Source organism: Armatimonadota bacterium (assembly GCA_037138755.1).
Classification (GTDB): domain Bacteria; phylum Armatimonadota; class Fimbriimonadia; order Fimbriimonadales; family Fimbriimonadaceae; genus Fimbriimonas.
The window spans coordinates 1948672-2006342 of sequence record JBAXHT010000001.1; the positions used below are offsets into that span (position 1 = coordinate 1948672).

The 57671-nt window shown below is 54.0% G+C and carries 55 protein-coding genes; 29 read left to right on the top strand and 26 right to left on the bottom strand.

All coding sequences use genetic code 11. The annotated features are described in order from the left end of the window. Window positions 1-50: 50 nt before the first annotated feature. The 3 genes from WCK51_09255 to WCK51_09265 all read right to left on the bottom strand — a co-directional run bounded on the left by WCK51_09255 (window position 51) and on the right by WCK51_09265 (window position 3297). The gene (locus tag WCK51_09255) at window positions 51-413 is read right to left on the bottom strand and encodes an aspartate 1-decarboxylase (protein MEI7577069.1); all 363 of its coding nucleotides are present in this window, start codon (window positions 411-413) and stop codon (window positions 51-53) included. An 82-nt stretch (window positions 414-495) separates the two neighbouring features. Further along, window positions 496-2844, bottom strand: coding sequence for a cytochrome c biogenesis protein CcsA (gene ccsA / locus WCK51_09260; GenBank protein MEI7577070.1), 2349 nt, complete (start codon window positions 2842-2844; stop codon window positions 496-498). A 3-nt stretch (window positions 2845-2847) separates the two neighbouring features. Then, complete coding sequence (locus WCK51_09265) at window positions 2848-3297, bottom strand: cytochrome c maturation protein CcmE (protein ID MEI7577071.1); 450 nt, start codon at window positions 3295-3297, stop codon at window positions 2848-2850. Between the two features lie 33 nt (window positions 3298-3330). Here WCK51_09265 and WCK51_09270 point away from each other — a divergent pair, with 33 nt between their 5' ends. Both WCK51_09270 and WCK51_09275 read left to right on the top strand, forming a co-directional pair. Then, on the top strand, window positions 3331-3879 hold the full coding sequence (locus WCK51_09270) for a hypothetical protein (GenBank protein MEI7577072.1): 549 nt from the start codon (window positions 3331-3333) through the stop codon (window positions 3877-3879). A 2-nt stretch (window positions 3880-3881) separates the two neighbouring features. After that, window positions 3882-4655 (top strand): ribonuclease H-like domain-containing protein, encoded by a 774-nt coding sequence (locus WCK51_09275; GenBank protein MEI7577073.1) that lies wholly within the window; start codon window positions 3882-3884, stop codon window positions 4653-4655. Here WCK51_09275 and WCK51_09280 read toward each other — a convergent pair. From WCK51_09280 to lepB, 3 genes are read right to left on the bottom strand one after another with little or no spacing between them, the layout of a single operon-like run. Then, window positions 4643-5449 carry a sugar phosphate isomerase/epimerase gene (locus tag WCK51_09280; GenBank protein MEI7577074.1) on the bottom strand — a complete coding sequence of 269 codons (807 nt, stop codon included), beginning with the start codon at window positions 5447-5449 and terminating at the stop codon, window positions 4643-4645. The genes WCK51_09275 and WCK51_09280 overlap by 13 nt on opposite strands. Before the next feature lie 19 nt (window positions 5450-5468). Further along, entirely contained in the window at window positions 5469-5948 is a 480-nt protein-coding gene (locus WCK51_09285) for an NUDIX domain-containing protein (GenBank protein ID MEI7577075.1), read from the bottom strand. After that, window positions 5939-6400: a signal peptidase I gene (lepB, locus tag WCK51_09290; protein ID MEI7577076.1), complete on the bottom strand. Its 462-nt coding sequence runs from the start codon at window positions 6398-6400 to the stop codon at window positions 5939-5941. Before lepB ends, WCK51_09285 begins: the two co-directional genes overlap by 10 nt. Window positions 6401-6465: 65 nt before the next feature. Between lepB and WCK51_09295 the strand changes: the two genes are divergently transcribed. Genes WCK51_09295 through WCK51_09305 form a run of 3 tightly spaced genes read left to right on the top strand, consistent with a single transcriptional unit; the run spans window position 6466 to window position 8529 of the window. Continuing rightward, window positions 6466-6978, top strand: a complete 513-nt coding sequence (locus tag WCK51_09295; GenBank protein ID MEI7577077.1) for a DUF4446 family protein — start codon at window positions 6466-6468, stop codon at window positions 6976-6978. Between the two features lie 42 nt (window positions 6979-7020). Then, window positions 7021-7614, top strand: a complete 594-nt coding sequence (locus WCK51_09300) for a sigma-70 family RNA polymerase sigma factor (GenBank protein ID MEI7577078.1) — start codon at window positions 7021-7023, stop codon at window positions 7612-7614. A gap of 45 nt (window positions 7615-7659) precedes the next feature. Then, a complete protein-coding gene (locus tag WCK51_09305; GenBank protein ID MEI7577079.1) occupies window positions 7660-8529 on the top strand; it encodes a hypothetical protein in 870 nt (289 codons plus the stop codon). Here WCK51_09305 and WCK51_09310 read toward each other — a convergent pair. The 5 genes from WCK51_09310 to WCK51_09330 are packed head-to-tail and all read right to left on the bottom strand — an operon-like array spanning window position 8526 to window position 12751. Beyond that, window positions 8526-9557 carry a hypothetical protein gene (locus WCK51_09310; GenBank protein ID MEI7577080.1) on the bottom strand — a complete coding sequence of 344 codons (1032 nt, stop codon included), beginning with the start codon at window positions 9555-9557 and terminating at the stop codon, window positions 8526-8528. The genes WCK51_09305 and WCK51_09310 overlap by 4 nt on opposite strands. After that, window positions 9554-10312, bottom strand: coding sequence for a type III pantothenate kinase (locus tag WCK51_09315; protein ID MEI7577081.1), 759 nt, complete (start codon window positions 10310-10312; stop codon window positions 9554-9556). Before WCK51_09315 ends, WCK51_09310 begins: the two co-directional genes overlap by 4 nt. Next, window positions 10296-11675 carry a phosphoglucosamine mutase gene (gene glmM / locus WCK51_09320; GenBank protein MEI7577082.1) on the bottom strand — a complete coding sequence of 460 codons (1380 nt, stop codon included), beginning with the start codon at window positions 11673-11675 and terminating at the stop codon, window positions 10296-10298. The genes WCK51_09315 and glmM overlap by 17 nt, the downstream gene beginning before the upstream one ends. Further along, entirely contained in the window at window positions 11672-12205 is a 534-nt protein-coding gene (locus tag WCK51_09325; GenBank protein MEI7577083.1) for a nucleotide exchange factor GrpE, read from the bottom strand. The genes glmM and WCK51_09325 overlap by 4 nt, the downstream gene beginning before the upstream one ends. A 27-nt stretch (window positions 12206-12232) precedes the next feature. After that, window positions 12233-12751: a helix-turn-helix domain-containing protein gene (locus WCK51_09330; protein ID MEI7577084.1), complete on the bottom strand. Its 519-nt coding sequence runs from the start codon at window positions 12749-12751 to the stop codon at window positions 12233-12235. A 77-nt stretch (window positions 12752-12828) separates the two neighbouring features. Here WCK51_09330 and WCK51_09335 point away from each other — a divergent pair, with 77 nt between their 5' ends. Continuing rightward, entirely contained in the window at window positions 12829-14274 is a 1446-nt protein-coding gene (locus WCK51_09335) for a serine hydrolase domain-containing protein (protein MEI7577085.1), read from the top strand. A gap of 60 nt (window positions 14275-14334) precedes the next feature. Here the strand turns inward: WCK51_09335 and WCK51_09340 are convergent, their stop codons facing one another. Beyond that, window positions 14335-14838 carry a TlpA disulfide reductase family protein gene (locus WCK51_09340; GenBank protein MEI7577086.1) on the bottom strand — a complete coding sequence of 168 codons (504 nt, stop codon included), beginning with the start codon at window positions 14836-14838 and terminating at the stop codon, window positions 14335-14337. A gap of 59 nt (window positions 14839-14897) precedes the next feature. On the opposite strand from WCK51_09340, the gene WCK51_09345 reads away from it, so the two are divergent. Then, the gene (locus WCK51_09345; GenBank protein MEI7577087.1) at window positions 14898-16262 is read left to right on the top strand and encodes a hypothetical protein; all 1365 of its coding nucleotides are present in this window, start codon (window positions 14898-14900) and stop codon (window positions 16260-16262) included. Here WCK51_09345 and pheT read toward each other — a convergent pair. The 4 genes from pheT to WCK51_09365 form a co-directional block, all read right to left on the bottom strand. Then, on the bottom strand, window positions 16186-18243 hold the full coding sequence (gene pheT, locus WCK51_09350) for a phenylalanine--tRNA ligase subunit beta (protein ID MEI7577088.1): 2058 nt from the start codon (window positions 18241-18243) through the stop codon (window positions 16186-16188). The genes WCK51_09345 and pheT overlap by 77 nt on opposite strands. A gap of 75 nt (window positions 18244-18318) precedes the next feature. Then, window positions 18319-19512, bottom strand: coding sequence for a glycine C-acetyltransferase (locus tag WCK51_09355; protein ID MEI7577089.1), 1194 nt, complete (start codon window positions 19510-19512; stop codon window positions 18319-18321). Between the two features lie 22 nt (window positions 19513-19534). Then, the gene (locus WCK51_09360; GenBank protein MEI7577090.1) at window positions 19535-19720 is read right to left on the bottom strand and encodes a hypothetical protein; all 186 of its coding nucleotides are present in this window, start codon (window positions 19718-19720) and stop codon (window positions 19535-19537) included. An 18-nt stretch (window positions 19721-19738) separates the two neighbouring features. Further along, window positions 19739-20764 (bottom strand): glycosyl hydrolase, encoded by a 1026-nt coding sequence (locus WCK51_09365; protein ID MEI7577091.1) that lies wholly within the window; start codon window positions 20762-20764, stop codon window positions 19739-19741. 121 nt (window positions 20765-20885) lie between these two features. Here WCK51_09365 and WCK51_09370 point away from each other — a divergent pair, with 121 nt between their 5' ends. Continuing rightward, complete coding sequence (locus WCK51_09370; protein MEI7577092.1) at window positions 20886-21284, top strand: hypothetical protein; 399 nt, start codon at window positions 20886-20888, stop codon at window positions 21282-21284. A 185-nt stretch (window positions 21285-21469) separates the two neighbouring features. Here the strand turns inward: WCK51_09370 and WCK51_09375 are convergent, their stop codons facing one another. Beyond that, entirely contained in the window at window positions 21470-21919 is a 450-nt protein-coding gene (locus WCK51_09375; protein MEI7577093.1) for a hypothetical protein, read from the bottom strand. A gap of 81 nt (window positions 21920-22000) precedes the next feature. Then, the gene (locus WCK51_09380) at window positions 22001-22864 is read right to left on the bottom strand and encodes a hypothetical protein (protein ID MEI7577094.1); all 864 of its coding nucleotides are present in this window, start codon (window positions 22862-22864) and stop codon (window positions 22001-22003) included. A gap of 179 nt (window positions 22865-23043) precedes the next feature. Here WCK51_09380 and WCK51_09385 point away from each other — a divergent pair, with 179 nt between their 5' ends. Further along, a complete protein-coding gene (locus WCK51_09385) occupies window positions 23044-23745 on the top strand; it encodes a phospholipase (GenBank protein ID MEI7577095.1) in 702 nt (233 codons plus the stop codon). 7 nt (window positions 23746-23752) lie between these two features. On the opposite strand, the gene WCK51_09390 is transcribed toward WCK51_09385, so the two are convergent. Further along, a complete protein-coding gene (locus WCK51_09390) occupies window positions 23753-24448 on the bottom strand; it encodes an alpha/beta hydrolase fold domain-containing protein (GenBank protein ID MEI7577096.1) in 696 nt (231 codons plus the stop codon). A gap of 279 nt (window positions 24449-24727) precedes the next feature. On the opposite strand from WCK51_09390, the gene WCK51_09395 reads away from it, so the two are divergent. From WCK51_09395 to WCK51_09415, 5 genes are all read left to right on the top strand, one after another. Next, window positions 24728-27256, top strand: a complete 2529-nt coding sequence (locus tag WCK51_09395) for an ATP-dependent Clp protease ATP-binding subunit (protein MEI7577097.1) — start codon at window positions 24728-24730, stop codon at window positions 27254-27256. A gap of 86 nt (window positions 27257-27342) precedes the next feature. Then, window positions 27343-28713, top strand: a complete 1371-nt coding sequence (locus WCK51_09400) for a hypothetical protein (GenBank protein MEI7577098.1) — start codon at window positions 27343-27345, stop codon at window positions 28711-28713. Window positions 28714-28771: 58 nt separating this feature from the next. After that, on the top strand, window positions 28772-29071 hold the full coding sequence (locus WCK51_09405; protein ID MEI7577099.1) for an MGMT family protein: 300 nt from the start codon (window positions 28772-28774) through the stop codon (window positions 29069-29071). Between the two features lie 141 nt (window positions 29072-29212). Further along, window positions 29213-29422, top strand: a complete 210-nt coding sequence (locus WCK51_09410; GenBank protein MEI7577100.1) for a hypothetical protein — start codon at window positions 29213-29215, stop codon at window positions 29420-29422. 75 nt (window positions 29423-29497) lie between these two features. Next, a complete protein-coding gene (locus WCK51_09415) occupies window positions 29498-30016 on the top strand; it encodes a PEP-CTERM sorting domain-containing protein (protein MEI7577101.1) in 519 nt (172 codons plus the stop codon). Between the two features lie 126 nt (window positions 30017-30142). Here the strand turns inward: WCK51_09415 and WCK51_09420 are convergent, their stop codons facing one another. Then, a complete protein-coding gene (locus WCK51_09420) occupies window positions 30143-31153 on the bottom strand; it encodes a hypothetical protein (GenBank protein ID MEI7577102.1) in 1011 nt (336 codons plus the stop codon). Between the two features lie 287 nt (window positions 31154-31440). On the opposite strand from WCK51_09420, the gene groES reads away from it, so the two are divergent. From groES to WCK51_09475, 11 genes are all read left to right on the top strand, one after another. After that, on the top strand, window positions 31441-31731 hold the full coding sequence (gene groES / locus WCK51_09425; protein MEI7577103.1) for a co-chaperone GroES: 291 nt from the start codon (window positions 31441-31443) through the stop codon (window positions 31729-31731). Between the two features lie 5 nt (window positions 31732-31736). Continuing rightward, on the top strand, window positions 31737-33344 hold the full coding sequence (gene groL / locus WCK51_09430; GenBank protein MEI7577104.1) for a chaperonin GroEL: 1608 nt from the start codon (window positions 31737-31739) through the stop codon (window positions 33342-33344). A 134-nt stretch (window positions 33345-33478) separates the two neighbouring features. Then, window positions 33479-34633 (top strand): Gfo/Idh/MocA family oxidoreductase, encoded by a 1155-nt coding sequence (locus WCK51_09435; protein MEI7577105.1) that lies wholly within the window; start codon window positions 33479-33481, stop codon window positions 34631-34633. 147 nt (window positions 34634-34780) lie between these two features. Next, window positions 34781-36211, top strand: coding sequence for a hypothetical protein (locus tag WCK51_09440; protein ID MEI7577106.1), 1431 nt, complete (start codon window positions 34781-34783; stop codon window positions 36209-36211). 101 nt (window positions 36212-36312) lie between these two features. Further along, window positions 36313-37065, top strand: coding sequence for a hypothetical protein (locus WCK51_09445; protein ID MEI7577107.1), 753 nt, complete (start codon window positions 36313-36315; stop codon window positions 37063-37065). A gap of 41 nt (window positions 37066-37106) precedes the next feature. Continuing rightward, a complete protein-coding gene (locus WCK51_09450) occupies window positions 37107-38543 on the top strand; it encodes a hypothetical protein (protein ID MEI7577108.1) in 1437 nt (478 codons plus the stop codon). A 47-nt stretch (window positions 38544-38590) separates the two neighbouring features. Then, window positions 38591-40420, top strand: a complete 1830-nt coding sequence (glmS, locus tag WCK51_09455; protein ID MEI7577109.1) for a glutamine--fructose-6-phosphate transaminase (isomerizing) — start codon at window positions 38591-38593, stop codon at window positions 40418-40420. A 67-nt stretch (window positions 40421-40487) separates the two neighbouring features. Then, complete coding sequence (locus tag WCK51_09460; protein MEI7577110.1) at window positions 40488-41195, top strand: sugar transferase; 708 nt, start codon at window positions 40488-40490, stop codon at window positions 41193-41195. 174 nt (window positions 41196-41369) lie between these two features. Next, window positions 41370-43469 carry a hypothetical protein gene (locus WCK51_09465; protein MEI7577111.1) on the top strand — a complete coding sequence of 700 codons (2100 nt, stop codon included), beginning with the start codon at window positions 41370-41372 and terminating at the stop codon, window positions 43467-43469. Further along, the gene (locus WCK51_09470; protein ID MEI7577112.1) at window positions 43469-44890 is read left to right on the top strand and encodes a hypothetical protein; all 1422 of its coding nucleotides are present in this window, start codon (window positions 43469-43471) and stop codon (window positions 44888-44890) included. The genes WCK51_09465 and WCK51_09470 overlap by 1 nt, the downstream gene beginning before the upstream one ends. After that, complete coding sequence (locus WCK51_09475; GenBank protein MEI7577113.1) at window positions 44887-46440, top strand: lipopolysaccharide biosynthesis protein; 1554 nt, start codon at window positions 44887-44889, stop codon at window positions 46438-46440. The genes WCK51_09470 and WCK51_09475 overlap by 4 nt, the downstream gene beginning before the upstream one ends. Here the strand turns inward: WCK51_09475 and WCK51_09480 are convergent. The 3 genes from WCK51_09480 to WCK51_09490 are packed head-to-tail and all read right to left on the bottom strand — an operon-like array spanning window position 46402 to window position 49951. Continuing rightward, window positions 46402-47520, bottom strand: coding sequence for a glycosyltransferase family 1 protein (locus WCK51_09480; GenBank protein ID MEI7577114.1), 1119 nt, complete (start codon window positions 47518-47520; stop codon window positions 46402-46404). The genes WCK51_09475 and WCK51_09480 overlap by 39 nt on opposite strands. After that, entirely contained in the window at window positions 47517-48749 is a 1233-nt protein-coding gene (locus tag WCK51_09485) for a glycosyltransferase family 4 protein (protein ID MEI7577115.1), read from the bottom strand. Before WCK51_09485 ends, WCK51_09480 begins: the two co-directional genes overlap by 4 nt. Beyond that, a complete protein-coding gene (locus tag WCK51_09490; protein ID MEI7577116.1) occupies window positions 48746-49951 on the bottom strand; it encodes a glycosyltransferase in 1206 nt (401 codons plus the stop codon). Before WCK51_09490 ends, WCK51_09485 begins: the two co-directional genes overlap by 4 nt. A gap of 150 nt (window positions 49952-50101) precedes the next feature. Here WCK51_09490 and WCK51_09495 point away from each other — a divergent pair, with 150 nt between their 5' ends. From WCK51_09495 to gmd, 3 genes are read left to right on the top strand one after another with little or no spacing between them, the layout of a single operon-like run. After that, complete coding sequence (locus WCK51_09495; protein MEI7577117.1) at window positions 50102-51475, top strand: glycosyltransferase family 4 protein; 1374 nt, start codon at window positions 50102-50104, stop codon at window positions 51473-51475. A gap of 34 nt (window positions 51476-51509) precedes the next feature. Further along, the gene (locus tag WCK51_09500; protein MEI7577118.1) at window positions 51510-52637 is read left to right on the top strand and encodes a glycosyltransferase family 1 protein; all 1128 of its coding nucleotides are present in this window, start codon (window positions 51510-51512) and stop codon (window positions 52635-52637) included. Window positions 52638-52643: 6 nt separating this feature from the next. Continuing rightward, window positions 52644-53678 (top strand): GDP-mannose 4,6-dehydratase, encoded by a 1035-nt coding sequence (gene gmd / locus WCK51_09505; GenBank protein MEI7577119.1) that lies wholly within the window; start codon window positions 52644-52646, stop codon window positions 53676-53678. Window position 53679: 1 nt separating this feature from the next. Here the strand turns inward: gmd and WCK51_09510 are convergent, their stop codons facing one another. The 3 genes from WCK51_09510 to WCK51_09520 are packed head-to-tail and all read right to left on the bottom strand — an operon-like array spanning window position 53680 to window position 56705. Continuing rightward, window positions 53680-54867 carry a glycosyltransferase gene (locus WCK51_09510; protein MEI7577120.1) on the bottom strand — a complete coding sequence of 396 codons (1188 nt, stop codon included), beginning with the start codon at window positions 54865-54867 and terminating at the stop codon, window positions 53680-53682. Further along, entirely contained in the window at window positions 54864-56159 is a 1296-nt protein-coding gene (locus WCK51_09515; GenBank protein MEI7577121.1) for a UDP-glucose/GDP-mannose dehydrogenase family protein, read from the bottom strand. Before WCK51_09515 ends, WCK51_09510 begins: the two co-directional genes overlap by 4 nt. 54 nt (window positions 56160-56213) lie before the next feature. Continuing rightward, complete coding sequence (locus WCK51_09520) at window positions 56214-56705, bottom strand: dTDP-4-dehydrorhamnose 3,5-epimerase (protein MEI7577122.1); 492 nt, start codon at window positions 56703-56705, stop codon at window positions 56214-56216. Between the two features lie 22 nt (window positions 56706-56727). On the opposite strand from WCK51_09520, the gene WCK51_09525 reads away from it, so the two are divergent. Further along, a complete protein-coding gene (locus WCK51_09525; protein ID MEI7577123.1) occupies window positions 56728-57657 on the top strand; it encodes a UDP-glucuronic acid decarboxylase family protein in 930 nt (309 codons plus the stop codon). Window positions 57658-57671 lie beyond the last annotated feature (14 nt).

The window sequence follows — 57671 nt, forward strand, 5'->3', positions numbered from 1 at the left end:
GCTAAATCCCGACTTTGAGAGCCGCCGCGAGCAATTCGCAGTCTGGAGGATCAGCCGATGACGGAGAACGGGGTCATGTCTCGTTCGATCGCGTTGTTCTTGTCGAGCAACAGGACTCTTGGGATGATAGGTTCATCGGAAAGGTCGAAGGCCGCAATGATGACCTTCTCGCCCGACTTGAAAAAGTGTGCAGCGCCGCCGTTGATGCCAATGGTGCCTTTAGGACCGGCAAAGGCGTAGGTCGTGATTCTTGAAGTACCAGTGACGCTCCAGATGTGGACAAGTTCGCCATCCTGAATTCCGACTGCCCGCATGAGCTCGGCACCAATCTCGATTGACCCGATGTAGTCGGGGTTGCAGTAAGTGATCCTCGCGTGGTGGAGTTTGGCCTTCAGAAGTTGCGAGAGTCGCATCGAAGTTTTATTTTGGCAGATGAAACCGTTCTTCGTTTTTCGGCGGTCATTTTTCGCTTTGGACGTCAAGCCCCGAAATGTTTCAACCGGGGGCAGAGTTTCGTTTGAGGCGTCGATTAGCGGCGCTCATTAATCCACCGATGAGGAACACTCCGGTTCCAATCCAGACCAGTGAGGCGAGGGGCTTGTAGAAGAGCTTGATGGGGAAGAAGGGAGGGTTGACGTAGAGCTGAACATTGACCGATTTGTCATTCGCGTTCATCGATTCAAGCGCGACTTGAAAATCTCCGGCTGGGTGAAGAGTTGGCTGCAGTCCGCCTTCAACTAGCTTGAGGGTTGGAGTCACATTGAACTTCTTCAGTTCGCCTCGGTCCTCGTAGCTGATTTCGAGCTGGGCACCAAACTCTGCTCCCGACTGACCAAACTTACCATTGTTGGTCGACTTGAGATGCTTCACGGTCACGTTTGATTGGGTCTTCGTCTCGCCGGGTTTGATTATCATTGCCGGCTTGAAGAATTCTACGACCGGTTCCGCCATGGCGAAATTGAGGTCGTGGCTGAAACTCTGGACAATATAGGGCCAAACTTGCGCGTTCTCCGGACTTTCTGGCCCGCCCATCTGGTGGTAGAACAGCGTTGGGGCGATCTCAAACTGGCGACCGTCGGGATCAGTGACCTCAAATTTGACTCGGTTGTTTCGGTCGGTTCGCTTTTCCCAGTCGTATGCTTTGAAGGCGATCTTGTATCCAATTCCTTCGCCTGGAGTCTGGGCAGTGATCGTAATGTCTGCTTCGCGTTCGAATCCGCGTGAGATCAGTAAGCCACCAATCAGAACGCAAATTCCAAAGTGGGAGATGAATGGGCCGACACCGAGCTTGGAGCGCTTGCTGAGTTCAATGGCTCGCCAGAGGTTGGTGATCGCCGGGAAGATGGCGAGGAACATGATGATCGCCATTCCGGGAACAAGCGGGAACTCAACGCCCTGAAGGGGCGTGTGCAGGGTCGCGCCAGGAGTGAGTCTGACGCCAAACTTCTCGTGCTTAAACACCAGTAGCAGAGCACCCACTAGACCCAGGCTGATGCTTAGCAGGGTGATCAATCGGGAGGTGAGTGATTTTAGGCCTTCTCGCTTCCAACTGGCGATCGGGCCGACGGCAATCGCAATCATGATCGGCACGAAGAACCAGATGAGTGCACGGTGGTAGACCGCCTCTTCGACCCGAGCACCCTCACCGCCGCGGAGCGCGGTGATGACAGGCCAGCTCATGCCAAGTGCGATAACTGATGCCAAAAGGCAAAGGCTAAGCATGCCCATTTGGTAAAACGTCTCTCGGTTAACTCCAGCCGCGGGTTCTTGGTTCTCAGTTTTCGGTTGTCGGTGTACAGTGATGATGTAAGCCGCAACGAAGGCGATCATGAGACCGATCATGCCTGCCCGGAGAATCTGCAGCGCGCCGCCTTCCATCTGGGCGAAGCTGTGATTGCTCACTTTGTCAAGCAGACCGCTTCGGGTTAAGAATGTGCCGTATACAAACGCAATGAACGGTAGACCGCCGAGGAAGACGTTTGTGCTGATCCACTTTTGCCGAGTGGTCTGCATGATGATTCCATGACTCAGCGCGACCAGGAATAGCCAGGGAACGAGCGAGACGTTTTCTACCGGATCCCAGCCCCAAAAGCCGCCCCAGTTCAGGGTTTCGTAGGCCCAGAGACCGCCGAGCGAAATGCCGACCCCGAGGATGGTCATGCCAAAAATGACCGGACCACGCGTGAGCTTCACCCACTCGTTGGTGTCCTTATGAAGAACGCCAGCCATGGCGTAGCAGAAAGGAATCGCCAATGAAGCGAAGCCGAAGAACACAACGGGCGGGTGGATGTTGTTCCAGTAGTTCTGGAGCGTTGGCACCATGCCGTTTCCATCGAACGGCATCTTGATAACGCCCTTGGTTGTTATCGCCTGTTCGATCAACTGAAAGGGTGTCTCACGAGTCAGAATTCCGGCAAGTAGTCCAAGGATCACCGACCAAACGGCGGTGTAGCCCCTCTCAAGCCCTTGGGCTCGTCGAAAGGTCACGCCAGCGCAAATGGAACTCCAAAACGCCCAGAGCAGGAAACTGCCCTGTTGCCCAGTCCAAAGGGCGGAGATTTTGTAGATCAACGGGTTGATCGCTTCGCTATGCTCTGCAACGTATTTGAACTGAAACTGGTTTGTAACGAACAGTGTGATCAGAGTGCCGAAAGCGGAGATGATCGCAAGGCATCCGACACCGAAAGCAAGTCGTCGAAGCTTGGCGAAATCTTTGATGCTAAAGACGATGGCGAAAACGAATCCGATGAGGGCAAAGATGATGCTGTAGCGACCAACCGCTCCGAGCATGTTGCCCCATGCGGGGGCATCGGCGAGCTGGGCTAACTGAGCATCTTTATCCATCGGCTACTTCTTCTCGGCCTCGTACTTGCTCGGGCACTTAGTAAGAAGTTGCTCGGCGACGAAATTGTCTCCATCAAGCTTGCCGATTGCTGTGACTCGCTCAGCCTGATCCAGATTGTTTACCGGGTCACCTTTGTAAATCACGTGAACTTTTTCTCCGTTCTTGTCTTTGCCGTCGAACTCGATGGCTCCGGTTTGGATGCTCCGCGAAATTGACTTTTTATCGAGTTCCAATCCAAGATTTAGGCGGTCGGAAGATAGTTTCCTGGCCTCAGCAATTGTGATGTACGGCGAGGCACCTTGACTGAAGACGGCGGCAACGACTCCGATCGCGACGACCGAAATCAAAACGGGAATGATCGTGGAACCTCGCATAGTTGGAACTAATGGTACCGGAGAGTTGTCCGACATGATGGTTCTACGTTTGGGGTTGTCAGCAAATCGCCCTACCATGGCACCAAATTTGCCATACTACTGGTTATCACTATGAATTTTCGAGTTTCTTGTCTCGCGATGTTAGCTGTCTTTGCGGCGGCAATTCCTCAGACTCCGCCGGCGAAGCCAGCTCAAGCCCAACCGGCAAGCGAAAAGGGTGAAGTCGTCTTAAACGCTGCAATCGGTAGCTTTAAGATCGTGAGCCCCGGTGAGAGGAACGCATTTGGCAAACTTGAGATGAACTTTAAAGGGACAGTTCTGTTTGTGGGGCTCAAGGAAAACGCCCCAGTTCAAGTCACAGGAAACGTCCGGAAAGAGTACGAGAACAAGGATCGAGAACGGTTGCTCTTCCACGGGCAGGGGCGAATCGTTGTTGACGGCACGTTCAAGGCAATTCAGTGGTTTGGACGAGACTTGTCCGCCCGCTACAACGGGATGGGAATTTTCCGGTTGTACGGTGAGTTTGACAACAAGGGAATGACCGGAACGTATCAGATCACCGGCGACAAGCTCCGGTATTGGGGATCTGGGGGAATGACGGTTGTTGTTCCTCGTCCAGATCTGGCACCGTCGGCTAAGCCTAAGGTCAAGATCGACTAGCCTTGCTAGAAAACACATTCATCCACATTCCCGGGGTCGGCACCCAAATGGAGCAGGCCCTGTGGAAGCGTGGTTGCCTCACTTGGCAGGATGCGCTGGATAATCTTGGCGACTTGTCTTTCGGAGCAGCTGACTTAGATAAGGTTGAGCGAGTTCTCAACCGGTCTGTTGAAGCCCTTGCTCAAGGTGAGCACCAGTTCTTTACGCCGCTTCTGGGCCTCAAGGAAGCGTGGCGAGCGTTTCCCTCGTTCCGAGACTCGGTCGCCTATGTGGATATCGAGACCGATGGCGGGAAGGGCGGAAATTCAATCACGATGATCGGGCTTTACGACGGTCACGAGTTTGAGTGTTTCGTTCGGAAGCAGTCCCTCGAGTCTTTTCGAGATCGAATCAGTCATTTTTCGATGATCGTGACGTTCTTTGGAGCGTCATTCGATCTGCCGATCATCCTGAAGGCATTTCCTCGTTTGGTCTTGGATCAAGTTCACCTTGACCTTTGCCCAACGTTAAAATCGGTTGGGGTTGGAGGCGGCCTAAAGAAGATTGAGAAGTTCTTCGGGATTGATCGCGGGGGAGATACCGATGGCCTTAACGGCTACGATGCGATTCTGCTGTGGCGCAAGTGGGAGATGACCAGGAATCAAGGTGCACTCGATCGGCTGATCGCCTATAACCGCGAGGATGTGGTCAACATGGAGCGCTTGGCGGAAATCGCATATGAGATGAAGAAATCCGCCACGTTCGATGCAGTATTTGCCAGTGACTACTTAGCGTAAAGGCCGCGCACGAAGCCCAAACATTGGGCAACTTCGGGGACGTTGGTTTGCCAGTTGTATTCGTACTCGACGCTCACCGAACCGGTCATGTTGATCTTGTTGTAGATCCCCAGGATTCCGGGGACGTCGGAGACGCCTTGGCCATACGGCATGTCGTGGCCGCCTGGAGTGAACTCGTGAAGGTCCTTAAGGTGACTACTCACCACTCGACCCTTAAGAATGTTGAGGGCGTCAACCGGCTTGATTCCCGAGCGAACCCAGTGCCCGGTGTCGGCGCATGAGCCGATGCGCTTGTCGCGATTCTTGACGAGGTTGTAAACGAAGTTTGGATCCCAGATCACGTACTTCGGATTGTTCGGCTGCTTCGGATGGTTGTGGAACCCGACCTTGATGTCAAACTCCTTGACCAGTTTCTCGATGGTGTCCATAGAATCCGAACTCTCGGTATTGAGGATTTCGATTCCCATCGACTTCGCCCAAACGAAGAGCGGACGTGCCTTGTTGATATCGCTTTCGATTCCGGTGACCCCGAAGGCGACGGGTTGAATTTTATACTTCTCGAACTGAGCTTTGAGCGCAGCCTGGTCTGCAGGCGACATCCATGGACCGACGCTGGATTCGCCACCGTCCTTCAGCTTTTGACCAGGAAACAGCTCCATATACTTGGCCCCAGCTGCTGCGGCCTTCTCGATGGCCTGAAAGGCGGTGAACTCGTGAAACGTCCAAGCCTGGACGCACAGCTTGAAGGGCATCGGTTTTGCTAGAGCGGCGGCGAGAATCAGGCTAGAGACCATGCTAGGAATGTTAGCACGATCAAAGGTTCGCGGCGCGGCGCATGACGTTCAAAGCGTGATCGAAAACCATTTCAGTTTGAGGGTCCCACTGGTAATAGATCGAGGGAAGTGCCTCCATGGTCACAAATTGTCTCCCAAGCGATTCTTCGGTGGCCGTAATCTCCTGCAAGCCCACTACCCGCGCTGTATAGACATCGGCCCAGCGAACCTCGGACTTCTCTCGAATGTGATAGCAGCCGATGTATTGAATCGAATCGAGCTGGGCTCCGGCCTCTTCAAGAGCTTCCCGTTTCACCGCGTCAAGCGATGTCTCATAGGCCTCGACTCGACCTGACGGAATGCACCACCCTCGGTCTTCGATGTTGCAGAGCAACACTTCTTCGTCCTTCCAAGGGAACACAAGTGCCGCAAATGCCCGGATTTGAGACTTGTAGGGCGCGGGATAGAACTGGAGAGTTTGGCGACCGTAGCTTCCAGAAGGAAACTTCTTTACCGCCATGTGACGACCTTGCCGAGCACGTTTTCTAACTTGAATGCGCCAAACTTCCGACTGTCATCGCTGTGAAGAATGTTGTCGCCGATGACGTAGATTCTTCCCGCGGGAACCGTGTAGGGTCCGTTCTCCAATGGCCAATCCTGGGGAGCCAAAGCCCACGGGATCTGATCCCCGGGCATGCCGTAAACTCGCTTGATGAAGTACTTCGAGGCCGATTGCTCCTCCTGAAGCACGATGATGTCGTTCTTTTTGATCGCTCCAACTAGGAAATAGGCCTTGGTAGTTAACACCTTTTGGCCATTAGAAAGTGTGGGATTCATCGACTGCCCGTCAACGACAGCTGTTTTGAAGTTGAACCCGAAGACGCCTGCCAAGATCAGAACGATGAAGAGGAACACGGTGAAGAACCGAACTCTGCGCTTCGGTTTTGGTTTTGTGATCGATTCGTTCTCCATTAGCCTGCCATCCGTGTCCGCTATACTTAATGTTCTAGCACACTGCTCGTCAAGTTCTAGGGGTTATGGCAACAATCTTCGATTCTCTACGCGACAATTCAGGTCCCATACTCGCCGTTCTCCTCGTTTTCAATCTAGTTTTCGGCGGGTTTCTGCTAGCCCTCACTCTGAGTGTCAAAAAATCTCAGGCAAGGATGAGAGAAATTTTGTCCGGAGCCGAAGGGGCCGATTTAGAGGCAGTTCTCGTTGAGCATGGGCGGATGCGGGAGGACCTGAAGCGGCATGTCGACTCAATCGATGGTCGAACGGAAACACTTGAACGCAAAATGATGCGCTCAAAACGTCACGTTGGCCTGGTCCGCTATGATGCCTTCCCAGATATCGGTGGATTGCAATCCTTTGCCATGGCGGTATACGACGATAATGGCGATGGGATCGTTTTGAGTAGCATCATCGGTCGAGCCGAGGGAAGGGTGTACGGCAAGCCTCTCATGGCAGGAAAATCGGACCGAAACCTGACTAACGAGGAGCAGCAGGCGATTGAGATCGCAGTGACTTCGCCTTCGCGGGTTGGCTGAGAGCGGGTAACTTGTTGGGGCTAGGTTGAATCAGGAGAAGGATTGAGCGAGTATTTTCAACCGGATAATATTCTGATCGAGAAGGCGCAGCGCGGGGATCGCGGAGCGCTCAATGAACTCATTCGCAAGCACCAGGATCGGGCCTACCAGTACGCGTTTCGGCTCACCCGAAATCCAGATATTGCGGCTGATGTTGTTGCAGATGCGTTTGTCCGGATCAACAACGCCCTCAAAAACTTTAAAGGAAACGCCGCGTTTACAACTTGGCTGTACCGAATCATCACCAATTGCTATCTGGATCAACGCAAGCGCGAGAAAGGGAAGGGCAATCTCAGCCTCGACTCGGGCTTCCAGCAGGATGACGAAGATGTCACACGAGAAATCGAGGATCCGGGCCGAACTCCGGACGAGTTGGTCGAGCGGAATCAGCGGGAAGCCCTGCTCCACAAAGCCCTCGCACAACTGCCAGAGTTCCAGAAGTCAATGATCGTGATGTATCATGCCGAACAGCTCTCGTACGAAGAGATCGCAGAGTCACTTGACCTTCCGATTGGCACCGTCAAGAGTCGATTGAACCGAGCGAGAATCAGCTTGAGAGAAATTCTCGCCCAGGACGAGGAACTATTTAAGGTCTGAGCGAGTCAGAAGACTCATCAACCCTTAACAGGAGATGGATTTCCAATGAGCCGCGAACGATTACAAGAACACTTTTCCGCCCTTTACGAAGGTTCGCTAGACGCTGGACTTACCCAGCAGATTCAGAAACGCTTTGACACCGACCCTGACCTCAAGCAGGACTATGAAGCATTTTCCTTGATGATGGAGACCTTGGCGACAATGCCAGAGGAAACAGTTGAAGTTCCATCCTTCCTTTCATCAAGAATCGCGGATCGGATGGACGCAGCGGTCAGCGCAAAGCCAGCGTTGTCTCTTCTAAATTGGTCGAAGTCGTTAGGCTTTGGTGCAATTGCGACTGTCGCGATTGTCGGTTCGGTGATGGCGATCAAGAACCGAAGCGAGGGTCCGGTGACTGCGGACATGACCGGAATAAGTTCTGCTGCTGTCAAGGCTCCGAAGGTTCTTGATACTATCGAAATCAAGATGCAAGCAGCAGACGCAGTTCTAAGCTACAACTCGAGTGGGCCGAAGACTCTTACCGCGACGTTTTACGGCACGGGTCAAGAGTTGAAGAAGGCAGACCTGAACGGTGACTCCACCAGATATCCGTTAATCAACAGTGAGCCGTTGTCAGCCATCTTCCAAATCGAAGTCACTGGCGACAAAGGCGACTTCTTCGTTGTAGTTCCTGGTTCGTCGACGGTCTTTGATCTACAAGGCGAAGGCAAGGTTGCAGACTTCCTCAAGGGCGTCTCGTCAAAATTCCACAAAGTGATCTCATTGAGAATGCCAAGCGCAAAGCTGGAAGTAACAACGAAGTGGGACGTGAAGGGTGATGACGCGGGTGCCATGCTCTCAACCGTGTTGCCGAGCAAAGATTATTCGATTTCGACGGCTCCGGACGGAATCATTTCCATCGAAGCTCACAACTAAGGTCGCAGCCGAATGGTTCCGCTTGTCGGAACCATTCCAATTTGTCCCTGCTTTCGGAGCTTAACTGTCGCCCCACTCCATCGACCAGGCAAATCGGGCAGCCAAATGAGCTTTCCTTGAAGTTCCTTGTGAACCGGAATATCGGTGCTCACAACATCAGCCAGACACTCCTTGAGCGTTTTCGGGAGCGTGCCCGGCTTGTCCCCGTTGATCTTCATTAGCCGGCTGACAATCTTTGGCTCGAAGCAGAATTGAACCCAAAGGAGATATCCGATGTATTGGTTCATGGCAGATTCGCCTTTGCCTTTGAACATATCGGCATTGGGAAAAGTTTGGGCGGCTTTGAACATTAGCGGGCGCGCTTTCTCCCGCACCCACGCTTGGCACTCGGCTTGGCTCACGCCCATCATCTGTTCCGGATCATAGTCCTTTCTAACGCACAATTCGGACAGAAAGAGCTTTTCGCCAAGAAATCCGTTCGCCCAGTACTCGGGATAGTCGTATCCGCCGACCGCTGGGAGCGTGGCATGTCCGTACTCATGCGCCACTTCTCGTAGCTGTTCCATCTTCTCCTTGAACGTAGGAAGATCATAAATGTAGATCGTGTTAACCTTACTTGAGCCGCCTCCCGGAGCTTGGGGGTCTTCATCGAAGAGGTGTTCGCCTCCGGCTTGTCCTGCCCAGCAAAGGTAGACATCGACGCAGCTCTTGGCGTAGTCGGGCTTATGGTCGATCTTCAGTTCATCGTAGTTGAAAGCCCAGAGCCGGAGCAGAGTTCGGGTGACCAATGGTGACAGCTCGGCGTGAACCTTGCGGTCTTGGGCAAAAACCCTAAAGCGAAGTTGTGGTTCAGGGGTGCTACTCCATGCATGGGCGAACCCCTCGGTCATCCATTCAAACTCGAAAGGTATGTTCTTGTCGGTGAACTTAAGTGGTGACTTTTTGACCGGATTCAGCGCCATCTCAAAAGGCCGCACCTCGGTCTTCGGGGTGTCCATCAGGGACAGGGCTAGGGCGGCGGCGATCATGTCTTTTCGGCGAAAAGGCGCAGACCCTCGAGGGTCAGCATAGGGTTATACGCATCGATCCCGTCGCAAAGTTCAGTGAAAATCTCTCCCAAACCGCCGGTGGCGATAACCAACGGTTTTCCCTGAAGCTCGGACGAAATTCGGCCGATGAGTTCGTTTATCGCACCGGCATACCCAAACATAACGCCGCTTGCGATGCTGTGGCTGGTCGTCTTCCCGATCGCCTTTTCGGGAGCTTTGAGGTCAATGGCAGGTAACTTCGCGGTGTTCTTCACAAGCGCGCTGAGGCTGGTCAGAGGGCCAGCGAGAATCGCACCGCCAACGTAGACGTTTTTGCTGTCAATAACATCAAAGGTTGTTGCAGTTCCAAAATCCACCACGATCATCGGCCCGTTTTGAATGGCAAGCGCTCCAAGTGCGTTAGCAATCCGGTCGGCTCCCACGCTGGATTTTGGCTCATAATCAACCGCCACACCGTGGTTCGCGCTCCCCGTGAGGAACTGCAGTTCCTTGCCGAAGTATTTCTGGCAGAGCAGCTTCAGCGTTCGGTCAATCCCTGGAACGACGCTAGCACACACCACCTTATCGGTCTCAAACTCGTAGTCCGCAACTTCAAACATCGACTTAAGCCAAGCAGCAAGTTCGTCCTCGGTGGACTCAATGTCGGTTCGGTGTCGCCAAGTATCCACCCAGCGGTTGCCGTCGTGCAGTCCGAAGACTGTATGGCTGTTACCGACATCAATCGCCAAGAGCATGAGTCAAATCTACCCGGCTGTATATCTTGCCGCCTGCTTCTTTGGTGATCGCACCAACAACACTCGCCGCAACCAGGTCGCGAAGGTCGTAACTATCGGCCTCCACCATAACCCGCACAATTGGCTGAGTTCCGCTCGCTCGAACGTTGATGCGACCGTGACCAGCAAGATCCTTACTGGCGTTCTCAAGGGCAGTCATCACTAGCTCCCCATCGTTCCAGGTAGAACGATCCGCGACTTCCATGTTGACCAGGAGCTGGGGCCAAGGCTCGTAGGCATCGTAATAGCTTGTCGCATCCCGGCCTGATTCCTTAAAGACCTTTAGAAGCTCCAGACAGGTGATGAGGCCGTCCCCAGTTGGGCCGTGGTTTGGGAAGATGATGTGGCCGCTTTGCTCGCCACCGATCAGCGCGCCAGTTTCGGCGATCTTTTGAGCGACGTACTTATCCCCAACTGGGGTTCTCTCGACGTGGATGCCATTGAGGGCCATGTAGTGCTCGAATCCGCCGTTAGACATCACGGTTCCGATGACCGTGGCTGGTTGCAACCTGCCTTGGGCTTGTGCGTGCTCGGCCCAGATTCCAATCGTTCGGTCGCCATTGATGAGGCGGCCCTGGCCATCCGAAAACACAGCGCGATCTGCATCGCCGTCAAAGGCGACGCCGACTATGCTGCCGCTCTTCTTGGTGAGTTCTTGGACGACTTCTGGCTTCGTGGCTCCGCCGAATTCGTTGATGTTCACCCCGTCTGGAGCATCGCCACAGACGACGATCTCAGCTCCTAGGCGTCGAAGCACTTCTGGCCCTAGGGCGTATGCGGCCCCGTGCGAACCATCGACAGCGACTTTCATTCCGTCAAGCCCTCCTGGAATCAGGCCGACTAGCATGTCAGCATAGGCACCCAACAACTCCGGAGCCTGGGAGAACGCACCAACTCCACCAGCAACTGGGCGCTCGAAGGTCTCCTCCATCAGCTGCTCAATCCGCAATTCAACATCGTCCCGGAGTTTGCAGCCGTCGTGCCCAACGAGTTTGATCCCGTTGTCAGGGAAGGGATTGTGGGACGCCGAAATGATAATCCCCATTCCAAAATCGCCAGTCCGAGCCGCGAACGAAACGGCAGGAGTTGGTGCTACACCCACGGCGACCACATCGACTCCTGCAGCATTGAATCCTGCGGCCAGGGCCATTCCGAGCATGGGACCTGACTTGCGCGTGTCCCTGCCAATCACGACTCTACGGGTTTCGCCGGTTTCGATGAGATAGCGGCCTGCCGCCATTCCCAGGTTCAGTGCGATCTCGGCTGTCAGCTTCTGGTTGGCAACTCCGCGAATTCCGTCGGTGCCGAAGAATTTACGGCTCATGGCTTCACCGAAACGCGAACCGTTGCCGGACGGATGACCTTGTCACCCATCCGATAGCCGGTCGCAACTTCTTCAACAACGGTGTCTGCTTCGTACTCGTCCGTTGCAACCGTGCCGATTGCTTCATGAATGTTGGCATCGAACGGCTGGCCTACCGAGACCATCGCCTGAACTCCTTGCTGTTCGAGAATGAAGCGAAGTTGCTTGTCAATGGCTTTGACTCCAGTCAGGAGAGACTCCATCGATCCGCCATTTTCAGCGGCCCCGACGGCTCGTGAGAAGTTGTCGAGAGCGGGCAGAAGGGTCATGACCAGGGATTCTGTTGCGTACTGCCGCACCATCGCTTGCTCGGCCTGCTGGCGCTTCTTGTAATTCTGAAAGTCCGCCATTGTGCGAACAAGCTGATCCTGAATCTGGTCGCGCTCTTCGGTGAGCTTGGCGACGGCTTCTGAGATCGCGTTCAAATCGCCTTCAACTTGCTCGGCAGATTGTTCGTCGGTAAGTTTCTCTTGAACCTGTGGCTCGTCCATTTTGAGTTCAAGTTTACCTTGGGAGAGTTAATCTCTACGGTGCAAAAGCATAGTGAAGTCCCTTGGGGTTGCGTTATCGTCTCGCTGATCCCGGGCGAACTCGAGCGCGTCAAAGATCATTTTTTTGAAGATGGACAAGTCTTCCTCAGAAAGGCAGATCACCGTTCTCAAGATCTGTGCATTTTCAGAGTCATGCGCATGGGACTCGAAGTTTCGCATCACCCGGCGAAGCGTTGCAGAGATCGACTTTAAGACGAGGTGTTCGATGTCCGGCTGCCCTTCAGGAAATCGGTAGGACAATGCAGTCGCAGCAAAGACGTTCTCAGGTCGCTTAGTGGCAGCTCTTCGCTCGACGACTTCAACGAGTTCGACCTTTAAGAGTTCGTTCAGGTGGAAGTAAATGGTTTGGGCAGACATTCCCATGCTGGTGCTCAGCTCACGAGCCGAAACTCGTCCCTTGGACTTGAGAGTCTCGAACACGTCGGCTCGTACCGGCGAAGCCAGGCACTTGAGCTGTTCTTCCGAAAGCACGACTTCACTTTTCATATTTATTCAAATTATATCAACTTTTTGAATTATAATTACCTCAAGGTTTGTAGCCTCGTTTTGGGGCTAGGAAAGTTATGCGAATCATCAAGTCCCTTCTTGGTCTATTTCTGGTCGTCGGAGTCGTCTCTGCCTGTCGTGCCCCGGTCGCGGAGGGATCGCTGCTCGAGGAAGTGATCCAAGTGATGAACTCGAAAGATCAAGCAACGATTGAAAAGTTCCTTCAGTCGAAAGCAGACTCCTCCGTTCCGCTCGTGGATCGGGTGAAGGGCATGATGATGATCGCTGAGCGCGGGGCGCCGTTCACCTTAAAGCGGGTCGTTTCTGAGTCCGGGGGACAACTGAAGGCACTAGTCTCAGACGCGCGAGGCTTGGAGCACGGATTCGTCTTAACCCTTTCACCAGGATCGACGGCGAAGATGGTGCGCCTCAACGTTGGCCCCCCGGAGATTCTTGAAGCGAAGCCTGTCAGGACTTACGCGGGGTGGAAGACATTGGCCGAGCTTTGCGAACTGGTTCGAGCTGACGCCAAGGCTCCTGCATTAGCCGTTGCCACTTCACGAGATGGAAAGATTGACATTGCGGTGGCTGGTACCCGGAGTCTAAACAATCGAGTCAAAGTGGGGCCTGATGAACCATGGAGCATTGGCTCAATAGGGAAGTCGCTCTGCACGACCGTGATTGGCAAATTGATCGAATCTGGAAAACTCAAGTGGGAAACCAAACTCGGTGAAGTGTTGCCAGATGTTCCGATGCAGCCTGCATATCGAGAGGTCACCGTCGAACAACTGATGCAAAATCGTAGCGGAGTTCCATCTGATCTGCGCTTCGACAGGGAGACCGTGGACAGGATGATCGGGGGAGAGACAGAACCAACCAAGGTGAGGCTTCTGTACGCGAAGGATCTACTCAATCGGCAGCCAACGAGCACACCGGGCACGGCCTTTGAGTATTCGAATGGCGGTTTTGCGATCTTAGGGGTAATCGCTGAGAAGGTGACAGGCGTTGCCTACGAAAAACTAGTCAAGACGTACGTCTTCAATTCTCTCAAGTTGAAGAGTAGTTTTACAAACACGGATACCCTGCCAAAGAGCCGTCCGAGCGGGCACATGATGACACCTAACGGGTTAGAAGAGGCTAATTTCTTCGGAGTTCTCGACGTCATGACAGCTTCAGCCGGCGGAGGGATGTTCATGTCAGTCGGGGACTTAGCTCGTTACGGTCAGGCTCACTTGGATGGTTTGAAAGGGAAAGGCGGCCTGTTAAAGCCGGAGACGATCAAACGTCTACACAAGGGGTTGCCCGATGGGACTGGCCGCGGCTACGCATGTGGTTGGGGGATTGAGACAGTTCCCGGCATCGGGTTGATGCATGGCCACAACGGCTCGAACGGAACCATGGAAGCCCAACTATCTCTTTTCCCTGAGAAGGGAATGGTGGTTGTTTCGGTTATGAACGTTGGGAGCCCAATGCGTCCAGCTCCCCCGTTAAGCGCGGTGCTGGCGGTGGCCGCGAAAAACTAGGGATTCAAAAACAACCCCCGATGAGCTTTGCTACATCGGGGGAAGGGTTTACTCCAAAGCTCAGAGAAGCTTCTTGACAGTGGCCTCGAAATCGGCGTCTGCGCCCGGACCGTAGCCGGTCTTCACTGCGGCGACCTTTCCGGTCTTGTCAACGAAGATGAACAAAGGAATTCCCTCTACACCAAGCTTTCCGGCAAGTGCGTCGTTACCCTTCGTGAAGGTGTAACTGTACTTGTGCTTCTTCGGATAGGCAAGTGCCTCTTTCATCGACTTCGGGTCTTCGCCCATGTTTGCGCCAATGACCTTCAGCCCCTTTGCCCCGTAAGTTGCGTGGAGCTTTTGCATCAAAGGTGAAGCTGCCTTGCAGGGTCCGCACCAAGTTGCCCAGAAGTCCAAGATGTAGGGCTTGCCTTTGAGGGACGCGCTGGTAACCTTTTGTCCCCCGAACGTTGTCATTGTAAATGCCGGCATCGTCTTGCCCTGCAGAGTCTCGGGCCCACCCTTGGCGAAAACCATGGAGGAGACAACAACGGCAGCAAGAACGAACCAACGAGTTTGTTTCATGTTCATAAGTCTATTCTTTAATGACGCCGAGAGTTCCCGATTGCTTCATAATCGGTGGGATGAAGGGCATGAGGGTGGGCATTTTGGTCGCACTACTGTTGTGCCTCCCGATTTTGCTCGCAAGGGCAACATCGCCCGGACTGCTCAACGACTCAGATACCAAGTTTCTGTTGATGAAGCTAGGCGAGTACAACAATCCTCTGCGGTGGTTCACACATGATTGGCCGTTGGAGAACCACTTCTACCGTCCGATTTCAACTCTGGTCTTCGAGTTGGATTGGCGGCTACATCCCGGCGATGCTGCCGCGTTTGGACTCACGAATGCGATTCTGTGTTGCTTCTGCGCTTTGGGAGTCTTCTGGCTGGCGTGGGAGCTCACTCAATCCATTCCAAAGGCGATTGCAACCCAGGCATTGTTTGTCTGGTGGACATTGGGGAGAGTTCTACCGTTCCTGGAGTTTGTGGCTCCGGTTGTTCTCGGTCTGATATTGATCCGCTTCTTTACCGAACGACGTTTTAGGTGGGATCAAGTTCTTGTCGCATTTTCGGCCCTCTTTATCACCTCGCTTCTGGTAGAGATTGATTCGAAGTTTTCAAGCGACACCCTCCGCTGGCTCCCCGGTCGAACCGCTACGACAATGACGGTTTTTTGCCTCGTTGCGTTGGCTTCATATATTCGATTTGAACGCCTCGGTGCAACTAGAAACGCCGAGCCTGCGCCATCCTCTACGGACGTCCCTGCAACCCGCTCTTCCGTTCAGCGAGGCTTTGAGCCTCACGGAGCTTGGGGATGGTTTGGGCTGTCGATTGCGTCCGCGGTTTTAGCGATGGGGTCTTACGAGCAAGCGGTAATGTTCCCGTTCGTTGTCTTCGGCCTGGGATTCTGGCTCAGAACTCAAGGTGTTCAGGCTCGTTTTGCGCTGCAAACGATGTTCTGGCTGGTTCTGTTTGGCTACATTATGGTTCGCGTCCAGTTCATCCCGATCCGGCCGAGCGGTTACCAATCGCAGCAGTTCCGCTCCGGACCTGGGGTGTTGATGTCTGTCGCAGATTACGTTCTTCCGGGGGCATTATCATTCCACAACGTCTGGATTTCACTTTCCTCTGGGTTATTGATTCTGCTGACTCCCGGCATCTGGCTCAGTGCGGCGAACGGGTTGGCAAACCTCGCCTTTTGGGCGAGGCTCAAGGCGGCGGGGAAACCGCTCATGATCTTGGTCGGATGCGCAGCCGTCGCCTATCTGCCGATGGCATTCCTGCACCAGTTCGGTCACTACCACTACTGGCCGGGCGCATTCATGGCCCTCTTTGCGGTGTTGGCCTGCGAGCAGTTTTGGAAGGTTCTGGTTACCGCAGTGTCGCCCCAAGCTTTGCAAGCTCCGCCACGATCAAGTCGCGCACCTGGTTCCCTTCCTCATCTGTAAAGTTCTCACCGTGCTTACGGAACTGGAGTCCGATTCCGAGGGAGTGTTTGCCTTCCGGAATGCCGGCGCCTTCGAAGACGTCGAAGAGCCAGTGCTTCTCCAGCAGTTCGCCTCCCGCTGCCCGGATTGCACTTTCAAGTTCCCTGAACGACGTCGACTTGTCGACGAGCACAGCGATATCCCGCCGCGTCGCCGGATTACGGCTAATGCTCTTGATGTTTAATCGAGGCGTAACGCTGTCGATCAACCAATCGAGAGCGAGCTCGGCTAATATTGTCGTCTGTTCTAGTCCAGTTTCCTTGGCTGCCTGGGGATGAATTTGCGCTAGCGTTCCCACATGGGTTTCGCCGACATAAATAGCCGCCGTTCGGGTCGGGTGGAACCGCTGATCCTCACCCGGATCAAACGATTTCAATACGAGCTGATCCGAAACTCCGAGGGAAACGAAGGCATCGTCAAGAATCGACTTGGCACTAAAGAAGTCCGCTTGTGGCACCTTCTCGCCCTGACGCTGAGGCGGAACCAGATTCCCCTGGATTAAGATCGCCGCATAAAGCGTCTCGCCAAACTGACCTTCGTGCTGGTAGAACACTTTTCCCATCTCGAACAGATGGAGATCTTTTCCGCCGTTTCTGCGAGCCGCGTCCGCCAGGCAGGGAAGCAGGGAGGATCGGAGAGTATCGTGCTCTGGGGAAGCCGGCTGGCGAGGAGCGACCCGTTCGCAGGGCTCGTCAAGCGGGTGGACCGAGCGCAGCGAGTGGGAGATGATCTGAGTGAGTCCACTTCGCAACAAAGACTCTCGGAAGCGGTCTTTGACCAATTCCTTGCCGCGCGATCCGCCGATTGGCGTGCTTCCGAAAGGAAGAGCTTCCGGAATACGATCGTAGCCGTGAACCCGCCCAAGTTCTTCAACCAGATCTTCTTCGCGGATGATGTCGGGCCGCCACGAAGGCGGCGTGACTTTGAGATCATCTCCGACTCGCTGAATGCTCATTCCCAGGCGTGAAAGGTAGTTCTCTGCTTGATCCGGGGTGATTTCCATTCCGAGAAGCATCGAAGCTCGGCCGACTCGCAAAGTCACCTTTTCAGGTGTCGGTGGTTGAGGATACAGGTCAAGGATTTCCGAAACCTGGACGCTAGGTTGGACCTGCAAAAGCAGGTCAGTAAAGCGTCGGGTTGCGGCAGTGACGCCGTCCGGGTCAACTGAGCGCTCAAAACGGTACGAAGCCTCGGTGTTTAGCCCCAGCTGTTTCCGCGTCTTTCGAACGACTTTGTTGACGAAGTTCGCGCTTTCGAGCAAGAGCGAAGTGGTCGACTCCGTAACTTCGGTTTCCAGTCCTCCCATCACGCCTGGGACGCCAACTGGTTTGACGGCATCGCATATCATCATCTGACCGTCCAGGTCGTGCTCTTCGCCGTTCAGTGTGGTGAGGTTTTCGCCTGGCTTTGCATGCCGAACAACGAGACGACCCTCGGCGAGCCTGGTTCGGTCGAAGGCGTGAAGCGGCTGACCAAGCTCAAGCATCACGTAGTTCGTTAGGTCAACCAGTAGGGAAATTGGTCGCATTCCACAGGCGTCCAATCGTTTCTGCATCCAAGCCGGGCTTTCTGCTTTGGCGTTCACTCCCTCGAATCCGCAAACCGCGAACCGCCGGCAATCGGCCGAATCAATGGTCGCAGCGTTCCTAGGCAACGAACTTCCCGCTTCTCGCTTCCCGCTGTTTGCAAAACGCCCAGCCGCCTCGTCATACAACTCTGTTGGCTTAGAGTCAAGATCCTTCGCAAGAACCTCACGCGATAGGCCGAAGACAGAGAGTCCATCTCCGCGATTGGACATCACCTTGATGTCGAGCACGAATTCGTCGCCAACTTCTTCGATGCCCTCAAGCTCAAACCCCGCCATCGTCAGCAAATCGCCGATCTGATGAGCGTCGAGATTCGTCTCGACAAAGTCGCGGAGCATCGAATAGGGGAACTTCATGCGAAGCGCAGAGTTTACCGTGGCGGGTTAGCGTGCTCGAGCCCGCCGATCAGGGCTGTGCTAATCTCCCGCAATCTACAGAGCAGCCCGAACTCGCTTGAACGCTTCCAAAGCCTCTTCCAAGTCCGCCTGCGTGTGAGCCGCTGAGGGCATGGTTCGGATTCGAGCTTTGCCTCTTGCAACCGTCGGATACAAAATCGAGAGGGCATACACGCCTTCGTCCCACAGCATTCGCTCCATCCGCTGGGCGTCGCCTTCATCGCCCACGTAGACCGGGGTGATCGGGGTTTCGCTACCCATTGTGTCGAATCCTTCGGCAGCAAGCGCCTCTTTCCACCACTTAGTGTTTGCCCAAAGCCGTTCCATTGGTTCGGGATCGTTCTCCATGATCTCCAGTGCGGCGATCAAAGCAGCGGCGACCATCGGCGGGTGGCCTGTGCTGAATAAGTACGGTCTGCCCCGGTTGATGAGCCAGTCTTTCAGGTTCGCCGAACCAGCGATGTAGCCGCCCATAACGCCGAGTGCCTTCGAAAGGGTTCCGAGTTGGATATCCACTCGGCCGTAGAGGTCGAAGTGTGACGCGGTTCCGGCGCCATTCTTTCCGAGGACTCCGCTGGCGTGAGCGTCGTCAACCATGACGATGGCGTCGTACTGCTCGGCAAGCGCGACGATCTCCGGCAGCGGAGCGATGTCGCCGTCCATTGAGAAGACTCCGTCCGTAATGATCAGTTTCTTGGCGAACCCCTTTTCGTTCGCTTTCTTGAGGCACTCCTCAAGCTGGTTCATGTCCTTATGCCCGTAAACCCACCCTTCCGACTTTTTGTACGCCGCAGGCGAGAGGCGCACGCCGTCGATGATCGAGGCGTGATTAAGCTCATCACTGATGACAACGTCTTTATTCGTCAGAACTGCAGGAATGCAGCCGCTGTTTGCGGTGAAACCGCCTGTGAACACCAGAACTGCCTCGGTGTGCTTGAAGGCGGCAAGTCGCTCTTCGAGTTCTTGGTGCACGGTCATCGTTCCGCCGATCCAGCGAACGGCTCCGGCGCCAACACCCCACTTCTCGATGGCATCCAGAGCGGCTTGACGAACCTTCGGATGATTTGCCAGCCCAAGATAGTTATTGGATGCGAGGTTGATGACCTCTTTTCCGTTCATCTTGACTCGACCACCCGCCGGGCTCTCAAGAATCTTGGGGATCTTATAGAGGTTGTCGGTTTTGAGTTGGTCGAGCTGTTCGCCGAGCCAGGACTGGAAGCCAGAATTCATGCTCCCAGATTACCGTCTCGGACTATCTGGCTTCGGATTCGTCCAGAGTCTTCTGGCCTTCTTTGACGTTTGCCGAGGCTTGACCTGCGACGTCTTTAGCTCGGTCAGCTGAGCCAAATGTTGCTCGGGTTGCTTCGTTTGCGGCTTGGTCGCCGGCTCCGCAGCCTAGAGCCATAAGGCTAACGAGCACGAGGAATGCGCTTTTCACTCCCTGTTCTTTCCATATCTACTCCAGTTCTCCCAGCCAGTCGTTGAGGTTCTTTCGGAAGTGCTTGTGGGCTTTTCTCGGTTTACCGTCCACGTTTCGCAGTCCGAGCGAGCTCAGGTAGGCGCGGAATCGATCGTCTTTGATCTTATAATAGTACTCAAACACATCCACCATTTGGGTGGAGAAGTCGGCTTGGAGGAAGTAGCTGGCGAGTTTGATGTTCGGTCTCTTTTTGATCTCAGCGAATGCTGCGTCGACGAATGCGGCCTGGATATCTTCACTGCTCTTGTTGACTTCGGAGGCTGGGCAGCCAAACTCGGTGATGTAGAGCGGCTTACTGCCGGCGAAAGAATCTAGGGTTTTGAAGTGGCTCGGAACCTCGCTCATAGGTAGAACGGAGAAAGCCTGGTCGAGGGGGTAGTAAGTGGTCATGAAGATGTCCCACGGTTGCTGGAGCTGCCTGACCAGTTCGGGGTGTCGCTTGGCTCCGTCGTAGGTGGTGATGACACCAATAGGTGCGGTGATCCCGGCTCCGCGGAGCAGCGCACGGGAGGTCTTCATCATGTCGTTCCAGGCGGGTAGTTCGTCTTTGTGCTCGTTGAAGTACACATCAACTTCGTTTCCAAGTGCCAAAGACTTGATGTTCTTGGGTAGGACTTTGACAACCTTGAGCAGTGCCTCTTCCCAGCGTTGTTGCGTCTGAGCGTTCCCGAGCGGGAGGGTCCCCAGATCGGGTGGCATCGACTTTGTGCTCGTGTTGATGGCGGTGAACGTGACGTGAATATCTGCTCCGATAAACTTGGCGAGTCCAAGCTGATCTTGAACCATTTTTAGGTTAAAAGGCTCTTGGTTTTCCAGGTCTTGCCACTTGATACTAATATTGATCTGAGGAACGCCAAGGCGGATCTGCTCGCGGAGCGCACCAAGGAAGGCTTCTTCGCCTTGGCCGTTACCAATTCCGACGGCGAGGCCGATGGGACAGAATTTTGGCGACTGTTGTTTGCCCAGCAGGATAGAAGCGACGGCGACGGCGGTAGTAAACATGATGGTGCTACTCAGTATCCCTTTCCGACGTTTCAGGGTGGGTCTTTGGTAGGGTCAAGTTCTTTGATAATCTGCATCCCGGTTGGGGTGAATCGTGTAGATTGAATTGAAGGTAGTTCGCATGGAAAAGTTTGGACAGGAAATGGGCAGTGTCCGGGTTCCAGCGGGGGAGCTTCGGGAGTTGTTGTCCCGGTTGGCTTCATCGGATGGCGTAATGGACTCGGAGCAGCCGACTCTGCGCGATGTTGCTGAGGTCAGCGGACGATCCGTCGGTGAAGTCGCGGCGGCTTTGACTGCGATTCGAGGATCGCAAGTGGTTGCTCCGGCGCGGCAGGTTGCGAGCCGACCGCAGATCACGATGGCGATTGTTGGTGCGCTGGCACTGATGTTTGTCTTGCTGGGCGTACTGCTGTACTCGGGCGCATCCGCCCCACGGGCACCCGAGAGAATCGCGGCTCCCGCCGCCGCAAGTCCGGAGTCGTGGCCGGCCCCTCCGAATGATGTTGTGCCTTCAAGGTGAGTTTTAGACTCCGCCGACCCCGCGCTTGCCCAAGGCCAATCCCCACCCAAAGTCGGAGGGAAGGCTCCGCATTCGCTACGCCTTCCATCCAACTTTGGGACCCGTGCCCTACGCGGCGGAGCCGCGGTGTTTTGTTGGTTGCTACAGGACTTCGGGGTCGCGGTCCGGTTAGCAGCATCCGGGGGTTAAGACTCGGTGTCGGCTGGTTTTGAATCCTCACTAGCGATTGAGTTTTCAGTTTGCAGTGCCAGCTCCGCCTCCTCGGCGTCAGTTTGCTCGGATGCGTCGGCACTTTGCACGGAGAGATCGCGTTCGATTTCGGAGTCGATCCACTGCTGGCCGTGCTGAGCTTCGGGGAGGGCGGGATTGATTCGGGCCGCTTCCTGATACTGCAGCTTAGCAAGCTGCCGGAGCACTGATCTCTTTGCGGGATCTTCGACAAGGCGGGCTTGCATGCCAAAGCAGTTGCCACGAGCGATGTGGTGCCAGGGACGTAGAGTTTGACCGGCTCCGTACTTCTTTGCGATATTGAGGAGTTCGTGGCATCGTTCGTAATAACCCTTCTCTCCGGCTTCAGCTCCCAGGCCGGCATATTGGTCGCCAATAGTTTGGCTTGACCGATCGTTCGGGTTCATCCGGACAATCCTGGCGAGGGCGTCGAGTTTTGCGACTTTTGCCTCGAAATCGGTATCGACGGGCGTTGTCTCGGGTTCGATTTACTCCGGCTCCTTCCTGGATTTGAATTCTACTTTCGAGAGCCACTTTAGGAAACACTCGTAGTCGTCTCGCGTACGCCAGCCCTCGTCGGCAATGACCTTTTTGCGATCCTTTGCTATGGTGAGGAGTCGCTTGCGGGATGGAAATCGGGGGTCGGCGGAGTAGTTTTGGATCAGGTATTCCAGAACCTCATCGGCTCCGTCGACCTCTGCGGGCTCGAGATATGCTGCGGCTTCGGCAGCATCAACGCCTTTAAGAACGGATCCGAGGCAACCACCAGAAACGTGGAGGTCGCGTCTTTTGAACGGATCGCCACCGAGACGAATCATGAGTTTAAGGACATCAATGTTATGCCGAAGCGCAGCGTATTGGACAAGGCTGGAGCTTGGTGAAGTGATCGCATAGGTTAAATCAATCTGCCTTGAGAGTGTTATCAGAGCCCGGTAGCCCCCTTCTCTGTTAAAGCAAATGATCTGAAAGCAGTCTTCATCGGGCACCGCACCCGCCTTGACGAGGGCTTCAATGACGCGTTCGTCAGCGTGGAACACGCACTCAATGGTCAGCAACCGCGTCAGCTCGCTCCGAGTTAGTTCTCGGCAGAGTAGCCCGATGAGGTGGACAAGCGCCTCTCGACGGTCAGTCTTCCGCTTTAACTGGACTTGTGAGATTGTCTCGTTCTTTGATTCTTGAGCCAGGGACTTGAACTCGGTCGACCACTTTTCGCCACAGAGTTCGCCGAGGGACAATGTGACGAACGCAGAGAGAGGCTCGTCTTGTCGCACGGCTGGAGTTGCCGCTTGGCCACTCATCAGCAACGACGCGACGCATAGGCCGGCTACCAGGCGTCGCGCATGTGGCTTCATCGTGTTGATATTATCCGCGATTTTGATGCAAGCCTCCGGGCGAGTCCAAGGCCAATCCCCTCCCAAAGTCGGACGGAAGGCTCCGCACTCGCTGCGCCTTCCCTCTGACTTTGGGACCCGTGCCCTGCGACGCGGGGCGGCCTGTCGGGTGGAGAGCCTTCATGCGGTAAAGTTCTGGGATGGTTGGGGCGATTGCTTGGGGGGCGATTTTGCAGGGTTCCGGGAGTCCTCAGGGCATTTCGGCGGGGAAGTTTGAGGGGCCGATTGTTAAGCGGGCTTCGTTGCAGTACCTGGTTTCGGTTCCGGAGGATTATGAGACCGCGCGGGGGAAGCGGTATCCGTTGTTGCTGTTTTTGCACGGGTCGGGCGAGCGGGGGACGAACCTTGAGCTTTTGAAGGTTCATGGGCCGATGAAGCTGGCGGCGGCGGGGAAGAAATTTCCGTTTATTGTGGTTGCTCCGCAGTGTCCGGAGCGGCGGAGCTGGGATGCGGATGAGCTGATTGGGTTGTTGAACGACCTCGAGAAGAAGTTTCGGGTGGATCGGTCAAGGGAGTATTTGACCGGGATTAGCATGGGCGGGTACGGGACTTGGGCTTTGGTTGCGGCTCAGCCGAAGCGGTTTGCGGCGATTGCTCCGATTTGTGGAGGCGGGGACCCTGGTTCGGCGGCTTCTTTTGCCAAGGTTCCAACTTGGGTTGTGCACGGGGACAAGGATCCGGCGGTTCCGTTTACGCAGAGTGTGGCGATGGTGGACGCGATGAAGGCGGCGGGGGCATCACCGATCTTCACGCAGGTTGTGGGCGGGACCCACGACGTTTGGACGGAGTTCTATTTGAAAGACGAATTTTATGAGTGGTTGCTGAAGTTTCGGCGGCGGTGAGGACGTTTTAGAGATTTTCGTTTAGGAAGGACTCGATGTGTTCGAGGAGGGTTTTGCCTTCGATCCGGGTGCCGAGCGCTATGCTGTGGCCGCTTTCGTTGGCCAGGAGTTTGTGTTTGATGCCTTCGGACTTTGCTCGGTTGACGAGATTGGTTGCGTGGCTGAAGGCGACGGTTCGGTCGTTGCGTCCGTGGATGATGAGGAGGGGGGCTTCGCCGCGTTTCATGTCGGATTCTTTGCCGTACATTCCGCCCCAGAGATCGATGACGGCTTTGACGGGCGTATTGCGGGAGTAGGTGGTGAAAAGGGTTGTGATAGCTCCTGCCGAGCCGCCGCCCATGGCGATGCGCTTGGGGTCCCCGCCGTATTTGGCAGCGTTGGCCACGGACCAGTTGTAGGCGGCGGAGGCGTCGTCGACGGCAGCATCGATGGCGGTTTGGATGGATCCACCGACGTCATTTTGGAGCCGATAGTTGATGTCAAAACAGGTGTAGCCACGTTGGGAGAGGTATTGGCAGAGCTCGCCGGTGTTTCCGCCTTTGTTGCCTCCGGTGAATCCGCCGCCGTGGATGGCGATGAAGACTCGGCCAGTCGGTTTGGCGGCGCGGTAGGCGTCGAGTTGCAGGGATTTTCCGTTGATTGTTCGGTAGACAATGTCGCGATCGACTTGTTGTGCGAGGATGATGGCGGCGACAAGTGCCATGTCGGGAGGTTATCACGACGTATGCGGTTGGCGCAAGGGACTTTTTATCGAGCCTAACCGTCTTAACCTTGCCTGCCAATAATGCTAGGTACGACGTAGGGTGGCGAGGTAACCTTTGGGGAAGCGGGGAACCCTCAGCTTTCAGCCTTCAGCAAGACTGATGGCCGACCGCTGAGGGCTAAAAGCTCCATCGAAGGAACTCGAATAAACACCGGGCGTCTGACGTAGTAGTAGGGACGGCGAACCAAAGAATGGTGAGCCAAAGGAAACAACAAGCATATGTGGCAAAGATTTACAGAACGAGCGCGAAAGGTCGTGTTCTACGCCCAGGAAGAGGCGCAGAAGTTCGGTGAGGGGTACGTCTCCACCGAGCATTTGCTACTCGGTCTTGTGCGGGAGAGCGACAGTGTTGCGGCACGGGTACTCGACAAGCTTGGTGTTTCACTCAACCGCGTACGCGCGGAGGTTGAAAAGCAGCTGCCGAGGGGCGATGCGAGGCCGAATCAGGACATGACCCTGACGCCTCGTGCCAAGCGGGTCATTGACCTCGCTTATGACGAAGCACGCAACCTGAATAACAACTATATTGGAACTGAGCACCTGCTCCTTGGTCTGATTCGCGAAGGCGACGGGCTGGCGGGTCGGGTTCTTGCGAAGCTCGGGGTTGAACTTGAGAAGGCTCGGCGAGAAGTGATGGGGTTGCAAGACAACGACACGTCGTCGAAGCCGACCAGCGGTTCGGCGTCATCGTCTTCTTCGTCCTCGTCGCGCTCTTCATCTTCTTCGTCTTCCGGCGGCGCTAAGACGGCTACCCTGGATGAGTTTGGTCGGGACTTGACTGAACTGGCTCGCGAGGGTCGGCTTGACCCGGTTGTCGGGCGGCAGAACGAGATCGAGCGCGTGATGCAGATTTTGTGTCGACGCACCAAGAACAATCCTTGCCTTATTGGTGAGCCGGGCGTTGGTAAGACTGCCATCGCTGAGGGGCTTGCGGCGCGGATTGTGAACGGCGATATTCCGGACATTCTGAAAGATAAGCGAATTGTCTCGTTGGACCTCGCGGCTTTGGTCGCGGGCACCAAGTATCGTGGTGAATTCGAAGAGCGAATGAAGAAGGTAATGGAAGAGGTTCGGCGAGCCGATGGCGCGGTGATCCTTTTCATCGACGAACTTCACACGCTGGTTGGCGCGGGAGCTGCAGAAGGTGCGATTGACGCCAGCAACATCATGAAGCCGGCTTTGGCGCGCGGCGAGCTGCAGTGCATCGGCGCGACGACCCAGGACGAGTTCCGAAAGTACATCGAAAAGGATGCGGCTTTGGAGCGACGGTTCCAGTCGGTTAAGGTCAAAGAGCCATCTGAGGAAGAGGCGATTGAGATTTTGAAGGGGCTGCGCGAGCGGTACGAGGCTCACCACCAGGTAGAGATCACGGACGACGCGATTGTCGCTTCAGTTCAGCTATCTCAGCGCTACATCTCGGATCGGACGCTGCCGGATAAGGCGATTGACTTGGTTGACGAGGCCGCTTCGCGGGTTCGTTTGCATCAGAGTTTGCCGCCGAAGGATGTTCGAGATGATCGGGTTCGTCTCAATAAGATTGTGACGGAGATCGAGCACCTAGAGAAGCGTTCGACGGAGACGGAGAAGCTTGATAAGCTCGTCGCCGAGAAGGAGGCATTGGAGCTTTCGGTTAAGGAGCGCGAAGAGGCTTGGGAAGCTGAAGAAAAGATTGAGCCGATTGTGAATGAGGCGGAGATCGCAGGAATTGTGACTTCGTGGACCGGTATTCCGGTGACCAAGATTGTGGCGACTGAGAGTCAGAAGCTGCTTGCAATGGAGGATGACCTCCATAAGCGAATCATTGGTCAGCACGACGCGGTTGTTGCGGTGAGCCGGGCAATTCGACGTTCGCGAAGTGGTCTTAAGGATCCGAAGCGACCGATGGGTAGCTTCATCTTCATGGGACCAACCGGCATCGGTAAGACCGAGCTTGCGAAGGCTTTGGCGGCCTACCTCTACGATAAGGAATCGAACATGGTTCGCATCGATATGAGCGAGTACATGGAGCGATTCTCGATCTCGCGATTGGTCGGTGCCCCTCCAGGATACGTAGGTTACGATGAGGGCGGTCAGCTTACTGAGGCCGTTCGGCGCAATCCTTATTGCGTGGTTCTTCTCGATGAGATCGAGAAGGCACACCCGGAGGTCTTCAACTTGCTTCTGCAGGTGCTTGAGGATGGTCAGTTGACGGATAGCCAAGGGCGAACCGTTGACTTCCGAAACACCTTGATCGTCATGACGTCGAACGTCGGCGTTAAGCCAATCGAGCTCGATAAGGCGCTTGGTTTCCGAGACACACGACAGGATGTCAACGATCCGAAGACCTATGAGGCGATGAAGAACAAGATGCTGGATGAGATGAAGAAGACCTTCCGGCCCGAGTTCCTCAACCGTGTTGACGAGATCATCGTGTTCCACCACTTGAAGAAGGAAGAGATCCTCCAGATTGCGGACCTCTACATGAAGCGAGTGAACGAGCAAGCGGCCGCGATGGGAATCACTCTGGAGCTGAGCGAGGCGGTGAAGAACCTTCTCGTGGAGCAAGGCTACGACCCAAATATGGGTGCGCGGCCTCTGCGACGGGCCGTTCAGCGGTTCATCGAAGATCCTCTTTCGGAAGAGATGCTGCTGGGCCGGTTTGCCGAGGGTGACCACATTCTGGCCGACGTCGAAGAAGACGGCAAGATCGTGTTCGTCAAGGTTGAACCAGAAGGGAAGAAGAAGAAGAAGGAACTGGTCGGACAGTAAACTATCACTTCTCAGCCCTCAGCCCCCAGTTTTTGCTGGGGGCTCTTTTGTATGTCTGAAGGTAGTCTTTGCGAAGGACATCAAAAATGCAGCTCGCTTCAGATTCTCCCGGTTCCGAGAAGCTCAGAAAGTGGCTAGTTGCGTTTCTTTGTCTCGTTTTTGGCTTATCGATTATTGCTGCAATTTTGATGCCGGCTGAAAATCAAATCATGGGAGACGGCAAGCAGTACTTCGCCCAAACTAGGTCTCTTGTATTTGACCACGACATGGACATCAAGAATGACTTGATTGACTCCGGTGTTGAGCCGACGCTTAAGCCGAACGGAATGGCAAAAATCTCCTTTGCCTGCGGTGCACCGTTACTATGGATTCCGGGGTTTTATCTGTCTGACTTAGCCGCGAAAAAGTTCGATCCCTCTGCTGCAACTGGGCTCAGTAAGTGGTACACAGTTCCCGCCAGGATTGCAAGTTCGGCCGTCGGAGTGATTGCTTTTTTCCTTGCCTTCTTAGTGCTCCGGTCGAGAGTGTCTGAGAGAGTCGCTGCGCTATCAGTCGCAACGATTGCATTAGCTGGAAATCAACTAGAGTCCATCATACTGGATCCTGCAAATTCTCATACGATGTCAATGTTTGCCACATCGTTGTTCCTTTACGTTTTGCTGATAGGCAAGTTTCGAAATGACCACACCCGATTTGCGGCTATCGGTCTAACGATCGGTCTTTGCTTCCTGGCGCGTTGGCAGGAAGTGTTCTTTATAGTGGTTCCCATTGCCGAGCTCGGAGCGAATGTTATCCGAAAGAAACTCAACGTCCTTAGCGGGATTAAGTTGGCGAGCATCATGGTTACAGCAATGCTTATAGTCAGCTTCCCTCAACTCAAGATTTTTGACGTTGTTCAAGGAAGCTACTTCAAGAGTCCTCAGGGTTCGGACTTCCTGTTTTTTACTGACCCGAAAATGCTCCAAGTCCTGTTTAGTCCCTATCATGGACTGTTCCTGTGGCATCCAATTTTCTTCGTTAGCTTGCTTGGGCTTCCGATCCTATTCCGAAAGGATCGATTGTTCTGTTGCTCTCTGATCATCGTTTTCTTGATGCAGTTGTATCTGAATTCTGTCGTTCTGGACTGGAGCGGAACGGCCGGGTTCGGGCATCGTCGGTTTTTCGGGCAGTTCCCCGTCTTCGTCCTGCTTTTAGGGTTCGTTATCGAGAAGATGACGGCGAGAAACCTATGGGTTCTCGCCTCGATACTTTTTGTGCTTAACGTCTTCTCTTGGCTACAACTACGGCTCAGATACATCAGCACGTACAAGCCACCCACGGTCGCGGAGGCGACCTATGAGCGATTTCTGGTACCCGTCCGTGCTTTCCAACGAGTCAAGGCTTTTGGCTTAAGAGGCATTCGCATGGAAGAAGAATCTGATCCGAACTTCTCGCTCTACGACGTCCATCGAAGGTAGGTCTCTTCGCCGCTAAGATCGACAATAGGCTATGCGCTGCAGAGCCTATACTCTAAATGTGTCCGACTTGCAGGAATTGCTTATTGATGTTGTCAAGGGGATCCCTGCTGGGTCGGTAATGTCTTACGGAGACGTCGGGGCGATTATCGGCACCAGCGGACGCCAAGTCGGGCGGATGATGGCTCGGCTGGAGGGGAAGGAGGTGCCATGGTGGCGAGTTTGCAACGCCCGAGGGGAGTTTCCGATTAGTAAGCGGAATCCGATGTTTGAGAATGAGCAGCGGCAGCGGTTGGAGGAAGAGGGGGTTTCGTTTTTAGAGTCGGGGCGAGTGGATATGGCTCGGGCGCGCATGGTTTAGCCTTTTCCTCAACTCCTCACCTGTGAAATATACGAGCTTTGTACTGCTAATTGTGCCGGGTTCGAACCTGCAATGTGTACCAGCCAGTAAATGTATCGTAGTCTTGAGTCAGGGGTTCATCGGAGAATCCCCCGGAAAGCTATGAAAACTTTGATTGTAGGAGCATTTGCTCTCTTAGGCGTATCGGCATTTGGGCAGACAGTTCTGTCAGCGGCATCGACTCCGGGAGATGCAGTGACAGCGAACGGAGCGACCGGAACACTAGGATGGACGTACAATGACGTTCAGGCAGGAGCCACGGCGGGCATCAATACCATGTTTGCTCGGAACGGCAATGCTTCGATGGTTTAATAGTTCAACGGAAGCACCACAGCGAAGGCAGACATCCTGCAGCTCAATCCTAATGGATCAGGCGGATTCAATCCAATGGGTTCGCTCAGCAACCTAACGGCATGGGGTTACGAGAGCTACATGGACGGTTCATCGGCAGTTCAGTTCCACGCTTCGGCCCGACTCGTGCTTGCTGGAAACCTGTTCTCATTCAACCAACTCGTTTTTGATTCGGCATTCACATCCGCGAACACTTGGGAGCAGAATACGATTACCGATTCGAGCTTGGTTTGGTTGTCGCGAGCGGTCACGATCGGCGCAACGATCTATGGTGGCAACACGGGCACCCAGGCGATCCAGTCGAATCCTATGGCTCTCGGCACCCTGAAAGGCCTACTCGATAGTGGCGGAAACTCGACCGCAGTTTACGGCTTCAACATCGGTGCGGGCAGCGGAGTTAACGGAACCTGGACTGGCGCTGCGGACACCCTCAGCTACCGGTTTGGAACGGGACCAGTGCAGACGTACAACTTCGAAGCAGTTCCAGAGCCAGCTTCGATGGCGGCACTCGGAATGGGTGCATTGGCACTTCTTCGACGACGCAAGAAGAGCTGATCCTTCTCATTTGAGCACGAAATGCCCCTACTTGTATAGGGGCATTTTGGTTTGGTTACCGAGTCTCACTGAGCCTGGTTCCGCGCTTCGTTGGAACGTCGGCAGCAGCGGACTGATCGTCCCCTCTCAGAACGTGTAGCCGTTGCTTTGCAGAACGGACTTAATGGTTCCTTCCATTCCGCCGGCTTCGGCGTGAACGACCTTGCCTTCCCGATCAACCACGATCATGGTTGGGAATTGAGTCACTCCGGCCGCTTGAGTCAAGTTCGTCGTGTCAAAGACCGTCGAAACCGGGGTTCGGCGTCCTCGGAAATATTGATTCGCCGGCTGGCTTTCGGAGTTGACGGCGATGACGTTAAGCTTTGGACGCGACTTGCGAGCAAGATCCCCGAGGGCAATCATCGCATCATTTGAAGCCGCTTGGCTCGCTCTGGTGTAGACGACTACGGTTAGGATCGAATTGCTGAAACGTCCGGCGAGAGCCTTATCGGATCCCCCCTCAAGAACGATTCCCACCTTCGGAAGACCGCTTGTCACGAAGGGAACTTGTCGTTCGCCCGGCTTAGCAGAAAAGGTGAACAGATTGTTACCAAGTCTCGGTTCAAGAGTTACCTGCTTGAACACGCCTTTGTACTCGACTCCGCCGACGATCATGGTGAACCCGGAAGGTAGAGCCGTAGTCGGATTGAGATACCGCTTTGTCGATCCGAACTCCATTTGTACCGAATTAACACCTTCGAATTGCGTTACAACAGGAGAACCGGTGCCCGTGAATAACGCGACCGTGCGGTCTGCGATCGACTTGGACTGAACGATTGGTTCGAACGGGGTGAGGAGAGGGAACCCGGTTGATCGACTATCAAAGACTTGATAAGTCATCTTGGGGATGTCTCGAACGTACTTGTAGCGGCCGTCGAAGATCTCTTCTGAACCGGTGGTAGATACTTTGAACTGACCCTCTCGGTTGACTGCAAACTGCGCCTCACCGACACCAACGGCGCCTCCACTGAGCGAAAGGCTGAAAACGCCAGCGGCTGCGTTGGCATTTTGAAGTTGCCGGAGGTAGCGTGTCGCGACCTCTTGGGCGTCTATTTGTTGCCCAGTTCCGAGTGCGAGGATAAATGCCGATGTAATCATATGATCTCAACTTGCGAGGCGCAATAAAATGACGGTCGCGCTCGCTTCCCTGTAAGTAGAGACGAATTTCCATACCAGATAGTCAAGTTCCAGCATAAATTTCATGGAAATTGTGGACAACTCGTAGAAATACCGTCGAATCCTGGAGAGAAATGAAACACTGCGAGGTTGGTTGACGTTAGCACTCTCGGGGGTAAACTGCTAATACCGTTCTCGACCCGTTCGAGGTGGAAACCCCAAATTTTCATCTAGTTAGGAAAAGTATGAGCACGACTCTTGAGAAAACGATGAATATCAAACCGTTGCACGATCGACTAATCGTCAAGGCTGCTGAGAAGGAGCAGGTGTCCGCTGGTGGCATCATCCTTCCGGATTCCGCCCAAGAAAAGCCCCAGCGCGGCGAGGTTCTTGCGGCTGGTCCGGGCAAAAGGCTCGATAGCGGCACGCTCGCCCCTCTCGATGTAGAGGTCGGCGATGTCGTTTATTACGGCAAGTACAGTGGCACCGAAGTAAAGGTTGACGGCGAGGATTATGTGATCCTTCGTGCCGACGACGTTCTTGCGGTGGTGGAGAAGTAAGCACTATGTCAGCTAAAGAAATCAAATACACAGACGACGCACGCAAGCTTCTTGAAGCAGGCGTTGATAAGCTCGCAAACGCAGTTAAGGTGACCCTTGGACCTCGCGGACGCAACGTTGTCCTAGAGAAGAAGTTCGGCTCTCCAACCGTTATCAACGACGGCGTGACGATTGCTAAGGAAATCGAACTTGAGAACCGCTTCGAGAACATGGGCGCACAGCTCATACGAGAAGTTTCGTCCAAGACCAACGACACCGCAGGTGACGGAACCACCACGGCTACCGTTCTTGCTCAGGCGATCTTCAAGGAAGGTATCCGAAACGTTGCGGCTGGTTCGAATGCGACCCACATCAAGCAGGGAATCGACATCGCGGTTAATGCGGTTGTTGCTGAGTTAAAGAACATCAGCACCCCGATCAAGACGATCGAAGAGTCCGTTCAGGTCGCGACCATTTCGGCTAACGATCCTGAGCTTGGAAAGCTTGTCGGTGAGTTGATCCACAAGACTGGTAAGGACGGCGTCGTGACTATTGAGGAATCGAAGTCGATCGACACCGTGACCGAGCAGGTCGACGGATTGCAGTTCGACAAGGGTTACATGTCGCCTTACTTCGTCACCGACGCGACCCGAATGGAGACCGTTTACGAAGATCCGATGATCCTCTTCCACGAGAAGAAGATTTCTTCAGTACAGGACTTGGTTCCTTTGCTCGAGAAGGTTCTTCGAATGGGCAAGCCGTTCGTTATCGTCTCCGAAGATCTTGAGAACGAAGCTCTTGCGACCTTGGTTCTTAACCGAATTCGCGGCCAGCTCCCTGTGGTTGCCGTTAAGGCTCCGGGCTTTGGCGATCGACGCAAGGCAATGCTCGAGGATATGGCGATTCTGACTGGTGGTCAGTTCGTTTCCGAAGACCTCGGAATCAAGCTTGAGAACGTTGGACCAGAGATGCTTGGTTCGTGCCAGCGCATCGTCATCACCAAGGAGACGACCACGATCGTCGACGGAAAGGGTGACAAGGCTGCTATCGAAGGCCGCTTGACTCAGATTAAGAAGCAGATCGAATCGACCGACAGCAACTACGACAAGGAGAAGCTGCAGGAGCGACAAGCGAAGCTGAGCGGCGGCGTTGCCGTTGTGAAGGTAGGCGCAGCTACCGAGACTGCTCTGAAAGAGAAGAAGGCTCGAATCGAAGACGCTCTCGCAGCAACTCGAGCAGCTTTGGAAGAAGGAATCGTCCCTGGTGGCGGAACCGCACTTCTGACCGCAGGTCGAGTTCTCGACGGACTCGGTTTGGTTGGCGATCAGCTGATCGGCGCTAACATCATCAAGAAGGCTCTCGAAGCTCCGCTGCGCACCATCGCTCACAATGCAGGTGTTGAGGGATCGGTTGTTGTTGATGCAGTTCGACGCGAAGGGAAGGGGTTCAACGCTGCAACCCTCGAGTACGGCGACTTGGTTCAGCAAGGCGTTGTGGACCCGACCAAGGTTGTTCGACAGACGCTTGAGAACGCCTCGTCGATCTCTGGTCTCTTGTTGACGACCGAGGCATTGGTTGCGGAGATTCCGGAGCCAGAAGATCAGGGCCACGGCCACGATCATCACCATCATTGATGCGTGTAGACAGTTGATTCTAACAGGGAGCCTAATGGCTCCCTCTTTTTTTGTGCCTAGTTCGGTACTTCACTTGAGCGCCGGCCTCTGGAATGGGTTCGAGCAGACTCCACCGGGTGTAAAATGTTCGCGGAATGGCAAAGAAGCAGTTGAACGTTGGGTTGATCGGTTATCAGTTTATGGGGAAGGCGCATAGCAATGCGTATCGGCAGGCGAATCGGTTCTTTGACCTTCCAGCACAGATCAATATGCACACGATCTGCGGGCGGAACCAGGCGGCGGTGACTGCTGCCGCGGAGACCATGGGCTGGGCCAATGTTGAGACCGATTGGCGCAAGGTGGTTGCTAACCCCGAGATCGACATTATCGACATCTCGACCCCGGGTAATTTGCACGCCGAGATCGCGATCGAGGCGGCGAAGGCTGGGAAGGCCGTTTGGTGCGAGAAGCCGATTGGCAATACTCTGCCCGAGGCCAAGGCGATGCTGGACGCGGTTCAGGCGGCGGGAGTTCCGAATGCGGTGTTCCACAACTACCGCAAGGCTCCGGCGGTTGCTTTGGTGAAGAAGATGATCGAGGAAGGTCGCCTTGGGACGATCTATCACTTCCGGGCGGTTTATCTTCAGGATTGGATTGCTGATCCTTCATTCCCGCTTGTGTGGCGGCTTCAGAAGGAGATCGCAGGTTCAGGGACCCACGGCGATATCAATGCGCACATCATTGATCTGGCTCGGCACCTGGTGGGTGAGTTCGACGAGGTCTGTGGACATCTGCACACGTTCATCAAGCAACGGCCGATTGCCGGTGCGATTAACGACAAACTCGGGGCGGAGGCGACTTCCGAAATGGGCGAGGTGACCGTCGATGATGCGGCAATGTTCTTGGCTAAGTTTAAGAACGGAGCTTTGGGCACGTTCGAGGCTTCGCGATTTGCCGTTGGACGCAAGAACAAGAACTCGTTTGAGATCAATGGCTCGAAGGGGTCGGTCGTTTTCAACCTCGAGAAGATGAACGAGCTGGAGTACTACAATGCCGAGGACCCCGAAGGGTACCAGGGCTTCCGACTGATTCAGGCGACGGAAGCGGTTCACCCTTACGCCGGGCAATATTGGCCGGTTGGGCACATCATTGGGTACGAGCACACGTTTGTTAACTTGGTTGCGGATGCAGTTACAGCGATGTGCGCTGGAACTCCGATCTCTCCGGACTTTGTCGACGGGTACGAGAACCAGCGGGTGCTGGACGCGGTTGAGGTCAGCAGCGAGAAGCGCGGCTGGGTGTCGCTCTAGAGGGAAGCGGGAAGTCGGAAGTTTGGGGAGCCTCGTTCTTCGCTTCGCTTGAACATCGGCGGAGTCAGGCGAGACTCCGCCGATCCCATGGACGGCTTTGTCATGGAGATGAGAGTCGTAGTTTGAGAGTCGGAATTGAGTGAGCTTATGAAGTTTCCTTGGCGGATTGTTGGTGGGTGCGTTGGGGTGATGGTTGTGTTGGCGGGGGCCAATGCGGGGTGGTCGGCTTGGGACTCGGCGCGGCGGGTGGAGCGGATTCGGGCTAAGTTGGACGTGGTTCGGAAGTTAGGGTGGGCGACGCATCCGTCTGAGTTGCCGACTCCAAAGGTGGTCGGGGTCAATGCCTACGATCAGGTTTCGCGGTTTTTGCCGGGACCAAATCGAACGGACGAGATGGGGCTTAAAGGGGCACGTTTTGAGCTGTTTTTGTCCAAAGATGACGCTGGGCTGCTGAAAAGCATTGTTGTTTCGCGGAAAGAACCGCTGGATGGCATTGCAACAGCGATGAGGGCTTCGGGGGAGTTTTCGATCGTAGGTCCAAGGGCGGGAGAATTGCCTGATCCGTTTGCTACTACGATTCCGATTAAAACCCTGTGCTATTGGATACTGGCGGCGGTGGTGGTGGATGTGCGTGAAGGCAAGCTTGAAGCAGCTAAAGAAAAGCTGGGGTGGAACCATCGTGTAGTTCAGAGTCTCTTTCGTCGACCGGAGCGGACGGATTGGTTGTCGGCGTCGACAGTTTTGGGGATGGAGCGGCAGTATTTGTTGATGCTGCTGAACCAGGGAGAGCCGGTCGAGGGGCTGATTGAGTTCCACGCGGACGCGGTGGCGAAGCTTGAGCTTGACCCGAGTTTAATCGCACAGGGAGAGCTGTTGCAGATGATCTCTATTCCGCGGGACGGGGATATTCCGGCGGCTCAGAGGGAGAAGTGGGAGCGGAAGGTGAGGGAGTTTTTGAAGCTGGAGGACCCGAAAGACGATAACTATCTGGAGAGGCAGGGGGCGGGGTACATGCCGAAATATCCTAAGATGCAGCGCATGATGGAACGGCTGCTTGACGAGTGGATCGTGCTGGGGCCTAAAACGTCGGGGTGGAGTTCGGCGTTTGAGACTCGGGAAAAGATTGATTTGATCAATGACCATGTGTGGACGCAGATTCCGGATATTGCGGGCGATGATTGGGAGTATTCGACGGAGGAGTCGCGCCGAAGAAATGCGAGGTTGCTGGAGAAGCCATTGGTTCAGGGATCGATGGTGAGGGCGTTTTTGGAGGCTTGGAAGTTTCGTCGGTTGAAGGGGCGGTGGCCTTCGGCGGGAGAGTTGTTGCTGAAGGTTGATTCGCGTTATCCGGGGGCTAGGTTTGAGTTTTCTTCGTCTTCGGAGGGGTTTCTGATTGATTCGGATTCGATGGCGAGTTCTTCGGAGCCGGAGGTTGCGCTTAGGTATCCCCCAAAGCTTGGCGGAAAGATTTCGTCGGGGCAGGCTGAGATGCGGCAGATGGCTCTGGCTCATCTGGGGCTGGGAAAGGCTCCGGCGGTTCCGGGTGGTCCGCCAGCGGTCCCTTCGGGCGGGGGATGAAGTCAGGGAGAGGCTGGCGAGTAGATTTTTTTTGCGTAACCAGTCTTGGACAGAGGCGTCAGGAGTTTGTGTTGCTAGGACTACTGGCTTTCGGCGTAATCATGCAACGCGCATCTCACTTGCCTGCGCAGGAGTTTAGGATCAATATTGCGACTAAGGGGCCAGTAAATGTCCCTAATCCTCGATCTGATGAAATTCTGGTTGATCGTGATTTGTCGTTCATCGGAACTCTTAGGGTGTCTCCTCTGGGAACAAGCGATGCAGTGACGACCAGACTGAAAGTTGCGGGTCGGAGCAACTTGAAGGCCTTTCTACTTGCGGGGCTCCCTGAGGCACCTCCGCCGAAAGAGGGCGGAGTAGGGCGTTCTGGAGAAGAGCTTATTGTTGAATCCCGGTATCAGTTCGGGGTCAACTTCCGCGGTCCTGAAAAGTCTCTCTGGGCGATGGAATCTTCAAACGACCCTGGCATGCAATGGATTTTAGCTTCCGTGCTAGCCCTCGTTCACCATGTGAGAACGAAACCAAAGGTCGCCAACTTTCTGGTTGCAGATGTCGACGGAATGCGTCTCGAGGCTAGTGTGCAGCCGGGGGATTTCAATAGTACCGATCCTTATCTGCTGAAGAACTTCAAGCATTTTCGGTTTACAGTTTTACGGCGCGATTCTAGCGACACGTTTCCTAATTACGTCAGTGGAACGTTTATTCTTCAGATAACGGGTGGAAAGCTGAAGGAGCTGAATGCGCTGTACGAGATCGGCAACTCCCCGTCAAGTACTGAACCGCGTGGTGTTCTACAAAACCTTCTTAGTAACGTTCAACTCAGGCTAGAAGACGAATCTCTGGCGAAGAAATAGTTTCTTCGAACTATTCAGATTGAGCGTCCGTCTAGGAAGCGGTGAAGTTCGTAGCGTGGCTCGTGGGGATCGTGGCTCTCGTTGGGGGGCTGGTGATTGGGTTTGACGCGGTTCGGGCTCGGCGGGAAGAGGGGGAGATTCAGTCGAAGATCGCTCTGCTGAAGTCGCACGGATGGCCGACTTGTGGAGATGACATGCCGAAGGGGCCACCGGAGGCGGAGAATGCCTTCTTGGTCATCGCTCCGCATATTACGAAGAACAAAGAGACTTATGAGCCGAAGGAGCCGATTATCAAGGTCATCGATCCCTGGCCGTTTATGGAGCCAGGGGATGAGCAGTTGCTTCGGCAGGCGGTCGAGGTTGATCGTGGCGTGTTGGACATTACGGCGAAGGCTTTTCGGGAGCGGAAGGACTTCTTTATTCCTCACAAGTGGGACATGGGGCTATCCATGCTTCTGCCGGAATACGCAGGGCTGAAATCGTTGCAGAAGATGCTGTTAGGCGAGGTTGCGTTGGCGGTTAAGACTGGGAAGCTGGATGTCGCGCAGGAGCGGCTGGATTGGATTCATCGGATTGAGAAAGGATTGGCCCAGGAGCCAGTTCTGATTGGGCGAATGGTTGCGCGGTCTCTGATGAGTCAGGAGCAGGGAACATTGATACGTTTGCACCGACAGGGGCTCCCAGTGTTGCCGCTTTTGAAAGAGGTGTTGACGGAGTGGAAGACGTTTCCGAACGATCTGAAGCCCGTGGTAGGTTCGGAGATGTTGTCGGGATTGGCGACTGTTCGCTACCTCGACAATCCGAGGTTTTGGCTATATCAGAGTCTTCCGGGCAGCTTAATGAAGGGCCGAGTCGAAAACATTGAGGAGGGCTGCACGCCGAAGTCAGGAGATTATGTGCCGAAGGTGGGTGCAGCACGCGCAAAACTACGCGAGGTTTTGGATCGGTATATCAACATCGACTTGGATACGGCAAGTGGCGTTCACCACAAGCATATCGGAGTTGCTATGAAGGCGTCGGAGGAACTGTGGTCGACCGTGCCCTCATTCGCTGGTTTAGTAGTTGGTTCAACCGCAGGGTCGGAGCCGAGTGTTGGGGTTTCGATGGAGTTGCTGCGGTTGCAGCCCGCAATTCTGGACCTCCTAATCCGAGTGATTGAGTTTGAGCAGAAGGGCGGGAAGCTTTCAGCGCTGCCAGCTGATATCGCTTTGGGCGAGTTGGCGAGGGCGGACGGGATTTTGTTTGAGGTTTCGACTGAAGGAGAAAAAGTGGTTTTGACAGCGATGGAAGGTTCCAACGAGGTTGATCGGACGACTTATCCGGCAAGCCTTGACATGAAGTACCGCACGTATGCAACTGCTCGGACAGAGGCGATCAAGCGGCTTGAGGAGGTATCGGATCCTTCGAAGCGGAAACGAGGGGTTGGTGCAGACCCGGCGGGAGTGCCGCCGTCCGTAGGTGCGCCCGCCTCGCCATAAGGATCAGGGTGGTCCAAAGATTGACCTTAACCAAGTAAACTATCCGGGTGTGCGGAATTGCCGGATACGTCGGACCGAAAAACGCAGTTGACGTTGTATTTGACCAACTAAAGCGCCTGGAATACCGGGGCTACGACAGTGCTGGGATTGCCTACCTGGAGGGTGACAAGATTGCGGTCACCAAGCGGGCAGGGAAGCTGAGCGAGCTCGGGAAGGTTCTGTTTGAATCTCCGAAGCAGGCGGAGCTTGCGATTGCGCATAGCCGCTGGGCCACTCATGGTGGACCTACGGATGAGAACGCTCACCCTCACTACGACCAGTTTGAGCGGGTTGCGCTCATCCATAACGGGATTATTGAGAACTACCTGGAGCTAAAGGAAGAGCTGATTGCGAAGGGGCACAAGTTCAAGTCGCAGACGGATACAGAGGTTGCCGCGCACATTATTGGCGAAGAGTATGCGCATGGTGTTTCGCTTGAAGAAGCGGTCAGGAAGTCGGCGAAGCGGCTCCGAGGAGCCTTCGCTCTGGTCGTGATGTCAAATACCGAGAAGGACAAGATTGTCTGTACTCGCAATGCTTCTCCATTGGTTTTGGGGATGGGAGTTGGCGAGAATCTGTTGGCGTCCGATATTCCTGCTCTGCTTCCTTACACGCGAGAAGTAGTAATCGTTGAAGAGCATGTTGTGGCGGTTTTGACCCGAGAGGGGATCATGCTGATAGATGCGGATGGCCGGTCGTTGCCAGTGAAGTCGACGCATATCGATTGGGATATTGCAAGTGCTGAGCGGGGCGGATTTGAGCATTTCATGCTGAAAGAGGTTTACGAGCAGCCGCAAGTGATGCGACAGGTGACGGCTGGGCGGATTGACGAGAAGTCGAAGATTCGGCTTGAGGGGATCTTTGGCGAGAACGTTTGGAACGAGATCGATAGGGTGAACATCATTGCCTGCGGTACGGCGTACCATGCGGGGCTGATGGGCAAGCACTTCTTTGAGTCAGTGCTGCGTTTGCCTACGGACGTCTATTACTCCTCCGAATTCCGCTACGGTGATCCGGTTCTGTCACCCAAGTCCCTGGCGATTTTCGTTAGCCAGTCGGGTGAGACGGCAGATACTTTGGCAGCGCTCAAACTCTGTAAAGATCGTCGTATTCGGACGCTGGGAATCGTAAACGTGATCGGCTCAAGCATAGCGAGGGAGTGTGATCGGACAATCTTTACTCAGGCGGGACCTGAGATAAGCGTCGCTTCCACAAAGGCTTACACTGCCCAAGTGATGGTGTTCGCCCTTCTCGGGCTATACATCGCGCAGGTGCAAGAAGTACCAGGTGTCAAAGTTGAGGAGTGGGCCGAGGAGCTGCTCCAGATGGACGGTTTTGCTCAGAAGTGTTTATTGCTCGAGGATGAAGTCATTAAGTTGGCCGAGGAGATCAAGGATATGCCGCTGTGCTTCTTCCTTGGTCGGGGCGCGGACGCTTTTGTGGCAGCCGAGGGTGCGCTTAAGCTAAAGGAGATCGCCTATATCCCGACTCAGGAGTATCCAGCGGGTGAAATGAAGCATGGGCCTTTGGCCCTAATCACAAAAGATGTTGTTTCTATCTTCGGTGCAACCGACCCTAGGATCAGAGAGAAGGTAGTTTCGAACATGAAGGAAGTCCAGGCTCGAAGCGGTAAGGTTATTGCGATCGTGACGGAGGATGACACCGTGACGGAACAAGCAGCGGACCACGTCGTCAGAATTCCTAGAACCAAGTTTGAGTTCCTTAACGCGCTTTTAGCGATTGTGCCGCTACAATTATTGTCGTATCACATCGCAAGGTTGAACGGGTGCGAGATAGATCAGCCAAGAAACTTGGCGAAATCTGTTACTGTGGAATGAATTGGGTTGCCGCCCTGAGGAGAGATGGGGAGGCAAACCGAAAATGTTTGATTGGAGGCATTGGAGTTTGGCACTGGATTCTAAGTTAGTTGGGAGCGATGATCCGAAAATCATTTCGGTTGTTGGGCTGACTAGCGGCGAACAACCACTCATTTCTCCAATCAAGTGGCAAGGCTACTTCACGATCAAGCGAGCATTCGACATCGTGATCTCTGGCGTACTGTTGCTTCTCTTGTTTCCGTTCTTTTTCTTGGTTTCGGTGATCATCTTTGTTTCTTCGCCGGGCCCAGTTTTATACAAGGGGTCGCGGTATGGAAAGGATGGCAAGCCGTTCCAGTTCCTGAAATTTCGCAGTATGTACGTTGACGCAGATAAGCGTCAGCTCGAAATGGAGAAGACGTGCAACGAGTCGAACGGAGCAATTTTTAAGATGAAGGACGATCCGAGAATCATCCCTTGTGGGAAGTTCATTCGGAAGTACAGCATTGATGAACTGCCTCAACTCATCAACGTATTTGTTGGCGATATGAGTCTTGTCGGACCTCGACCATTGCCCGTGCACCAAGGCGACAAACTGGTGGGAGTAGAACGGAGTCGGATGACGGTACCCCAGGGAATGACTTGTTTCTGGCAGGTCATGGGGCGGAGTGACCTCAGTTTCGAGGACATGGTTCGCCTTGATATCGAGTACGTTCAGAAGATTGGATTCCGTACCGACGCGAGGATATTGTTGCGGACACCGATCGCGGTCATCACCGGTCGCGGTGCATATTAGCGAATTGTCGCATAATAGAGGTTGCCATACGCATTTTTGCTAGTTTGAATCAAAGCTGGCATCAATCTTAGGTGGTTTGTCGGTTGAAATAGACTGATACTAATCGGGTGAGGCGTGGAGTCAGTCTTTGACTGGCATGCGTCTTGTCTTTTTATTGTCTGGAATCAAAAGTTTATGTTAAAGGTCCACCTTCGAAGAATGCTGGTCGTATCGGCAGTGCTAGGCTTCCTTGCCTGGTTCTGGGCGTTTAGGACGCCAAAGGTTTATCAGGCGGATGTCCAGATGAAGGTCGGTAGTCCAGTGCTGACCGCGGATACTTCGATGCCAATTAGCATCCGGAAAGTTTTGCTCTCAGGAATTCTTAACGATCTGGACAGTGACACCGGTATTTTGAAGTCTCAACGAATCTTCAAAGAAGGAATGGACTTGGCGTCCAAGGAAACTCAGATGGAAGACCTTGGTTCAGTACAGGCGTTTCAAGAGTTATTTCCGATGTATGACCTTGAGATTCCAGGGTCGCTGAACCAATATTCTCCCGATTCCGTTCGAGTTGTCACGTTGAAGGTTCGAGCGTACTCTCCGAAGGCTGCCGCCTCTATTGCGAACAACGTTGCATATGCGTTCTCTGATTATCGCAAGCAAGGCGCTGCAACAGCGGTCCGTGAGGCCGTTGACATTGTTGAATCAACCTCAAAGTCGGCAAAGGCAAAACTTGACGAGATTGACAGAAAAATCAGAGAGCTGAAAATGAAGAGCAACATCGTTGATGTTGGAGAGTCTGGTCGGGCTCTCACTCAAAGCATCGAGATTCTGCGACAAAAGCGCTCTTCGATTGAGGCGGAGTTGGCAGGAACCCGAGCTGCGGTAAGTCAACTTCAAGCGAAGTTGGCAACGATAACGAAATACACCGACTCGGTGAAGACAACTCTCCCCGATCCCGCTGTGGATGGGTTGAGGCAGTTGGTCGTTCAGGCTGAGAGTGAGCTAGCCCTTCAAAGACAAACGTACGAAGATACAGCTCCGGCTGTAGTGCGAGCTAAAGAGAAGCTGACGACCGCCCGTCGTCGACTTTCAGACGCTGAAAAGATGATTCGCACAGTTCCTGGAGCTGGAACCACAGGAATTGCACCGAGCTATACCGACACAGAATTAACGTTGATTCGGACCCAATCTCAGTCCAAGTCGCTTGAGAGTCAGCTAGGACCCATCAACCGAGCCATTCTCGAGTACGAGCAAAAGATGCTGAACATGCCCGGCATGGAGGCAACTTATCTTAACCTGGTTCGAAACCGGATGGTCAGTGAAGAGGACTATCAAAAATCGCAAAAGTGGGCGAGTGACTTGCGCACCGCGCGAGACTCGCGAACCACAACCATCGTTTCGAGTGCCGACCCGCGGCTCGTAGAGGCGGCAGGACCGGTCGCTCCAGACGTCAGAAAGTTTGTCACCCTCGGCCTGTTCCTCGGAGCCATGATCGGGCTGGCTTACTCCTTTGCAAGAGAGTCCTTCAAACTTCCAATCCATACCAGCTGGCAGCTCTCGGAAATGACGGCTCTTCCGGTGGCTGCGGCCATTCCTGCGCTTCCTGGGGCATTGGCTAAGCGCCATACGCAGATGATCAAAGATCCAGCATTCAAGCCGATCGAGAGCTTCAGGTTCATGGCGTTCAGCTTGCTTGCGCAAGAAAACCGCCCTAACGTGATCTTGTTCTCCGCCGTCGGAGACATGGTAGATTCCTCGATCGCGGCGGCAGAGTTTGCGGTTGCGATGTCCAAGACGGGTTCAAAGACTATATTGGTTGATGCTGATCTCAGAGCTTCGCGACTTAGCAAGGTCTTCGGATTGGAAGGCAGAAGCGGAGTTGCAGATATATTGGGCCGAACCATTCTCCCCGGAGAATCGACCGACCTATTTGTCAGCACCGAACACGACAATTTGACGATTCTCCCGGCTGGCACGATAAGTTCATCTGGAATGGCGGACGTGTTGACTTCTCACTTGCAAGCGATGATTGGTGATCTGCGGGATAAGGGTGATACTGTGGTGGTTCACTGTCCGCCGGTTGACGTATTTGCAGACTGCTCGCGCTTGTCCCAGTATGTCGATCACTGCTACATGGTAGTCAGTGCTAAGTCGACCAGCTACCGATCAATTCCCGTGGCACAAGAAATTCTCGAAAAGTCCGGGGCTAAGTTTGTTGGGATCGTACTCACTCAGGCGTCTCAGACAGACGAACCTTTCGGAAACTCCACATCCTACCGATCTAGAATCTGATGGCTTATCGAAGCACGACCGCCGCTCGATTACGCGCCCAGTCGCGCGGCGAGGGATTCTATGCCAAACGAGACGTAGCCAAACAGACGTTTGGCTACGGCAAGTGGTTTGTCGGCTGGTCGTACCTTAATGTCCTCTACTCGTTGATTATGACCACTACCTTTCACACGAGGTGGTTTGGAGGTTCTGGATGGCTGCTAACTCCGGTCGTCATTCTGAGTTGCATGTTGCAAGTTGCCTTGGGCAACTCGCTGTTCAAACTTCCGACGCGGGTTCCTTGGACAGTCTTTGGCCTCTTTCTTTTTTATGGCTATGCAATGACAACAAGCCTGATGGCGAACGTCGGGATTGCTCGTGAGGTTCAGTATTCGCTGGGTTGGGCGACAATGTGTCTGCTGTTTTATGCGGCGACGAGCTTGTCAGTCATCCAAGCCACGTTTATCAGCGAACGTTACCGAGAGCTTCTCAAATGGTCAATCATTTTTGTCGCTGTGGTCAGTGGACTCGTCGGGCTAGCTCAAAACTTCAATATCCTTAATCTTCGCGCAAGTTTTGCAGGACTTGAGAAGCAGCCTGAGGGTATCTATCGCCCCACGGGGCTCACAGACTACCCATCGCAGTTAGGTTTCCAAGCGACGATGGGTATGGCAATTTTGGGAGCACCGCTTTACTTCAGGAACCTCAAATGGTGGGAGTGGGGAGGCATTTGCTACTTCGTGCTGGTGATCCTGAGTGCTCAATATCGTTCCATGTACTATGCAGGGATCGGGCTGGGCCTAGTAAGTTTTGGGTACCTGATCTACAGAAGAGATAAGCCCCAATCAATGATTTTCAGCTTGGTTGCGGTCTGCCTCATCGCGTTACCGTTGATTGCATTTCCAAACAAGTTTGCCTACGGTCTTCGCGGGGCAAAGGATGACCCGGCCCTGAAAGCAAGACAAATTGCATGGAAGGAGGCCGAACCTGCCCAAATCATTCGCCCCCTCACGGGTATCGGACCCGATCCAAGCCTTATTCTTGCGACCGGAAACGTTTTAAACGGAGACAAGTACTCAACGACAGCCATTGACAATCTTTACATCACGACCCGAACATGCTACGGCTGGGTCGGCGTCGCGCTGGCTGGATTTTTTGTGTTGACGACTTTTGCCGGGTTGCTATACCGACTGCTACTTGGTTCCCGGGTAGCAGCTTCTTGGGCGGTCGCCTCGCTCCTCGCGTCGTGTTCGATTATGATTTTTAGCCTTACAGGAAACAGCGTCGTTTACACTTCCGTCGGGTGCACATCCGCTCTAGTCTTTAGCCTAACATCTCCAACCTGGCGAGAGGAAGCTGAGGCCTCAACACTAACGGATCAGTTTATTCGGCTTCGGACAACTCTAGCCAAGGGGCTTCGAACCCTCGGAATCAACATCGGATGACATTGAGTTCGTCCAACCGTGCGTCAGCGGCCGTGCTTCTGATGAGTTCGAAGTCGGTTGCGATCGTCTTGCAATTGGCGTTTATTCCTGTTTGTTTCAAGATTCTTGGTAAAGACGGAAACGGCTTCGCACTCTGGGTAATGAGTGTGAGGTCCATGATGCAGCTCATCGATCTAGACCTTCCGCAAGGTATTCGTCACATTATGATGGCGAATGCCCGGACAGATGAAAATCGCTTTTGGCGAAGTTTCCAGACCGGACTGACGATGAATGGTTGCGTCGGAATTGTTGGTGGCTTGCTATTGGGATTGGGATGGAGTCTTTTGGATGGGCCCCAGTACGACCAGTTCCGATCCATCATGCCGGTCATGTTCGGTTTGGCAGCCCTCCAGATGATCGTCGATTCGATTGGTTCCACGTTTTCACATCCTTTTTACGCAAAAGAAGAGTTTGCCCAGTTATCGATTAGTGGTGCGGTCGCGCCGAGCATCGCTTTGGTGTTTAACTTCATCCTCGTATTGGTGACTCGAAGTCCGGTCGCGATGTTGATGGCGGGGGTTTTCGAATCTCTACTCACAATGTCCATTACTCTTTACCTGTTCAAAAAGCGTTTTGGACTCGAACATCTTCGACCGGGCTTCGACCTCACTGTCGCAACTGACGTTTTACGCGTCGGTTTGAAAAGCTATCCCGGCAATATCTCCGGGAGAGTTGCTGGCACGGTTGATCGCGTCATCCTGGGGAGTGTGGCTGGGATGGATCTCCTCACAATCTATAACATCGCCACCAAGATCCCCCAGAGCTTGGCCCAAATCGTTGGTAGTGCAACCAGCATGATGGTTCCTGAGATGGTCCATGCCGCTCAAAATGAGCCAGAGACATTCCGCCACATCCTGCGTCGCAATGTTTCGTTTTTCTCCGTGCTGTACGCCTGCGCGATGGTCGTGTCTAGCGGATTCGCGGTTGTCATTCTCAAAGCATGGTTAAGAATTGACTATCCTGGATTTGCTGAATTAAGCATCTTGTTGGCGATTTACTACGCGCTGGAAATGAACTTCAGCACGATTACGACAGCGTTCTATGCTTTCAAACAAGCGCACTTGTTGTTTCCCTTCGCGCTGTGGAACGCGATTGTGACCGTAGCCGCTACAGGTCCGATGTCCAAGAAGTACGGGCTGATGGGATTGGGTTGGATGAACGCCTTCATCGACGTCGTTCAAATCGTCCCGATCCACTGGCTCCTAACCCGTACCGTCGTCCGTGATGACTCGATGTGGTGGTACATCCGTCGCCTGGTTTCGGCGATTGGGGCGGCGACTGTTATTGCGGTCGGAATCTCCTGGGCGCTTCGAGCTGTTCCAGTCGGGCGCGAAGCTGCGGCATTTGTAGTTCTGATGCCGGTGTCGAGCTTGGGAGCATTCGTTGTCGCAACTAGGCTCCGATTGGTCGAGTTACCGAATAGCGTTCGCGAAAAACTTGCCAGGCGCAAGTTGGCGGTCAAGCTCTTTGGCTCATCGGTTTTGGAACGTCCTGAGGACAATCTCAGCTGACTTGTCCCAGCCGAACTCCGTTGACCTTTCCAAACCGCGAGCGATCAGTTCGGGACGATTCTGTCGAGAGGCGGCCTTGATGAGGGCTTCGGCAATGTCTGCTTCATCGGTGGGGTTGAAGTAAACTGGCAGGTCACCGCCCACCTCTTGGAGGGCTCCGGTGTTACTGCTGCAAATTGGGCAGCCGTAAGTCATGGCCTCGAGAACAGGGATCCCAAAGCCTTCCTCTAAGCTCGCAGTTACGGCAAACTCTGCTGAGCGATAGAGCTTCACGAGGCTCTCATCCTCGACGTAACCCAGGAACACGACTCGTTCAGAGAGCCCACTCCGGGTGATTTCGTCAAAGATTTCGGTAGTTTTCCAACCTTTTCCGCCGGCGACGGCGAGGTTGATTCCCGCAAGAGCAGGGCTATTTGCGACTGCACTGAACGCGCGAAGCAGGCGGGGGAAATTCTTTCGAGGTTCCAGTGTGCTCACAGATAGAATGAACTTGCCAGCAGGCAACCCTAGCCCCTCACGATCCTCAGCGGACAAAGGCGAGAGGTTCTCACCGATTCTGGGTGGTTGACCAACCCCGAATGGCAGAGGCACGACTCGATCGAGCGGATACCGAAAGTGATTTGAGAATTGCTCAGCAGTATGGTGGCTGTTGGAGAACACAACCGAAGCATGTCGGGCCGAGTTGGCGTACATTTTTTGATGGATCACGCGGTCTTCTTCGGTATATGTGTCCGCAAAAGAGTGAAAAAAGATGTCGTGTATCAATGTCGCAGTCACAACTCCAGGAGTGCGAGGAACGTAGCCGCTGACCGAGAACCACGCCTTCAGGTTGTGACGCAAGGGCTCCAGATCACGCCCGATCAAGTGCCAGGTGCGATTTCGCTTCGAAGCACGTACGACCTTGACATGTGGCATCGCCAGCCAATGCTCAGCGATCGGTGCATCCGGTCGAACGAAGACCACGTACTCGTGCTCGGTGCGGCGTAGGATAGCTTCTAGTAGTTGCAGGCTACTTCGGGACACTCCGGCGTGTTTGCTGCCTTCAAAGAAGATATTAGTCGCTTGAAGTCCGAGTCTCATTGCAGATTGTAAACCTCTAATAGATCGCGCAAGTAGTTCTCTCGTGAACAAGGGTCTTGCCAGTAACGCTTGAAGGCATTTTCGCCAAGCCTTCGAATGAGTCCGTCGTCTTTTGTCTTCTCGAGCGCAGCCGTTAGAGATCCGGCGGTCTGGACGTTGAATGTTAGGCCGTTATCACCGTTAGTCACCCAGGAAGTCGCGGCACTGTGGTCGCCGATCACACAAGGGATACCCGCGGCGAGGCACTCCAGCACAACAAGCGAGGCGGTTTCGTACCATCCGGCATTCATAATCAGGCAGCGCGCGGTTTGTTGAATGATTGTCACATCATCCGGAGATCGCCAGCCAACGAACTCATGGTTTGAAAACTGTTTCTCGAGCTCTGCTCTCATCGGACCGTCGCCCACAAGTGTCAGCTTGACTCCAGCTTCATCAGCCGCTCGGAGAGCTACATCGGGGTCCTTCCCAGGAGTAAGTCTGCCGATCCAAATGTATCTGGTCCTGCTTGCCGGATCGAGTTGTTTCGTTGATGCGGGTTCGACGGGACAACGAAGAACTCTCAGTTTCGGCAGATCGCCGATCGTCTTGGCAAGAATCGTTCGCGTGAATGGTGAGGGGCAGATGATTGAAGTGAGGCGGTCTGCCAGGCGATGCTTGTAGAAAGCCGACTCGGCTCTTCTGAATCGAAACTGCTTGAGATTCTGGTCGAATTGGTCCATACAAGGACTCGCCTTACACTCGTTAGAGAGCGGTGAAAGGGTGCAGATACGATTTTCGGGGAAGTTAAAAAACGTGGTGTTTGGACACACTAGCCCGTAGTCGTGACTGTGGAGATGTGTGCGGAAGCCCTGATTAAGTGCTGAGGAAACAATCAAATGTGAAAAGTGAGTGTGGAAACCGTGAACGTGGACAACCGTGCACAGAGGGTCTAATCCGTCGAGAGCTGAGCGGAAAAGGGGAAGTAGGGAGGTGTCTCCTGAGCGAAGCGGGTAACTGAGAATTCTGTTCTTACTAAAGAACTTCTCCCAGACGACGGGCAGGTTTAGGGCGACCCCCGTGACTCCCGGAAGCGCGAGGTAGCTAGGTTCGATCTCGGGTGCTGAAGAGACGATGTGAACAGGGATTCCGTGCGAACTCAGAAGCTCGACGGTCTCAAACGCGACGCGCTCCGCACCTCCGGTTGGGCCGCCGCCTTCGACCACGATTACTACACTAGAGAAATTGTTCATGCGAGAAGTGGTTCGAAGAGTTCTAGAAGTCGGTCTACATACTGCTCGGTCGATCGTGGATTCGATTTGGACCAGGTCAGCGCATTTTCGCGCATCTTAGACCAAGTCGATTGGTTGTCGATCGCAATCATTTGCTCCGCGAGAGCTTCGGGAGTGACTTTTGACGCCACCAGCCCGGCCCCGGATTCAAGAACGACTTCGCTGGCTCCGACGTTAGTTGTTGAGATGACGGGGATGCCTCGATGGATTGCATCGACAACACTGAGACCAAAAGTCTCCCGCCATCGGGAAGGGATGACCAGGCAACGGAGGCGCTTCATTTCATCTTTCAACGGCTGATCCGAGAGCCAACCTGTGAAACGTGCTTCCGGGTGGGCTTTGCGAAGAGCTTCTTCCATTGCTCCGCCACCGATAACCAGCGCAGGGATCCCCGCGAGCCTCGCTGCTTGGAGAAAGGTATCGGGAGCTTTCTCAGGAACAAGTCGGCCGATAAATGCAAATTCGCCGCCATCGTTAGGCCCCAGGTCATCAGCAGTTGGGTAGTCGTGCGGGTAATTGACGAGGATCAGCTGCTTCGGCAAGTGCGGCGCGAGAGTCGTAGCATTGAGTTTAGAAACCGCTAGAAAAAGATCTGCGCGCTCATAGAGCTTGAGGATCTGCTTGTTGCCGAAGTGCGCAGTCAACTTGGGAAGCTTGTAGCGCCACTTTTGCCCCTGACACTCGCAGGTCAGGCAGCTGACTGAGAGAGGCTTGAGCGCACAGTTTTTACCGGAACGATGGTTGTAGTACAGCGACGTCGGACAGATCGTGGCGTACTCGTTGCAATGAAACGCCGTCCGGAATCCCATCTCCTGCGCGACTGCAACAGGGGTACCGCTCAGCTTGAGTCGAAAGGAATGGATATGAACGACTGTCTTTCCAGGCTCAAAACCCTTAAGGAACTGAATAACCGGCTCTCTTACGAAAGGGTTTTGGAAGAACATCTTGCTTCGACGAAATTTGTCAGATTCCTCGAACCAGCTGCTCGCGGGGATAAGAAGCAACTCAACTCCAGCTTCCTGTAGTCTCGAATCCGCTTCAATATCTGCGGCAATGAAGCCAACTCTGATTCCTCTCCGGCGGAGTTCGAGGGCTTCAAGGACTGCCACCCGCTCGGCCCCGCCAGTAATGCGGGCTGATTCGCAGATGATGACAACGTTCATGAATCACTCTTATTATGGTTTGCTGGTTCACTTAACCAAGGGTCGCTTGATTCACTCCTTATGAATGAAGCGTTAGAATCACCCAAAAGGTCTTCAAGTTTGTTAGATTTGCTGGCGTAGAACCTGATAAAGTGCTTCTACAATAGAGGAGTGTTTTGGGCGTTTTGCCCATTCGATTGGTTTGTGGAATCTGGAATGAAGAATGGCAACAAACTGAAAATCTTGGTTGTCTCGAATCTGTGTCCTCCTGAATACGAGGGTGGATTCGAACTCAGTGCGCTTCGCAACGCCGAGAGCCTCCGCGCCTTGGGGCATGAAGTCGATCTCATCACCAGTAAGTTTCGGAAGAGTTTTCAAGGCGAGCGAACGGATCGCCACTTTGTATCGCGAATTTTTCGACTTTCGACGGCCAAGGACGGTTGGGCCCTCGCGTCGAGTTTTATGGATGGGAGCTCAAAGCTCGATTTTTCCTTTGGCGAATTGGCGAAGCAGGTTGCGATTCGCATGGCGAATATCGGCTCGATTCTCGGAATGCTCCAGGTCTCATCGAGAAACGAAGCGGCAATGCGGGGCTTCCTTTCTGACAAAGAGTACGACGTGGCCTATGTCTTCGGCCTCCACATGATCGGAACCTCGGTCATTCATCCGTTGATGGCCAAAGGCATTCCATTGGTCTACCACCAAGGGGATGAGTGGCTTGCCGCTTACATCTTCGGTTCTCCCGTGAAGCATGCCATCCTGACGGCCTTTGCACCTCTGAGATACCGACGCGAACGAAAGATTGACTTGAGCCGAGTAGTGACCGTTTCTCATTTCATGAAGACGCGATTCGGAGAACTCGGTTTTCCGCTGGACGGCGTTTCGGTTATCCATCGTGGATTTGAGCACGCCACGAGCCTCGTGGAGACGACCGACCGGTACGCTCCGCCCGTTTTTCTACTAGCCTCGAGATTGGCGCTGTATAAGGGGATACACATTGCGATTAGGGCCGCAGAAACACTTGACGCTCAAATGCCGGATCAGCCGTGGGAAATGTGGATCGCAGGGGGTGGAGACCCCAAAGTGGTTGCCTTTTTCGAGCGAATGATCGCTGAACTCAAAGTGGAGCACCGGGTGAAGTTGCTCGGAAAACTCTCTCGCGACCAGGTGATCCAGCACATGCGTCGTTCGACGGCATTTATTTCGCCAAGCGTGTTTGATGAGCCGTTTGGCAACACCAACATCGAAGCGATGGCCTCCGGCGCACCTTTGATCGCTTCTCGCAGTGGTGCGATTGAAGAAATCGTTGTCAACTCCGAATCGGGACTGATCTACAACCGCGCAAGCCACAATGAACTTGCGTCGCACATGAAACTGATCCTTACTGAGCCATCCGTGGCCGAACGACTTTCGCGCCGAGGAGTCGAGAGAGTTCAAAATCACTTTCTCCAGTCAGAAATCATTAGGCAAGTCGAGGACACGTTAAGGGTTGCCGCTGGGGTTTCACCTGATCGCGTCGAAAGCACTTCGGCGACGCTGCGCTGAGGGGGCGATACGCAAAAGGTAAAGTTTGATACCTATGCGCATCGCCATTTCGGGGTTCCCATTTACTACTGAACCCGGTAAGAGATATGCGGGTGTCGGGCGAAACATGGCGCGTGTGCTCGAAGAGATCGTTCGCAAAGATCGCGGAGATACCTATCACATCTTTATCAACTCAAAGGTCGATCTCGACCCAAGTTGGGAGAATTGTAAATGGATCACTTGGCATAGAGTCGAAGTAAAGGGGGTTGCCCATCGACTTTTCTGGGAGCACTTCCTCGTTGGCAAACAAGCAACTAAATTAGGTTGCGATCTAGTGCACTCTTTATTCGCCAACTTGCCTTTTGGCTGCAAACTGCCGATGACAACTCTTGTCCATGATGCCTTTCCCAGAACGCATCCCCAGTGGTACACGCCGCGCAACCGCCGGATCCTTGATTGGATGACTGCAAGCGGGTGCCGATTGGCAACTCACGTCCTGACCGTTTCTGAATTCGCAAGGACAGAGTTGAACCGGGCATACGGCACCCCGCTCGAGAAAATCACCGTCTGCTACAACGGGCCCGGAAACGATGTCCAGCAGTTAACCGAAGCCGAACTGATCTCCGTCAGTCGCGAGGGCCTGCCTGACTTAGACGTTCCGTTTGTGTTCACAGTGAGCACGCTCGAACCAAGAAAGAATTTATCGGGGCTGATTCGAGCATTTGAATCGGTCCCTCAAATCAAGCTATATGTAGCAGGCGCGAAGGGTTGGCTCAATTCTGAGCTTGCCCAAGTGGTTGAGAATTCACCAGCAAGGGATCGAATCGTCTTTCTCGGCTACGTCTCAGATGAGCAGCTTAACCTTCTCCTAAACAAGTGCAAGCTGTTCGCATTGGTATCCTTTGTGGAGGGATTTGGGATTCCAGTCTTGGAGGCGATGATCGCCGGAGCGCCGGTCGTCACGAGCCAAACGAGCTCGCTACCGGAGGTGGCCGGCGGGTGGGCTTACTACTGTGATCCAGAGAATCCGGCTTCGATTGCCGAAGCCCTGTTATTTGCTCTAGGAAATGAGGAAGAACTAAGTAGAAAAGCTGCGGGTGGCAAAGAATTTGCCACTCAATTTACTTGGGAAGCTAGTGTGGACAGAATGCACCAGGTTTTCCATTCATTGGTAGGAAGATAGAAAAGAATGTCGAAAGTTGCAATTGTTACGGGTGTCACAGGCCAGGACGGGGCGTACCTCTCCAAGCTGTTGTTGGAGAAGGGTTACAAGGTTTACGGAGCAGTGCGACGTAGCGCGTCCACGAATTTTTGGCGTCTGGAAGAACTGGGGGTTCGAAGCGAAATCGAGTACGTCTCAATGGATCTCTGCGAGTACACCAATATCATCCGAACAATCAGGAAGATTCAACCAGATGAGTTCTTCAACCTCGCAGCCCAGAGTTTTGTTGCAGCCTCTTTTGAGATGCCGATGTACACCGCGGATGCCGATGGAACCGCAGTTTTGAGAATTCTTGAGGCGATCCGGGAATTCAGCCCCGCGACGCGATTCTATCAAGCTTCGACTTCCGAGATGTTCGGAAAGGTCCAAGAGATTCCTCAGAAAGAGTCAACTCCGTTCTATCCTCGCTCGCCATATGGAGTCGCGAAGCTGTTCGGACACTGGATGACGGTCAACTACCGAGAGTCGTACAACATGCACGCCTCCTCAGGCATCCTGTTTAATCACGAGTCGCCACTGCGCGGAAGAGAGTTCGTCTCGCGAAAGATTACTTCGACTCTGGCAAACATGGCCCGAGGACACGAATCCGTCCTTGAGCTTGGGAACATGGATGCAAAACGTGATTGGGGCTTCGCTGGCGACTACGTCGAGGGAATGTGGCGGATGCTGCAACAGCCCGAAGGAGGCGACTACGTCCTTGCGACGAACGAAACGCACACCGTTCGAAAGTTTGTCGAAATCGCATCACGTTTCGTTGGGTTCGAAATTGAATGGGCTGGCTCAGCCGAAGCTGAAATTGGAGTTGATAAGAAGACGGGACGAACGATTGTCAAGATCAATCCGGCATTCTATCGCCCCGCTGAGGTCGAGCTACTCATCGGTGATCCAGCGAAGGCTGAAAAAGTGCTTGGCTGGCAACGCAAGATGTCGTTTGAGGGCCTCGTCGAGGCGATGCAGCAAGCCGACCTCGATCGAGCTGCCAAGGGACTCGTTAGCAACTAATCTAAGCGAGCGAATTGTACACCTGGATCAATTGATCCAGGTGTTTTTTTGTCGTTAGCGGGGCTTTCCAGTAGCGTGTGTACGCCTCGTCGCCGAGGATTTGCGCTTGCTCGTCCGTCATAGCAGCTAGAACAGCCGCAAGTTCCGCTTCGCCTTGGTAAAGGACGCCAGTGGCTCCGTGCTCGATGTACTCGGTCGAAGCGCAGTTCTTGGCTACGATCGCCGTTACCCCTTGAGAAATCGCTTCGATCACGGCTAGTCCCGCCGTCTCGTACCAAAGGGAAGGCATCACGACCGCACGGCTCCCACGTATCCTCTTTTGTACGTCCTCGTGCGAAAGCCAGCCCGTCAGAATCGCATCTGGATTGGCGACCAGGATGGCTTCTCGTTCTGGGCCATCACCGATGAACTGACACTTTACTCCGGCGGCTTTGGCGGCTCGGGCAAATCCGACGACACCCTTTTCTTGTGATAGGCGACCGACGTAGGTAAAGACCGGATTGCGTTGTTCAGTTTTGGGTTCTTGGTCTTTGGAAACCGGATTGTAAATCGTGGTTGATGGAGTCGACTTCGGTAAGTGCGGTTCGATGATGCGGCGGCTGAATTCGCTCACGTAAACAAAGTGTTCGAAGTCCTCGAGTATCCGTTCTTTCGCTATTCTGGAACCTCTTGCCGTCTGCATTAGCTTCATAGGCCAACCTTTGTGCGTGCACTGGCAGGTTTTGCAGGCCAGTGAAAGCGGTTGGTGGTGGCAAATCTGGTTCTTGGTGGAGATGTAAAAGGTTGTATTCGGACAGACAACCCCGAAGTCGTGAAGAGTGAAGACGAGCTTAAATCCGCGTTGCCTAGCTTCTTTGATCACGGCTCCCGTAAGAATACGCCGAAAGGCGTGGACGTGGATGACCGTGTCATTCGGCCTGAACTTGGAGAGAAGTTCACCGAATTTTTCGGCGGCAGCTTGGTTCCAAACAAACCGCTTGAAAACCTCTACCTTTGATGCGTGATACGCGTCGGACTGCTTTATCGAAACGCACTGAATGTTGTCTAGCTCGGGAGTCGAGACTGGCTCTCCCGCGAAGAAAGTGACGTTGTATCCAGCGCCTTTCAGGGCCAGCGCCGAGGTTATTGCAACACGTTCGGTGCCACCCGTTGTGCCGGCACCGTCGCAGACAATGATGATGTTTCTCATGAAGCGATGCCGATGGTGTGGTACTCCCACCCCGCGGCTCTGGCTTTTTCGGGAGCGTACACGCGCCGACCGTCGAACATAATCGCTTCTTTTGCCGTTCCGGCAAGCCGGGCAAGATCGATCTGTCGGAACTCGTTCCATTCTGTGACAAGAACAACGACATCCGCGCCTTTACTCACATCGTAGGCGGAATTAACATAGATCGCAGCAGGGAAGTGCTCTTCAACAAGATGAGAGGCAACTGGGTCGTAGGCCTGCACTCGTCCGCCGGCCTTGAGGATTCGGTCGATAATGACCAAGGCCTTTGCATCACGGATATCGTCCGTGTTTGGCTTGAACGCTAGACCAAGAAGGCCAACGGTCTTTCCCTCAAATCCGCCGATTCGACTTTCGATGCGATCCAAGAAGTGATGCGTTTGGTCGTCGTTGATCTTAATGACTTCTTTGAGGAGCCCGAAATCGTAGTCAAGACCCTGAGCGGTTGCAACCATACCTTGGACGTCCTTGGGGAAGCAGGAGCCGCCCCACCCTAGCCCCGCGTACAGAAATTGTGGTCCGATTCGCTGGTCCGCCCCAATGCCTTTTGCAACATCTCCGATGTTGGCATTACAAAGTTCGCAAACGCGACTCATCGCGTTAATGAAGCTGATCTTGAGGGCCAAGAAGCTGTTTCCGCCGTATTTGATCAGTTCTGCCGAATTGAGGTCAGTGACGATGAACTCCGACTGGAGCGGAGCATACAGCTCCTTAAGTTTCTCCGCAGCTTCAGGTCGTCGAGTTCCGATAACGATTCGATCCGGATTAAGGGTGTCCGAGATTGCGCTGCCCTCGCGCAGGAATTCTGGGTTGGAAACGACATCGAACATCTCAGCAGAAACGCCCTGCTCTCGAATGATCTGCTCGACCATATCTCCAGAGCCAACTGGAACAGTTGACTTATTGATGACGATGGTCGGTTTATCGATGGCCTTACCGATGTCGTTAGCAACCGCTCGGACTGCAGTCAGGTCAGGTGTTCCGTCGGCAGCGGGTGGAGTTCCCACGGCGATGAAGACTATTTCCGACTTCTTCACCGCGTCCGAAATGGAATTGGTAATTGCGAAGTTGCCGTTCTTCAGGGTCCGCTTAAGCATCTCCTCAATACCTGGTTCGAAGATGGGAGCAATTCCTGCACGAATTGACTCAACCTTTTTAGGGTCTTTATCAACGCAAGTGACTTCGTTTCCTAAGTCGGCGAGCACCAATCCGGTGACCAAACCGACATAACCAGTTCCAACAACTGCTACCTTCATATTTGACTCAGACTAAATTGTCGGCAACTTGCCAACAGAATTTGACGCTTGGCGTCAATCGAATTTGAATTGTGATTCGATGTCCTCATGCCGGATTTCGTCCACAGGTTCAGTCTTACCCTTTCCAGCATACAGTTGGTTCGGAAAGTTAAGAACGTATGCATCTTCTGAGCCGACATTCCTGTAACCATGAACGACTCCTGGTGGCACGATGATCGCAACCGGGTTCGACTTGCCCACCAGAAATGTGTAGCTCCATTTGGGTTCTCCTGGGCGGTTTTCCCACAACCGAACCTCGTATTCACCATCCACGAAACAGAACAGATCTGTCTGGTTGACATGCTCGTGCGGTCCGCGAGCGATCCCCGGGTGAGTCACGCTGATGTATCCCATCGTGGGCAGGGTGCCCTCCGGTATTTCATCTGATCGAAATAGCTCGGTGAGGTGTCCACGCGAGTCAACATGGGTTCCGAGTGGCTTGATCACGACTCCGGCGGCTAAATCATTTGGCATGTCGATGAAATGTACCTGCGAACATCGTGCCATACAGCCACAATATAGGGAAGCTATGAGAGTTGTTTTGACTGGTGGAGCTGGTTTTCTGGGATCGCACCTCTCGGACTTGCTGTTGAGCAAGGGGCATGAGGTTGTGGCGATTGACAGCCTCATCACTGGGTCTGGGCAAAACATAGCGCACTTGAAGGGCAATCCAAAGTTTGAGTTTGTCAGGCACGACTGCTCGCTTCCGTTCACCGTTGATGGAACGGTGGATTTTGTTGCCCACTTCGCCTCCGCTGCTTCTCCCGACGACTTCAAGAAGATTCCGTTCGATGTTCTCCGAGCCGGTTCCTACGCCACGGATAACTGCCTCGATCTGGCTGTGTCAAAGGGTGCTAAGTTCATTTTGGCTTCCACCTCGGAAGTCTACGGCGACCCTCAGTTTTCACCGCAACCCGAGTCTTACTGGGGCAACGTCAATCCGAATGGTCCACGCTCGGTTTACGACGAAGCCAAAAGATTTGCCGAAGCCACGACGATGGCTTACCATCGCTTCAAAGGCGTCGACACGCGGATCATTAGGTTCTTCAACACATACGGACCAAGGATGCGACTCGACGACGGTCGCGTCGTTCCAAACTTTGTCAACCAAGCCTTGAGGAATCAACCGATTACGATCTACGGCGACGGCTCTCAGACTCGATCATTTGGTTACTGCGCCGATATTCTGGACTGCGTATACCGACTCATGGAATCCGACCTCCACGATCCCGTCAACATCGGCACCGAGCAGGAACGAACGATCCTTCAATTCGCCGAAGCGGTAATCAAAGTGACCGGCTCTTCTTCCGAGATCGTTTATTTCGATGCGGCCGTCGACGATCCAAAGCAGCGGCGCCCCGATATCACCCGTGCAAGGACACTGCTTGGTTGGGAGCCAACGACTCAACTTGAGGAAGGACTTGCGAAAACGGTACAGTACTTCCGCGAGTTGATGTAGATTGATGGAATGAT

Coding starts and splice junctions, on each gene's coding strand:
- WCK51_09255 (MEI7577069.1), bottom strand. CDS start 413: ATGCGACTCTCGCAACTTCTGAAGGCCAAACTCCACCACGCGAGGATC.
- ccsA (MEI7577070.1), bottom strand. CDS start 2,844: ATGGATAAAGATGCTCAGTTAGCCCAGCTCGCCGATGCCCCCGCATGG.
- WCK51_09265 (MEI7577071.1), bottom strand. CDS start 3,297: ATGGTAGGGCGATTTGCTGACAACCCCAAACGTAGAACCATCATGTCG.
- WCK51_09270 (MEI7577072.1), top strand. CDS start 3,331: ATGAATTTTCGAGTTTCTTGTCTCGCGATGTTAGCTGTCTTTGCGGCG.
- WCK51_09280 (MEI7577074.1), bottom strand. CDS start 5,449: ATGGTCTCTAGCCTGATTCTCGCCGCCGCTCTAGCAAAACCGATGCCC.
- WCK51_09285 (MEI7577075.1), bottom strand. CDS start 5,948: ATGGCGGTAAAGAAGTTTCCTTCTGGAAGCTACGGTCGCCAAACTCTC.
- lepB (MEI7577076.1), bottom strand. CDS start 6,400: ATGGAGAACGAATCGATCACAAAACCAAAACCGAAGCGCAGAGTTCGG.
- WCK51_09295 (MEI7577077.1), top strand. CDS start 6,466: ATGGCAACAATCTTCGATTCTCTACGCGACAATTCAGGTCCCATACTC.
- WCK51_09305 (MEI7577079.1), top strand. CDS start 7,660: ATGAGCCGCGAACGATTACAAGAACACTTTTCCGCCCTTTACGAAGGT.
- WCK51_09310 (MEI7577080.1), bottom strand. CDS start 9,557: ATGATCGCCGCCGCCCTAGCCCTGTCCCTGATGGACACCCCGAAGACC.
- WCK51_09315 (MEI7577081.1), bottom strand. CDS start 10,312: ATGCTCTTGGCGATTGATGTCGGTAACAGCCATACAGTCTTCGGACTG.
- glmM (MEI7577082.1), bottom strand. CDS start 11,675: ATGAGCCGTAAATTCTTCGGCACCGACGGAATTCGCGGAGTTGCCAAC.
- WCK51_09325 (MEI7577083.1), bottom strand. CDS start 12,205: ATGGACGAGCCACAGGTTCAAGAGAAACTTACCGACGAACAATCTGCC.
- WCK51_09330 (MEI7577084.1), bottom strand. CDS start 12,751: ATGAAAAGTGAAGTCGTGCTTTCGGAAGAACAGCTCAAGTGCCTGGCT.
- WCK51_09335 (MEI7577085.1), top strand. CDS start 12,829: ATGCGAATCATCAAGTCCCTTCTTGGTCTATTTCTGGTCGTCGGAGTC.
- WCK51_09340 (MEI7577086.1), bottom strand. CDS start 14,838: ATGAAACAAACTCGTTGGTTCGTTCTTGCTGCCGTTGTTGTCTCCTCC.
- WCK51_09345 (MEI7577087.1), top strand. CDS start 14,898: ATGAAGGGCATGAGGGTGGGCATTTTGGTCGCACTACTGTTGTGCCTC.
- pheT (MEI7577088.1), bottom strand. CDS start 18,243: ATGAAGTTCCCCTATTCGATGCTCCGCGACTTTGTCGAGACGAATCTC.
- WCK51_09355 (MEI7577089.1), bottom strand. CDS start 19,512: ATGAATTCTGGCTTCCAGTCCTGGCTCGGCGAACAGCTCGACCAACTC.
- WCK51_09365 (MEI7577091.1), bottom strand. CDS start 20,764: ATGTTTACTACCGCCGTCGCCGTCGCTTCTATCCTGCTGGGCAAACAA.
- WCK51_09370 (MEI7577092.1), top strand. CDS start 20,886: ATGGAAAAGTTTGGACAGGAAATGGGCAGTGTCCGGGTTCCAGCGGGG.
- WCK51_09375 (MEI7577093.1), bottom strand. CDS start 21,919: ATGAACCCGAACGATCGGTCAAGCCAAACTATTGGCGACCAATATGCC.
- WCK51_09380 (MEI7577094.1), bottom strand. CDS start 22,864: ATGAAGCCACATGCGCGACGCCTGGTAGCCGGCCTATGCGTCGCGTCG.
- WCK51_09385 (MEI7577095.1), top strand. CDS start 23,044: ATGGTTGGGGCGATTGCTTGGGGGGCGATTTTGCAGGGTTCCGGGAGT.
- WCK51_09390 (MEI7577096.1), bottom strand. CDS start 24,448: ATGGCACTTGTCGCCGCCATCATCCTCGCACAACAAGTCGATCGCGAC.
- WCK51_09395 (MEI7577097.1), top strand. CDS start 24,728: ATGTGGCAAAGATTTACAGAACGAGCGCGAAAGGTCGTGTTCTACGCC.
- WCK51_09400 (MEI7577098.1), top strand. CDS start 27,343: ATGCAGCTCGCTTCAGATTCTCCCGGTTCCGAGAAGCTCAGAAAGTGG.
- WCK51_09410 (MEI7577100.1), top strand. CDS start 29,213: ATGAAAACTTTGATTGTAGGAGCATTTGCTCTCTTAGGCGTATCGGCA.
- WCK51_09415 (MEI7577101.1), top strand. CDS start 29,498: ATGGGTTCGCTCAGCAACCTAACGGCATGGGGTTACGAGAGCTACATG.
- WCK51_09420 (MEI7577102.1), bottom strand. CDS start 31,153: ATGATTACATCGGCATTTATCCTCGCACTCGGAACTGGGCAACAAATA.
- groES (MEI7577103.1), top strand. CDS start 31,441: ATGAATATCAAACCGTTGCACGATCGACTAATCGTCAAGGCTGCTGAG.
- groL (MEI7577104.1), top strand. CDS start 31,737: ATGTCAGCTAAAGAAATCAAATACACAGACGACGCACGCAAGCTTCTT.
- WCK51_09435 (MEI7577105.1), top strand. CDS start 33,479: ATGGCAAAGAAGCAGTTGAACGTTGGGTTGATCGGTTATCAGTTTATG.
- WCK51_09440 (MEI7577106.1), top strand. CDS start 34,781: ATGAAGTTTCCTTGGCGGATTGTTGGTGGGTGCGTTGGGGTGATGGTT.
- WCK51_09445 (MEI7577107.1), top strand. CDS start 36,313: ATGCAACGCGCATCTCACTTGCCTGCGCAGGAGTTTAGGATCAATATT.
- WCK51_09465 (MEI7577111.1), top strand. CDS start 41,370: ATGTTAAAGGTCCACCTTCGAAGAATGCTGGTCGTATCGGCAGTGCTA.
- WCK51_09470 (MEI7577112.1), top strand. CDS start 43,469: ATGGCTTATCGAAGCACGACCGCCGCTCGATTACGCGCCCAGTCGCGC.
- WCK51_09475 (MEI7577113.1), top strand. CDS start 44,887: ATGACATTGAGTTCGTCCAACCGTGCGTCAGCGGCCGTGCTTCTGATG.
- WCK51_09480 (MEI7577114.1), bottom strand. CDS start 47,520: ATGAGACTCGGACTTCAAGCGACTAATATCTTCTTTGAAGGCAGCAAA.
- WCK51_09485 (MEI7577115.1), bottom strand. CDS start 48,749: ATGAACAATTTCTCTAGTGTAGTAATCGTGGTCGAAGGCGGCGGCCCA.
- WCK51_09490 (MEI7577116.1), bottom strand. CDS start 49,951: ATGAACGTTGTCATCATCTGCGAATCAGCCCGCATTACTGGCGGGGCC.
- WCK51_09500 (MEI7577118.1), top strand. CDS start 51,510: ATGCGCATCGCCATTTCGGGGTTCCCATTTACTACTGAACCCGGTAAG.
- gmd (MEI7577119.1), top strand. CDS start 52,644: ATGTCGAAAGTTGCAATTGTTACGGGTGTCACAGGCCAGGACGGGGCG.
- WCK51_09510 (MEI7577120.1), bottom strand. CDS start 54,867: ATGAGAAACATCATCATTGTCTGCGACGGTGCCGGCACAACGGGTGGC.
- WCK51_09515 (MEI7577121.1), bottom strand. CDS start 56,159: ATGAAGGTAGCAGTTGTTGGAACTGGTTATGTCGGTTTGGTCACCGGA.
- WCK51_09520 (MEI7577122.1), bottom strand. CDS start 56,705: ATGGCACGATGTTCGCAGGTACATTTCATCGACATGCCAAATGATTTA.
- WCK51_09525 (MEI7577123.1), top strand. CDS start 56,728: ATGAGAGTTGTTTTGACTGGTGGAGCTGGTTTTCTGGGATCGCACCTC.